Below are 56,852 nucleotides of genomic sequence, written 5' to 3'. Positions count from 1 at the left end.
CCGGCGACACCACCGGCAAACACCCCGCAGTCCCCGTAACCCCGAAACAAATAGCCGAAGCCGCAATAGAAGCGGCCCGAGCGGGCGCAACCGTCGCCCACTGCCACGTCCGCGATCCCAAGACAGGCAGAGGCAGCCGCGACCCCGCGCTCTACAGAGAAGTGGTAGACCGCATCCGCTCATCCGACACGGACGTGATCATCAACCTCACCGCCGGCATGGGCGGCGACCTGGAAATCGGCCCGGGCGAAGACCCGATGCGCTTCGGCAAAGGCACCGACCTCGTCGGCGGCCTCACGCGTCTCGCCCACGTCGAAGAACTGCTGCCCGAAATCTGCACGCTCGACTGCGGCACGCTCAACTTCGGCGATGGCGACTACATCTACGTCTCCACGCCCGCGCAGTTGAGAGCCGGCGCGAAACGCATCCAGGAACTCGGCGTAAAGCCCGAACTGGAAATCTTCGACACGGGCCATTTGTGGTTCGCGAACCAACTGCTGAAAGAAGGCCTGCTCGATAACCCGCCGCTCTTTCAGCTCTGCATGGGCATTCCGTGGGGCGCGCCGCCCGACACCGGCACGATGAAAGCCATGGTCGACAACCTGCCGCCGGGCGCGCACTGGGCCGGCTTCGGCATCGGCCGCATGCAAATGCCGATGGTTGCGCAAGCGATGCTGCTCGGCGGTCACGTGCGCGTCGGCCTCGAAGACAACCTGTGGCTCGACCGCGGCGTGCATGCGACCAACGGCGCGCTCGTGCAGCGCGCGGTCGAAATCATCGAACGTCTTGGCGCACGCGCACTCACGCCCGCCGAAGGACGCAAGAAGCTCGGCCTGCCGCCGCGCGGCGAGCGACGCCTCGAAAAGCGCACGATCGAACAATTCGCCTGAACTCGAAAGGACATCACGACATGCAAGTCAAGCAATTCGCCGCGCTCGGCGCGGGTGTGATCGGCAGCGGCTGGGTGGCGCGCGCGCTCGGCGCAGGTCTCGACGTCACGGCGTGGGACCCCGCGCCCAACGCTGGCGCGCAACTGCGCGCGAACGTCGCGAATGCGTGGCCCGCGCTCGAACGCGTCGGGCTCGCGAAAGGCGCATCGCAGGACAGACTGCGGATCGTCGCGACCGTCGAGGAATGCGTCGAGCATGCCGATTTCATCCAGGAAAGCGCGCCCGAACGCGAAGAACTGAAGCTCGCGCTGCACGAGCGCGTGAGCCGCGCGGCCAAGCCGGATGCGATCATCGCATCGTCGACGTCGGGCCTTCTGCCGACCGATTTCTACGCGCGCGCCGTGAATCCGCAACGCTGCGTCGTCGGGCATCCGTTCAATCCGGTGTATCTGCTGCCGCTCGTCGAAGTGCTCGGCGGCGAGCAGACTTCGGCGGAAGCGATCGATTCCGCGATCGGTTTCTATGCGTCCATCGGCATGCGGCCGTTGCGCGTCAGGAAGGAAGTGCCGGGCTTCATCGCCGACCGGCTGCTCGAAGCGCTGTGGCGCGAGGCGCTGCATCTCGTGAACGACGGCGTCGCCACGACCGGCGAAATCGACGACGCTATTCGCTACGGCGCGGGCATCCGCTGGTCGTTCATGGGCAGCTTCCTCACCTACACGCTGGCGGGCGGCGAGGCGGGCATGCGACACTTCATGCAGCAGTTCGGCCCCGCGCTCGAATTGCCGTGGACCCGGCTCGCCGCGCCAACGCTCACCGACGCGCTCATCGACCGCGTGGTGGACGGCACGTCGAAGCAGACCAACGGGCGCGGCATCAAGGAACTGGAGCGTTATCGCGACGACTGCATCGCGAGCGTGATCGAAGCGATCGCGCAAGCGAAGGCACGCCACGGCATCGAAGACTGAGGAAACGACGATGATCTATCGCGACACGGTCAAACCCGAATGGGTCGACTACAACGGCCACTTGCGCGACGCGTTCTACATGCTGATCTACAGCCTCGCGACCGATGCGTTCATGGACCGCATCGGTCTCGACGACGCCGGCCGCCGCGCGCGAGCGCGCACGCTCTACACGCTCGAAGCGCACATCGGCTATCTGCGCGAGATCAAGGAGGGCGCGGCCGTGCGCGTCGAGGTGCGTGTGATCGCGCACGACAAAAAGCGCGTGCATCTCTACATGGAGATGTTCGAGGGCGATGAGGGCAATGAGGGCGAGCCGGTCTCGGCATGCGAGCAGATGATGCTGCACATCGATTCGAGCGGCGCGCCGAAGTCCGCATCGTTCGATGAAGACATCGCCGCGCGCATCGCCGCCGAGCCGCGCGTCGCCGCGAAAGACGCGCGTTACGCGGGCCGCGTGATCGGCTTGCCGGCGCGCGCTTCGACGGCCGCGCCGGCCTGAGCGCGCCAGGTCCGCAACAGGAGCGCGTTGGTCACGACGCTCACGCTCGAAAACGCCATCGCCGCGCCCGCGAACATCGGATCGAGCATGCCGAACGCCGCGAGCGGAATGCCGATCAGGTTGTAGACGAACGCCCAGAAAAGATTCTGCTGAATCTTGCGATACGTGCGCCGCGAAATGTCGATCGCGTCCGCGACGAGCGCCGGGTCGCCGCGCATCAGCGTGATGCCGGCCGCTTCGATCGCCACGTCCGTGCCGCTCGCCATCGCGATGCCGATATCGGCGGCGGCGAGCGCGGGCGCGTCGTTGATGCCGTCGCCGGCCATCGCCACGACGCCCCTGTTTTTCAGGCTGGCGACGACGCGCGCCTTGTCGTCGGGCAGCGTTTGCGCGAACACGAGTTCCGGCGCGATGCCGAGCGCGCGCGCGACGGCCTGCGCGCTGCCCGCGTTGTCGCCGGTGACGAGCGCGCTCGCGACGCCCATGCCCGCAAGCCGTTCGATGGCGGCGCGCGCGGTGGGCTTGACGGTATCGCCGAAGGCAAAAAGCGCGAGCACGCCGGCGTCGAGATCGATCAGCCAGGAAATCGTGTTGCCTTGCGCTTCGAGTTCGTGCGCGCGGGCGGCGAGCGTCGATGGCACGTCGAAGTGCAATTCCGCGAGCCAGCGCGCACTGCCGATCGCGATGCGCCTTTCCCCCACCTTCGCCTCCACGCCGCGCCCGGCGACCGCGCGCGCCGCGCTCGCGTCGAGCCGCGCGACATCGCTTGCCGCTGAAACGACGGCCTTCGCCAGCGGATGCTCGCTCATGCGCTGCACGGCGGCGGCGAGCGCGAGCGCCGCATCGCGATCCTGACCCGGCGCGGCCTCGAACGCGACGAGGCTCGGGCGGCCGGCGGTCAGCGTGCCGGTTTTGTCGAACGCGACGATCTTGATGGCGTGCGCCTGCTCCAGCGCCTGCGCGTCCTTGATCAGAATGCCCTGGCGCGCCGCGACGCCCGTGCCCGCCATGATCGCGGTCGGCGTCGCGAGCCCGAGCGCGCAGGGGCACGCGATCACGAGCACCGCGACCGCGTTCAGAAGCGCGGTTTCGGCATCCGCGCCGTGCAGCAGCCAGCCGCCGAGCGTGACGAGCGCGATCGCCAGAATCGCCGGCACGAACACCGCCGACACGCGATCGACGAGCCGCTGGATCGGCGCTTTTTCCGCCTGCGCCGATTCGACCAGCCGGATGATGCGCGCGAGCGTCGTTTCCGCGCCGATCGCCGTGGTTTCGATCGCGATCACGCCTTCGCCGTTGATCGAACCGCCGGTCGTGCGCGCGCCCGGCTCTTTCGCGACGGGCAGGCTTTCGCCGGTGATCAGCGATTCGTCGATATGCGTGCGGCCCTCGCGCACGATGCCGTCGACCGGCACGCGCTCGCCCGGCCGCACGATGGCGATATCGCCGATGCGCACGTCCGCGAGCGCGACTTCGCGTTCCCGCGCCGGGTCGTCGCGGTCGCGCACGCGCGCCTTGTCCGGACGCAGCGCGTTGAGCGCGCGGATCGCGTCGGTGGTCTGCCGTTTCGCGCGCGCTTCGAGCCATTTGCCAAAGCGCACGAGCGTGATGACGACCGCCGACGCCTCGAAGAACAAATGCTCCGTCATGCCGCCGTGCGCGGCCATCTGCCAGACGGACAAGCCCCACGCCGCCGACGTGCCCAGCGCGACGAGCAGATCCATGTTGCCCGCGAACGCCCGCACCGCGCGCCAGCCGCCGACATAAAAACGCGCGCCGAAGCCGAACTGCACGACGCTCGCGAGCGCGAGCTGGAGCCACGGATTCAGCGCGAGGCCGAACATCGGCGCGAGCAGCGGCAGCGTGACGAGCGCGCAGACGACCACGGCGATCAACTCGCGGTCGAACGTCTGCGGTTCCACGGAAACAGGCGCCTCGGGCAGAATCGGCGCGGCTTCGTAGCCCGCTTTGGCGACGGCGGCGACGAGCTGATCGTCGGTGACGGCGGCGCTCGCGTGCACGGTCGCCTTTTCGGTCGCGAGGTTGACCGCGACGCTTTCGACGCCCGGCACGCGCTTGAGCACTTTCTCGACGCGCGCGACGCACGACGCGCACGTCATGCCGCTGACGGCGAACTCGGCAGTTCTGGGATGTTCGGACGATGTGGCTGTGGACATGGTGAAACGCTCCGGTCTGGCCGGGAACGCGCGAAAAGGGCAGCGCGCGAATCCCTCACGAGACCAGTATCGACCTTCCAATGATTGGAAGGTCAAGGGCGGCGTGCATCGCGTCGTGCGATGTCGAAATTCAGTCGCGCGGCGCGCCGTTCATGGCGCCGGCCATTGCGTCGGCGAGGGCGTCGGCCGCGTCGCCGCCGCGCTGGCGCAGGCCTTTCACGGCCCCCGCGCGATCGGCGTCCGCCTTGTTCTGCGAGAGCTTCGCCTTGCCGACGAGCCGCGTCACCTCGATTTCGATGCCGACGATCGCGCTCAACATCTGATCGATGTAATCGCGCGGCGCGTCGCCCATTTTCCACGGCGCGGGCTCTCCCGCTTCCATCTTGCGCGTGAGCCGCGCGACGACGCCGCGCACGTACGCTTCGTCGTCGCGAATCACGATGCGGCCGTGCGCATGCACGACGAGATAGTTCCAGGTTGGCACCTGACGATGCGCTTCCTGCTTGCTCGGATAGAAATTCGGCGAAATGTAGCCGTGCTCGCCCTGGAAGATCACGAGCACCTCGTCGCCGCGCGCGACTTCGCGCCACACGGGATTCGCCCGCGCAACGTGCGCCCGCAGCGTGCCCTGCGCGCCCGCGGCGGCATCGAACTCGAAAGGCACATGGTTTGCGTCGAGCCCGGCGGCGCCGTGCGTGACGAGCGCGCCGAACGGGTGCGCGGCGATCAGCGCGTGGAGCACTTCCGCGCGGTTTTCTTCGAAATGGGCGGGCAAATACATCGGGCAGACTCGGCGGGGAAATGTTCTGGAATGACAATCGAACACCGATGGTACGCGAGAAGCGCGGGTGGCGCGTCATGCGTGCTTTCGGCGGGCGTTTGGTGCATGCTTCGAAACGCTCCGCTGTTTTATTCGCATCGGTACGTCATTTGCCTTGCCTTTTTCTTGCCTATAGGCAGCGGATAAGTTAAAACCCGAGTTTCGAAAGAGCGCTCGTGGCGCGCCGCGCGGGGCTGGACGCGGCGATCGACAGCAGGCGGGCGCGTCCCCGAAAAAATCGCGTGCCGAATTGCGCGCGGACTCAAATCGATAGAAGAACCGGATTTCCATTCGAATGAAGAACAACCGACGCTGGACGTTTCCGCATCACGCCGCCCTCTGGATGAGCGTGAGCCTCGCCGGAATCGCGGTCCTCTCCGGCTGTGCGACCAAAGCACCCGAGCTGAAACCGGCCAGCGCCGGCTGGGTGAAAAACCAGGTCGCGGATGCCTACACGTTCGGCTTTCCGCTCGTCGCCACCGATATCGCGCGCGAGCGGGCGAGCGGCGGGCAGTCCGGCCAGGCGCCGCTCAACACCTTCCGCCACGCGAGCGCGCTGCCGCCGGCCGGCGCAAGCGGCTCGCCGAGCGTCGATACGCTCGATTCCACCGCATGGCTCGACGTATCGGCCGATCCCGTCGTCGTTTCCTTGCCCGCCGCGCCGCGCGGCCGCTATCTCGACGCCCGCGCGTTCGATGCCTGGACCAACGCACTCTATTCCAGCGCCGACACGACACCGTATCCGAAGATGCAACTGATCGCGTTCGTGCCCGCGGGCTGGACCGGCACGCTGCCGCCGAACGCGACGCGCGTGGAGACACGCACGCGCTACGTATGGCTCTCGGTGCGCGTGCGCGTGAACGGCCCGCGCGACGTGCGCGAGGCGCGCAAGCTGCAAACCTTGATGCGCATCGACACCCTCACTCCCGCGAAGGGTTCCGTGTCCGACCCGACACCCGCTGTCGCCGGCGCGTGGCCCCCGAGCGGCGCGAAGCAGCCCGCGGTGCCGCCGCTGTCCGGCGCGCTCGCGGCGGCCACGCCGGGCGCGCAGGCCGAAGCGCTCGATGCGAACGCGTTCTTCGCGCGCCTCGCCCGCTCGCTCGACGACAATCCCGCCGCCACCGACGACGCCCACGCGATGAGCCAGCTCGCCGATCTCGGCGTGAAGCCGGGCGAGCCGGTGCAATTCCGGAAGACCGACGCGCCGCTGCTCGCATCCGGCCTCACCGATGCGCACGAGCGGCTCGCCACGACGCCGCCGAACGCGATCACGAAGAACGGCTGGACCTGGTTCGGCGATGGCGTCGGCGTCTACGGCACGGACTACACGCTGCGTGCCTATCTCGCGCGCCGGCAGGTCGCGACGAGCACGAAGGAAGGCGAGGTGAAGCCCGTCGCGCGCGTGGACGACGAAGGCCACGCGCTCAACGGCGCGAACCAGTACACGCTGCATTTCGCGCCCGACCAGCTTCCGCCGGTGCGCGGCTTCTGGACCATCACCGCCTACACGAAGGACGGCGCGCTCACGGACGCGTCGAAGCTGCCGCGCCTGTCGATCTCGGATCGCGATCGCTTCAGGAAGAATCGCGATGGTTCCATCGACGTGATCGTGTCGGCGAAACCGCCGGGACGCGCGCGCGACGCCAACTGGCTGCCCGCGCCCGAAGGCGAATTCCAGATCGCGATGCGTCTCTACGCACCCAAGCCGCAGGCAAGCGATGGTTCGTGGGCGCCGCCGCCCGTCGAGCGTCAGTAAAGCGATCGAAAGAACGCGATAGAAAGATACGAAGGCCGCGATTTTTTCGCGGCCTTCGTGCTTTTCATGCAGCGTTCGGCCAACGTTTGCGCGTCGCATCGTCGTATACTCGAAGCTCATCTTTCCCGGGACGGCGAAGCTCGGGCGGCGCTCATACGGGCGGCTCGTCGCCACGCATCGAATGTCAAGCATCACCAAGTCTTCTCTCGCCTCCGCCGGTCAAACACTGCGCGGCGTCGTGCACGCGCGCCGCACGCGGCGCATCTTCATCGGCTTGCTGATTGCGATATTGGTGATCGGCGCGCTCGGCTTCTTCGTCGCGCCGCCGGTTATCCGCCATATCGCCGAGCAACAGCTTGCGAAGCTGCTCGACCGGCCCGTGTCGATCCGGCGCATTTCGCTCAATCCCTATACGCTCGATGCCGAAGCCGATGGCGTGCATATCGGCGAATCGCCCGCGAATCTCGCGAGCGCGCCGGGCAGTGCGGCCGATTTCATCGATGTGTCGCGGCTCGTCGTGCGCACCTCGTGGGCGTCCGTCTTCAGGCTCGCGCCGGTCGTCAACGAGCTGAAGATCGATTCGCCGCGCGTCAACATCGTGCGCTTCGATGGCGAGCGCTTCAATTTCTCCGATCTCATCGCGAAGTTCGCGAAACCGTCGCCTGCGCCGTCGGAGAAGCCCGCGCGCTTTTCGGTATCGAACATTCGGCTCGAGAACGGCCAGATCACGTTCGATGACAGGCTTCTGAAGGCGCAGCACGTGATCGACCGCTTCGCGCTCGGCATTCCGTTCATCGCAACGCTGCCTTCCGCCACCGATATCTTCGTGACGCCATTGTTGCAGGCGCGCATCGACGGCTCGCCGCTCGTCGTGAAGGGGCGCACGAAGCCGTTCTCGGCGTCGCGCGAGTCGGAAGTCGCGCTGTCGCTCGACGGGCTCGACGTGCCGAAGATCGCGTCCTATGCGCCGGCCTCGGTGCCCGTCGCGGTGAAGAGCGGCAAGCTCTCGACGGATCTCAACGTGAGCTTCGCCATTGCCGGCGATACGCCGACGATCCGCATTACAGGCGCGGCCGATCTCGCCGATCTCGCCGTCACCGACAAGGCGGACGCGCCGCTCGTCGCCGCGCGCGCGCTGCACGTGAAGATTGCCGACGCGCAGCCGTTGCGCGATATCTGGCATCTCGACGAAGTCACGCTCGCGGGGCCGAACGTGCGCCTCGTGCGCGATTCGGCCGGTCTGCTGAACGTGCAGAAGCTGGCCGGTCCCGAGCCGAAAGCCCACGAAGCGAAACCCGCCGCGAAAGACACGCCGCCTTTGGACCTCGCGATCCGCCATCTCGCCATCAGCGACGGCACGATCGGGCTCGACGATCAATTGCTCAAGTCGCGCGTGCAAGGCGCGCTCACCGGATTCGCCGTGACGCTCGACGGCTTCTCGACGCTGTCGAAGACGCCCGCGCGCTACACATTGAAAACGGCGTTCGACAAAGGCGGCGCGCTCGATGCATCGGGCAACGTGACGCTCGCCGCGAAAACCGCCGATGTGAAGCTCGCGCTCGATGCGCTCGCGCTGCCGCCGCTGCAACCGTATCTCGCGAACGTAATGGCCGCGCGCGTGACGGGCGGCACGCTGGGCGCGAAGCTGCCCGTGTCCGTCGACTGGAGCAAGGCCGATGGCGGCGTGCAGGTCGGCGCGGGCGATGTGACGCTCGACGCGCTGACGCTCGTGCCGAATTCGGGCGGCGGCGCGCCGGTCAAGCTGGCGTCGGCGGTGGCGAAGATCGGCAAGGTCGATGTCTCCGCGCGGCAGGCGGCGCTCGACAGCGTGCAACTGCGCGGGCTCGCGCTCGACGCGACGCGCCGCAAGGACGGCAGCATCGATCTCGCCGCGCTCGCGGGGCCGCACGAGGCCGCGCCCGAGCAGACCGCGGCGCACAAGATCCAGAAGGCGCAGGCAGCGGGGCCGGCGTGGCGTTACCGGATCGGCCAGATTTCGCTCGATGGCGCATCGGCCAATATCACCGACGAAACGCCGGCGCGGCCGGTCAAGCTGCGCGTCGCGCCGCTTTCGGTGAACGTGAAGCAATTCAGCGACGACCTGACCAAGCCGCTCGCCGTGGACGGCACGCTCACGCTCAACGGCAAGGGCGCGCTCGCGATCGGCGGCAACGTCACGGTGACGCCGCTCAAGCTTGCGTTGCACGTGAAGGGCGATCAGGTCGATGCCTCCGCGTTCGAGCCGTATTTCGGCGACAAGCTCAACGTCGATGTGCAGAGCGCGTATGTCAACGCGAACGGCGAAGTCGCGATGTCGGGCAGCGGCAAGACGCTCGCGGCCACCTACAAGGGCGACGTCTCCCTCACCGACGTGCGCATGATCGACAAGCTGACCAACGACCGCTTCGCGGGCTGGAAGCTGCTCGGCCTCACCAATGTGAAGGTGAATTACGGCGAGCGCGGCACGGATGTCGATGCCGCGCGCGTGACCTTCGCTAACTTCTACGGCCGCGTGCTGCTCGATTCGCAGGGCAGGCTGAACCTGAAGGGCGTGGTCGCGGACGAGGGCGGCACCACGCAGCCGGTCACGAAGGAAAAGACGAAAGCCGCGGCGCCCGCGCCCGCTTCCGCGCCGGCGCAGACCGCGGAGAAGTCGGGGCCGCCGCTCAACATGCGTTTCGGGCAGCTCGTGCTGCAAAACGGCCGCGTGAGCTACACCGACAACTTCATCAAGCCGAACTACACGGCGAATCTCGTCGCGATCAACGGCACGATCGGGGCGTTCGGCACGCATTCGACCACGCCCGCGCCCGTGGATGTCACCGCGAAACTGGCGGCGAACGGCCCGGTGTCGATCAAGGGGCAGGTCAATCCGCTGATCGACAAGCCCGCGCTCGATCTCACCGCGAGCGCGCACGGCGTCGAACTGACGAACCTCACGCCGTATTCGTCGAAATACGCGGGCTATCCGATCACGAAGGGCAAGCTCAACGTCGATCTTCACTACATGCTCGCGGACAACAAGCTCACGGCGAACAATCATCTGTTCATCGATCAGTTGACGTTCGGCGATCGCGTCGACAACCCGACGGCGACAAAGCTCCCGGTGCGGCTCGCGGTGTCGCTGCTCAAGAACTCGCGCGGCGAAATCGACGTGAACATTCCGATTTCCGGCTCGCTCGACAATCCGGAATTTTCGATCGGCGGGCTCGTGTGGCAGGCTATCGTGAACCTCGTGCAGAAGGCGGTGACTGCGCCGTTCACCCTGCTCGCGCATGCGTTCGGCGGCGGCGGCGAGGATCTGAACTACGTCGAATTCGACGCGGGCTCGGCCAGCCTGAACGACGCCGCGCAGAAGAAGCTCGAGACCATCGCGAAGGCGCTGGCGGACAAACCGTCCGTGCGCGTGGACGTGACAGGCCGCGTCGATCCGAAGACGGACGAGCCCGCATTGCGCGCCGCATGGGTGGAGAGCCAGGTCAAGCGCGCGAAGGTGCGCGACATGGCGAACAACGGCGAGAACGTGGACTGGAATGCGATCAAGATATCGGATGCCGACTACGACAAATATCTGACGAAGGTGTACAAGTCGTCGGACTTCAAGAAGCCGACCAATTTCATCGGCATGACGAAGGGGCTGCCCGACGCCGACATGAAGGCCGCGCTGACCAGGAATGCGCCGGTGAATGAAGACGCCTTGCGCGATCTGGCGCAGCGCCGCGCGCAGGCGGTGCAGGAGTATTTCGACGGCAAGATCGACAGCGCGCGCGTTTTCGTCGTCGCGCCGAAGATGAGCGCCGACGATATCAAGGACAAGGGCGCGGGTTCGCGCGTCGAACTGGGATTGAAGTGAGCGGCGCTGGCCGTTTGGACGACTGAATGACCAAGGAAACGAAAACTAATATCGGCGATACCGACAATCCGAAGGAAGACGGGAATCAGCCGATGGGAACACCTTATGAGAAGGACGTGGTGGCGTGGGCCGAAGAACAGGCCGCGCTGCTGCGAGCAGGGAAGCTTGCGTCCATCGATATCGAGCATATCGCAGAGGAAATCGAGGACGTGGGGAAGAGCGAACAAAGAGATTTTGCGAGCAGGATGGCGGTGTTGCTTGCACACTTGTTGAAATGGCAATGGCAGCCGGACCGGCGTGGGGCGAGTTGGGAAACGACGATTCGCGTACAGCGCGCGGCAATCGAGCGTCGTTTGAAGAAAACGCCAAGTCTGAAACCGATGCTGGACGATGACGACTGGATCAGCGATATGTGGGGCGACGCGCGGCAGCAAGCGGCAAAGGAAATGAATGTCGGTATGGCCATCCTGCCGGAAAACTGTCCCTGGTCAATGACCGACTCGTTGTCGGACGAGTTCCTTCCAGGTTAGTCAGCGCGCGAGCCACCCGGCTCGCGCCTCAATGCGCCCCCGAAGCCGCCCCACCGCCGCCACCCTTCGCCACCTTCGTAATCCAGATCAGCGGAATGATCAAAATGAAGATCACCGCCGAAATCAGGAAGATATCGTTCAGTCCCATCATCGCGGCTTGCGAATTGACGGTGAAATTGAACATGCCGCGCGCTTGCGCTTCGCTGATATCGAGCGTCGATCGCGAAAGGCCGAGCGATTGCACGAACGCCGGGTTGTAGATGTTCGCCTGCTCGGTCAGCCGTTCATGATGCAACGCGATCCGGTTATCCCACGCATTACCGGCGAGCGACGTGCCCACCGCGCCGCAGAAAACGCGCGCGAAGTTCGATAAGCCCGCCGCCGCGGGAATCTTCGAAGGCGGCAGGCCCGAGAGCACGATCGCGGTGAGCGGCACGAAGAACATCGCCATCGGGATGCCTTGCAGAAGCGTCGGCAGCACGAGATGCCACGTGTCGATCTCGATCACATACTTCGAGCGCAGCCAGAACACGAACGCAAAGCCGACGAACGCCATCGTCGCAATGATGCGCGCGTCGCTGCGCGGCAGGACCTTGCCCATCACCGGCGCAAGAATCACCGCAAAAATGCCGAGCGGCGCGGTGACGAGCCCGGCATCGACGGAACGGTAGTTCAAGTACTGCTGCATCCATTGCGGCAACAGCACGAGATTGCCGAAGAACACGCCGTAGGCGACGGAAATGGCCACCGTGCCGCCGAAGAAATTGCGCCCGGCGAAGAGCCGCAAATCGACCACGGGATTCGGGTCCGTCAATTCCCACACGACGAAGAACGCGAATGAGATCGCCGCGACGATCGCCAGCACGACGATCAGCGGCGACGAGAACCAGTCGAGATCGCGTCCCTTGTCGAGCATGATCTGCAGCGACGCGACCCACGACACCAGCAGCACCAGGCCGACGACGTCGATCGGCGCCTTGCGCGTCGGCGATTCGCGCTCGCGGTAAATGAGCCACGTCACGCCCGCCGCGAACAGGCCCACCGGAATGTTGATGTAGAAGATCCACGACCACGAATAGCTGTCCGTGATCCAGCCGCCGAGCGCGGGACCGGCGATCGGGCCGACGGTCGCGGTCATCGCCCAGAGGGAGAGCGCCATCGACGCCTTCTCTTTCGGATAGGAGCCGAGCAGGATCGCCTGCGACAGCGGAATCAGCGGCCCGGCGACCGCGCCCTGCAGCACGCGCGCGAACAGCAGCACCGGCAGACTGGGCGCGAGCCCGCATAGCCACGACGACAGCACGAACATCAGGATCGCGCCGACGAAGAGGCGGATCTGACCGAGCCGCTGCGTGAGCCAGCCGGTCAGCGGAATCGAGACGGCATTCGACGCCGCGAACACCGTGATGACCCATGTGCCCTCGTTGACGGATACGCCGAGATTGCCGGAGATCGTCGGAATCGCGACATTGGCGATCGACGAATCCAGCACGTTCATGAAGGTCGCGAGCGCCACCGCGAAGGTGGCGAGGACGAGTTGACCGCCTTTGAGCGGCGGCGGGGGTGCGGCGGCGGGCGTGGGCGTCCTCGGCGTGCTCATGCGGATTCCGTGCTCGGGGCCGCTGCATCGCGACTCACGCGCGCGGCCGGTTCAGATCAAACCGCCAGTGTGCCCGTGCTCGTGAAAAGCTGCTTGGCCCAACGGCAGAGGGCATCCTTTTGGCACGCTTCAGGGCGTGTATCGACGCGTTGACACATGGACAGTTCTGGCGATACTATCTCTGTATCAACACGTATCTACGCCATCCGGGGGCATCATGCCAAGACAAGTCTTAAAGCGTTGGGGCAATAGCCTTGCCGTGCGCATTCCTGCGAATATTGCCAGCGAGCTTTCTTTAGAGGAGGGGCAGGAAGTGCATGTGGAAGTCATCGACGGCTGCGTCAGCGTGCGGCCACATCGGGCGATTCGGCGCTTTTCGCGCGAACGCCTCGTTCAACAATTCCGCGACGGCAAAATCGAACGTCACGAGGAGATCGATTTCGGCGCCCCCGTGGGAGACGAGTGGGGCGGCCCGGAAGATCCGACGCGCGAGGACTTGCAATGAAGCGCGGCATTCCGGATGCGGGCGACGTCGTGCGTTTGCACGTCGGTCCATCGAAAGGCAACGAGCAGAACGGATATCGCGCGGTGCTGGTTATTTCCGACGTCGTGATGAACGAGATCACCGGCCGTTTCACCGGCTTGCCGATCACCTCGACCATCCGCGGATGGGAAACCGAAGTGCCGGTCAGCAGTCTGGAGCGGCCCGGCGTCGCGCTGATCGATCAGATTCGAACGTGGAGCCACGTCCATCGCGAAGTCGCGTTTCGCGGCGAGACGGTCACGGACGACGAACTCGATGCCGCAAAATACGCGATCCGCGCTTTCCTGCAATTGTGACGCGCGGCGCGCGCCGGCGTTCGAGCCGCCGCGCGCCCTCGACGCGCCTTACTTCGCCGAAATGTCGATGTTCCCGAGATACTTCTTCGCGTACTTGTCGATGGTCCCGTCCGCCTTGACCTTCTCGATCGCCGCGTTGAGCTTGGCCTTGAGCGCATCGTCGCCCTTGCGCACGCCGTAGGCGATGCCGCTGCCGAGAATCTTGTCGTCCCGCACCGGTGCGCCGACGAACGCGTAGCCTTCGCCGTCCGGCTTCGACAGGAAACCGCTCTGTCCCGCCGGCGCGAGCACGAGCGTGCCGTCGAGTCGGCCGGACTTCAGATCGGCGTAGACCTGGTTCTGGTCCTGATACGGCACGACCTTCACGCCCTCGTTTTCCCAGTGCGCCTTGGCGAACGTCTCCTGAATCGAGCCTTGCAGCACGCCCACGCTCTTGCCCTTGAGCGACGCCGAGGTCGGTTCGAGACCGCTGCCTTTCTTCGCGATCAGTTGCGTCGGCACGCGATACACGACCGTCGTGAAGTCGATCGCCTGGCGGCGCTGCTCGGTCGCGTTCATCGCGGAATTGATCGCGTCGAACTTGCGGCCCTGCAGCGCGGGAATCAGCCCGTCGAACGAGGTTTCGACCCATTTGCACTGCATCTTCGCCGCGACGCACACCGCGTTGCCCACGTCGATATCGAGCCCTTGCAGCTCGCCCGTCGACGATTTCGACTCGAACGGCGGATATTGCGCCTCCAGCCCGAAGCGCAAGGTGTCGGCGGCGAGCGCGGCGCCGCTCGCGAACGTGCACGCGACAAGCAATGCGCCGGCGATGTGGTTCAGTTTCATCGTGTGGTCTCCAGAAAAGTCTTCAGATCGAGCAAAGGCGGCGCGCGCCTTCGATGAGCGTGTCGTCGTCCTTCGCGAAGGAAAGACGGATCAGGCGGTTGTCGGTGCCGTCGGTATAGAACGCCGACAGCGGGATCGTCGCGACGCGCGCCTCGCGGATCAGGCGCAGCACGAAGTCGCTGTCGCTTTCGTCCGAAATCGCGCTGTAACGCGCAAGCATGAAGAAACTGCCCGCGCTCGGCAACAGTTCGAAGCGCGATTCTTTCAGCGACTCGGCGAGCAAATCGCGTTTGTGCTGATAGAACGGCCCGAGATTCAGGTAACTCGATGCGTCCGCGAGCGCTTCGGCGAACGCCATCTGCATGGGCGTGTCGGCGGAAAAGGTCATGAACTGGTGAACCTTGCGGATCTCCGCCGTCAGCGCGGCGGGCGCGAGGCAGTAGCCGACGCGCCAGCCCGTCACGTGATACGACTTGCCGAACGACGACACGATCACGCTGCGCTCCGCCAGTTCGGGATAGCGCGCCATGCCGTGATGCAGCGCGCCGTCGAACACGACGTGCTCGTAGACTTCGTCGGACAGCACGATGATCTTCGTGCCGCGCGTGAGCGCCGTCAGCCGCTGGATGTCGGCGGACGTGAACGCGCTGCCCGTCGGATTGTGCGGCGTGTTGACGAGGATCATGCGCGTTCGCGGCGTGATCGAGGCGGCGACTTCGTCCCAGTCGATGCGGAAATCCTCGGGCGACAGCTTGATCGCGACGGGCGTCGCGCCCTGCAACTGGACGATGGGCGCGTAGCTGTCGAACGACGGCTCGAAGTAGATGACTTCGTCGCCGGGATGCACGAGCGCGCTGATCGTTGCGTACAAGCCTTCGCTCGCGCTCGCCACCACCGTGACTTCCGTGCCCGGATCGTAGGTCGCGCCGTACAGCGTCTGCGTCTTGACGGCGATCGCCTCGCGCAGCGCGAGCACGCCTGACATCGGCGAGTACTGGTTATGTCCTGCCCGCATGGCTCGCTCGACGCCTTCGATGAGCTTCGGGTCGCAGGCGAAGTTCGGCGCACCCTGCGACAGATTGAGCGCATGATGCTCGTCGGCCAACTGGCCGATGACTGTGAAAATGGTCGTGCCGACGTTCGGCAGCTTCGACTCGGGAATGCAGGCGCTTTGCACGGCGGGGTCTCCGGAATGGCAGTTCGGCGATTGAAAGATGAACCGCCGCCGACGATTCAACCGCAGCCATAAAGTGCGGACAATCGAAACTTTGTCATACTAGCCATGCTTTCAGATCATGGCTATAGCCGCAAACCCGGTCAAAAACCCGATGAAACCACTGCCTTCCCTCGATGTCCTGAAAACGTTCCTGGTCGTGGCGCAGAAACTGAATTTCACGCGCGCCGCCGACGCCCTGAATATCACACAGGGCGCGGTCAGCCGCCAGATCGCGGGGCTGGAGGCGCATCTTGGCTACGCGCTGTTCACGCGGCAGGCGCGCGGGCTCGCGCTCACGCATCAAGGCGCGCTGCTCGTCGCGCCGCTGCAGCAGGCGTTCGCGCAGATCGGCGATGCGCTCGCGAAAGGCGGCGCGCAATCCGGCATTTTGCGCGTGAAGTGCCCGACCTGCGCGATGCGCTGGGTGCTCCCGCGCGTCATCCGGCTGCAGAACGAGCGGCCGGACCTGGTGGTGGAAGTCACCGCATCGGTGTCGCACGGCGTCGAGTTCGGCGCGGAGCAGTTCGACGCGGCCATCGTGTTCGGCGCGGCGCCGTCGCTGAAGGGCGTGACGGCGCATCATCTGTTCGACGAAGTGCTGACGCCGGTCTGTGCGCCGGAATTGTGGAAGCCGGGAAAAAGCGTCACGCCGACCCCCGACGACCTCGCGGGCCAAACCCTGCTGCATCCCACGCGCGACCGCCGCGACTGGCTGCTGTGGCTCGGCGCGTACGGCTACGCGGGTCTGCCGTCAGCGAAAGCGCAACATTTTGACACACTCGATCTGGCGATTTCCTCGGCGATGCAAGGCCTCGGCGTGACGATCGGCGATGTCTCGTTGATCGAAGACGACCTGCGTGCGAAGCGCGTGATCGCGCCGTTTCCGCTGCGCGTCGCAAGCGGGGCCGCCTACTACCTCGTTTATCCGGAGCGGCCCGCGCCGTCGCAGGCGTTGCAAAATTTTGTGCATTGGCTTGACGGCGAGGCGCGAATTACGCGACAAACCATCTGTGCGCATCACTGACAATCGTCAACTCAGATGCGATACGACCGCCGCGCTTTTTTGACCATCATCATGGTATTTCCCCACGCCTAAGTGAATGCGCGAAAGCGGCGCGAAGGATTTGATCACATAAAATCCGCGCTATCAGAAGCTGCATCGCGCAGCTCATCAACCGACGGAGATGCCTGAGTGCGACTCGGATCCTTCGCCACGCGCGCAATCGTCACGGCTGGATATGCACGGATATGAGATAGAGACACCTGACAATCGCCGTCACGCCCCGGAAGATGCCTCCCCGCAGTCCGCGCCCGCCAACGGCCCGATGAAACCGGCACTCGCCCGCGATGCCGCCGCCGTGCAACCCGGCCTGCGCACGCGGCTCATGCTGTGGCTGCTCGTGCCGCTTGCGTTGTTCGTGACGATGGCGGTCATCACCGGCTACGACAATGCGCGACGTACCGCGGATCGTTTGCAGGACAAACTGTTGCTGTCCTCCGCGCGGATGATCGCGGGAGAGGTGGACTGGAGCGATGGCGCGCCCGTCGCCGACGTTCCGCCCGCCGCGCTGGAAATTTTCGAATCGCCTTATCGCGACAGCGTGTTCTATAAGGTCGAAGCGGGGAACGGACGTTTGCTCGGCGGGCGGCCCGATCTGCCCGCGCCGCCAACGGAAGCCGACGGGCCCGTGTTCTATCACGCCAGTCTCGCCGACATGCCCGTGCGCGCGGTCGCTTACCGGCGCCTCCTCTACGACGCGGGAAGGAGCGTTCCGGTGACGGTGATCGTCGCCAAGACGGAAGGGTCGCGCTGCGCAATGCTCGACGAGCTCTGGCGTCCTCAACTGGTCGTCGGCTCGCTCATGTTGCTGCTGGTCGCCGTGCTGGTGCCATTGGGCCTGAGATTCGAGCTCGAACCGCTGATGAAGTTGAAGGACGAGGTCGCCGGGCGCGAGCCGATGCAGCTCGAACCGATGTGCGCGCAAGGCTTGCCGCGCGAGTTGCAGCCGATCGTCGATGCGATCAACCAGTGCATCGCGCAACTCAAGCTGCACAGCGAGGCGCAGCGGCAGTTCATTGCGGACGCCGCGCATCAGTTGCGTACGCCGCTCGCGCTGCTCGACGCGCAACTTCAGTATGCGCGCCGCGTCGACGAAAACGCCGCCGCCCGGGACGCCGCGCTTTTCGGTGCCTGCCGCAGCACGCGCAAGCTGACCGAGATGACCAATCAGTTGTTGATGATGGCGCAGGCGGAGTCGACGCCGCAGCCGGCGCTTACCGAAATGGACCTCGGCGCGGTGCTGGCGTCGGCGCTCGAAGAGAGGCTCGCGGCGGCGCAGCAGCGCAACATCGATCTCGGTGCGGAGATCGGCGACGGACTGTGGGTGAAAGGCAATGCGGAGCTATTGATGGCGCTTGTGAGCAACCTCATCGACAACGCAATTCGTTATACGCAGACAGGAGGACGGGTGACAGTAGTCGCGAAACGCGAAGCAGACCGAATCGTGTCACGGGTGATGGACAACGGGCCGGGCATTCCAGACGATATCCGCGAACGCGTCTTCGAGCGCTTCGTGCGCGGTTTTGCATCGACGGAGGGTACGGGCCTCGGCTTGCCGATCGCGAGGGAAATCGCGCGCCGGCATGGCGGTGACGTGCGCCTGGCCACGGGCGTCGATGGTCAGGGAGTGACCGCCACGGTCATATTGCCCGCGTCGCGCGGACAGGGGGCCGGCGATGAAGCTGCTGCTGATCGACGATAACGCCGAACTGTCGGAGTGGCTCGTCAGACTGCTGAAGACTGAAGGCTTCGTGATCGACTACGTTCCAGACGCGGAACGGGCCGAGGTGATGCTCAATCAGCAGGGCTACGACGTCGTGCTGCTCGATATCCGCTTGCCATCGATGAGCGGCAAGGATCTGCTCGTGCGGCTTCGGCGCCGTGGCAAGGACATGCCGGTGCTGATGCTGACCGCGCACGGTTCCGTCGATGACAAGGTGGACTGTTTCAACGCAGGCGCCGACGACTACGTGGTCAAGCCCGTCGACGCGCGCGAACTGGTCGCGCGCATCAAGGCACTGGTGCGGCGTCAGACCGGTCAGCGCGAACTCGAACTGGCGTGCGGCGATCTTCACTACCGGTTCGACACGCGCGAATTCTTCCTGCACGGCGACATGCTTTCGTTGCGGCGGCGCGAGCACGCCATTCTGGAAGCGCTCATGTTGCGTCAGGGCAAGACGGTGTCGAAGGCGATGCTCGCGGACAGCATATCGAGCCTCGACGACGCGCCGAGCGACGATGCCATCGATATCTATCTTCATCGCTTGCGCAAGCACCTGTCATCCTCGCGCGCGCAGATCATGACCCTGCGCGGCCTGGGCTACGTGTTGCGCACGCGTGTGGAATGAGGGCCGCCGCCGTATCGGTAGAAGTACTGAGTCACACGATTGTTCCGTGATAGCGCGATGAAGGGTTCGATTCGATAGCATGGGTTTGTCGGCGTTCATTCGGATGGCTAAACGCCTACGTTTCGACAAAAGAAATTCACGCGGCAATCGATTCGACGGAGGGGGATATGCGCGCGGAGCACACGGCAATCTATATCGGGGACTGGGCCACGTATGTCTTCATCGCCGTACTGGCGAGCGCGGCTTTCGCAATGTTCTGCAGCATGATTTCGATGTACATGGACCTTTGGCGCTTCGACGAAAAGGGCGAGCTCTTGCCGCCGCAATCGATGTTTCCGTTTCTCAGATCGACCTGGTTCATCCATCTGAATACGTGGCTCGCGTTGACGTCCGCGCTCGCGCTCGTCGTTTTGCTCTGAATCAGTGAAGCGCTGATCTCACTCCGGAAAAGAAATGCCGCATTCCAGAAAGAAGAAGTGTGCGAAGAGTAGCCGACCGCGCGCTGCGAGAGCCTACTGGCTGCCGATGCCGCAAAGCGACGCCGATACCATCATCCTTCAATGCCGTCTCGCGCTGGAGGTCATCCGCAAGGGCGATGCAAGCCAGACGGATGCGCAGTGCATCGCGCATGCCGTTCTGCTCACGCGGCTACTGTCGGAAACGGGCTACGGAAGGCTCGACCCGGATATCATCCTGGAGGCCGAGGAAGACATGCTGTCGATGCTGGAGGGCGGCGCGCAAACCGGTCAGTGGCGCATTCCGGAGGCGAGTCTGCCGGCGCTGACCGCCATCGTCAACGAGCATGACAGGCAATTGCGCGAGGTGCGTCTCGCCGATGTGATCGCGTGCAACGAGCGCCTCGAAAAATTCATCGCGGAAGCCCTGCGGGCGCAGCAACCGAATGCGGCTTGAATTGGATAAAAAGGCGCGCCGCCGCGGCGCGCCGTGCACGTCGAGCTTTACATGCCGTGCTTGGTCACGACCGATTCCCACTGCCCGTTCTTCACCTGATACAGCGTCGACGATGCATTCTTCAGCGCGCCGTTGCTGTCGAACGCGATCGGCCCGGTGATACCGTCGAACTTGTTCGACTTCAGCACCGCCCGGTACACCTTCGGATCGGTGGAATTGGCCTTCTGCATCGCGTTGATGGCGGCCCACGCGGCGTCGTAGCCGAACGGCGCGTACGAGAGAATCGCCACGCCGAAGCGCTTCTGGAACTTGTCGCTGAACGCTTTGCCGTCGGGCAGCTTGTCGAGCGGGCTGCCGTATTCCCATGCCTGCGCGCCTTCGGCGGCGTCGCCGGCGAGCTTGAGGAAATCGGCGTCCATCACGCCGCCGCCGCCGACGAACTGCGCGTTCATGCCAAGCTGCTTCATTCGCTTGACGACCGCGGCCGCCTGGCGATCGAGGCCGCCGAAGAAGATCAGATCCGCATTCGCCGCCTTGATGCGCGTGAGCTGCGCGCTGAAATCGACGGTCTGGTTGTCGCTGTATTCGCGCGTCACGATCGTGCCGCCTTTGGCTTTCACCGCCTTTTCGAATTCGTCCGCTTCGCCCTGCCCGAAGGCCGTGCGGTCGTCGATGATCGCAATGCGCTTCGCCTTCGTCGTCGTCACCGCATAGACGCCCGCGTTGCCGGCGTTTTGCGCATCGCTCGAAATCACCGTGAAGACGTTTTCCAGGCCGCGCGTGGTGATGGTCGGATTGGTCGCGGCGGGATCGATCATCGGGATGCCGGCGGTGTTGTAGATCGGCGAGGCGGGCAGCGTCGTGCCCGAGTTGAAGTGGCCGACGACGACCGCCACGCCGTCGTCGACGAGCTTCTGCGCCGCCTGCACGCCGATGCGCGGATCGGCCTGATCGTCTTGCGCGTAGATCTCGAACTTGGCGGTCTTGCCGCCGATCGCGATCTTTTTCGCGTTGGCTTCGTCGAGCGCGAGTTGCACGCCGTTCTGAAGATCCTTGCCATAGCCCGCATTCGCGCCGGTGAGCGGCGCCGCGAAACCGACTTTCACCGCGAGATCGTCGGCGCTCGCCGATAGCGGCATCGCGCCGAGCGACGCCGTGGCGCATGCCACGAGCCACGCCAGAGGTTTGGTACGAACGCGCATGGTTTGCTCTCCTTTTTTGGTTTGCAATCGATTGAAACCCGACCGCTTCCGTGCCGGCAAGACGGGCTTGCCCTCAAACGTCCGACGATGCATGGGGCGAGAACAGCCGCTTCGCGCTCAAGCCCGGCACGGGCAGCGGACATGCGCAATGTAGGGAGCCAATTTCGGCGCGTCTTGGTGTTAAGTCGCGCGCGCGATGCGGATTTCGGCATAGCCCGGGCGCGCCGCTATCGCAAGCGGGGCGCGGCTTCGCGCGTTTGGCCGCCCGCCCGCCCGCGACGATTCCCGACAATGCCCGCCGCGCGCCTATCGGCCCGATTGAAATTTCCCCGATTGACAAAGTGCATATGCACAAATATCCTTCAGGGCATGAACTCCAACTCATCTCCTCTCGACTGCAACTGTTTCGCGATCCGTCAGGCTGCGCGTTACGTGTCGCAAATGTACGAGCGGCATCTGACGGCGGTCGGCATCACGGCGGCGCAGTTCACGATCATCGCGGCGATCGGGCGCAAGCCCGGCGTGCAGATGGCCGAATTGTCCGACGCCATGGTGATGGACCGCACGACGCTCGTGCGGGCGCTCAAGCCTTTGCAGCGCGACGGCCTTGTCGAAGCGGCGCAGGAATCGGCCGCTTCGCGTGCCGTCGGGCTGCGCCTCACGTCGGCGGGCAAGGACACGCTCGCGAAGGCGTCGGCGCAATGGCGCGCGGCGCAGGCGGAATTCGACGCGAAGTTCGGCGAGAAACGCGCGAAGGCATTGCGCAAATCGCTCTTCGAACTGACGGCGATGGAGTGAGCGGATCACAGCGGGCCCGCATCGCGTGGGCCTTTTATTCGGCCATTATAGTGTATATGCACAGTTAACCGGAGCAGGTCATGCAGATCAAAGGAAAAGTGGTACTCGTCACCGGCGCGAATCGCGGTCTTGGCAAGCAGTTTGCGCAATCGCTGCTGAAAGCGGGCGCGGCGAAGGTTTATGCGGCAGCGCGCGACCCGAAGAGCGTCGATATTCCCGGCGTCGAAGCCATCCGCCTCGATGTGACCAACGCCGCGGATATCGCAGAAGCCGCGGCCACGTATGGCGACGTTAACGTGATCGTCAACAACGCGGGCGTGACGACGCGCGGCCTGCTTGTCGATCCGGCATCGACGCAGGGCATTCGCGATCTGCTCGAAATCAACACGTTCGGCCCGATCGCGCTGACTCAGGCGTTTGCGCCCGTCTTGAAGAAGAACGGCGGCGGCGCGGTCATCAATATCCTGTCGGTGCTGAGCTGGGCGTCGTTGCCCGCGGGCGGCGCGTATCACATCTCGAAGGCGGCGGCGTGGGCGGCCACCAATGCGCTGCGCGAAGAACTGCGCGAGCAGGGCACGCTGGTGGTGTCGGCGCATCCGGGCTACATCGATACGGACATGGTGAAGCAAGTCACCGCGCCGAAGTCGTCGCCGGAGCATGTCGTGAACGAAGTGCTCGCGGCGGTGGAGCGGAATCAGGAAGAAGTGACCGTCGATGAAACCGGGCGCGCGGTGAAAGCATCGCTGTCGACCGATACGCCGATTTATCTGACGGGTATTCCGCGCTGAGCGATGGGGCGGGTGATGGGTGGCGCGTAGGCGCCACAGCGATTTGCATATCGTTCGGTATCCTGCGACGGACGCGTCACCCCTTCTTCTGCATCTCCTCAAACCCCGCCGCGGCCTGCTGCACGTCCGGCGGGAAGTCGTCCATCTCCATCACCTGGCGCACTTCGATCATCTCGTTGTCCGAGGCCGGGCAACGCTTCGCCCACTCGATCGCTTCTTCGCGCGACTTCACCTGCAGCATCCAGTAACCGCCGAGCACTTCCTTCGCCTCGGCGAACGGCCCGTCCGTGACGCGCGGCTTGCCGCCCGCAAACGTGACGCGCGCGCCCATCGACGGCGGATGCAGCCCGTCGAGCGCAAGCAGCACGCCCGCCTTTTGCAGTTCCTCGTTGTATTTCATCATCGCGGCGACGGCGTCCGCGGACGGCATCGTGCCGGGCTGTGCGCTTTCGTAGCCGCGCGGAATCATCAGCATCATGAATCGCATGTGGATTGCTCCTTGAAGTTCGTGTATTTTTCGAGCGTCATCGGCACGCTCACCACCACGACGAGCAACATGACACGAGATCGACATGCACATGCTTAGGCGTTTTTCCCTAGTCGAATACTGTTGCCTTCCCGCTCGTCCGATCAAATAATGTAATCCATTACATCTCGATCGCCGCAAGCGACTTCACCGATGTCAGACCCGGTTCGTCCCCGCGAGGAAGTATCGATTGCCGACGTCGCCGAACGCGCGGGCGTGTCCGTCGCCACGGTGTCGCGCGTGCTCAACGGGCATACGAACGTTCGCGAGGCAACCCGCGAAAAAGTGCTTCAGGCGGTCGCGGCGAGCGGCTATCGCATCAACGAGCTCGCGCGCAATCTGCGCACGGCGGAAAGCCGCCTGCTCCTCACGATGGTCCCCGATTTCGGCAATCCGTTCTATGCGGCGATCGTGCGCGGCATCGACAGCGTCGCGCGCCAGAACGGCTATTTCATGCTGTTGTGCGATACCGGCGCGGACCCGCTGCGCGAGCGAAGCTACTTCGATCTGCTGCGCGGACGCCGTGCCGATGGCGCTATCTGTCTCGATCCCGCCGCCGTGCAAAAAGCGCTCGCCGAAGAAGCCTCGACACTGCCATGGGTCGCATGCTGCGAGTTCGACCCATCGGCGGGCGTGCCGTATGTCGGCATCGACAATCATCTCGCGGCGGGCGATGTCGTGCGCTATCTCATCGGCAAGGGACATCGGCGCATCGCGCTCATCAACTCGGGGCAGGGTTATCTGTACGGACGCCAGCGGCTCGCGGGCTATCGCGACGCGCTTAACGACGCGGGCATCGAGCCGCATCCCGCGTGGCTGATCGAACTCGACAGCCTCGACTACGACGCGGGCGAACGCGCCGCCGCGCAACTCGCCGCACTCGGGGATGAGCGGCCGACCGCCGCGTTCGCCGTGTCCGATACGCTCGCCATCGGCGTGATGAACGGCTTTCGCGGCGCGGGCTATGCCGTGCCCGACGATGTCGCCGTCGTGGGGTTCGACGATATCGCCGTGGCCGCGCATGTCGACCCGCCGCTCACGACCGTCTCGCAGCCCATGCAACTGCTCGGCGAAACGGCGGCCGAGCTGCTGCTCAAGCGCCTGCGCGACCCGCGCGCGGACGTGCCGGGCGTGCTGCTGCCGCATCGCCTGATCCAGAGAAGGAGCGCGTGACGATGAGCCTCGCCGTGCGCTTCGAGGGAATCGAAAAACAGTTCGGGCCGGTGCGCGTGCTGCACGGCGTCACCTTCGATCTCGCGCCGGGGCGCATCGTCGGATTGCTCGGCGAAAACGGCGCGGGCAAATCGACGTTGATGAAGATCCTCGCGGGCTACGAGCGCGCCAACGCGGGCGCGTTCTATATCGACGGACGGGAAGCGGACTTCACGAGCTCGCGCGACGCGGAGCGTGCGGGCATCGTGCTGATCCACCAGGAACTGAATCTCGCGGATCACCTGAGCATCACGCAGAACATGTTTCTCGGGCACGAGCTGAAAAAAGGCTTCTTTCTCGATGAAACCGCGATGCGCGACGACGCCCGCGCGGCGTTGAACGACGTCGGCCTGCACAAGAATCCGGACACGCGCGTGCGCGATCTGATCGTCGCGGAGAAGCAACTGGTCGAGATCGCGAAGGCGATGCTGCGCAAGTCCCGTCTGCTCATCATGGACGAGCCGACCGCGACGCTCACGCCGTCCGAGACGCAGCGTCTTTTCGCGCTGATGGCGCGCCTTCAAGAGGCGGGCACGACCATCGTCTATATCTCGCACAAGCTCGACGAAGTGGAGCGCGTGACCGACGAAGTCATCGTGATGCGCGATGGCCGCTTTGTCGCGCGCGCGCCGACGGACGAGCTCACGCGTCAGCAGATGGCGAATCTGATGGTCGGCCGCGAAGTCTCCGACATGTTTCCGCCCAAGCCTTCCTTGACGGACGACGCGCCGGTTGCGTTCAAGGTCGAGGGCGCGTCGGTGCCGGGCTGGGCGCACGACGTGAGCTTTTCGGTGCACGCGGGCGAAGTGTTCGGCTTCGCGGGGCTCGTCGGCGCGGGACGCACGGAGTTGTTCGAAGCGCTCGTCGGGTTGCGTGCATTGAGCGCGGGGCGCGTCGTCATCGATACGAAAACGCTCAGGCTGAACAGCCCGCGCGATGCGATGCGCCACGGCCTCACGTACCTGAGCGAAGACCGCAAGGGACGCGGTCTGCATGTGGACATGGCGCTCAAAGACAACCTCACGATGATGACGCTGGAACGCTACGCGCGTCCGCTCGTCGATACGCGCGCGGAACGCGATGCGCTCAAGCAGGCGGTAAAGGACTTCGGCATTCGCACGGGCAATGTGTCGATCCGCGCGCGCATGCTCTCGGGCGGCAATCAGCAGAAGCTCGCGCTCGCGAAGTTCCTGCATCCCGACCCGCGCGTGATCGTGCTCGACGAACCCACGCGCGGTGTCGATGTCGGCGCGAAACGCGATATCTATTTTCTGATTCATCGCCTGGCCGCGGAAGGCCGCGCGGTGATCGTGATTTCTTCCGAGCTGATCGAACTGATCGGCTTGTGTCATCGCGTCGCGGTGATGCGGGCGGGCGAGCTCGTCACGACGCTCGGCATGGATCATTTGACCGAAGAGAGGTTGATCGCGCATGCGACCGGCACACACTGAAGACACCGAAAGCGAGAGCCGCCTCTCCACTGTCGCGCGCTTTCTGTTCGGCGTCGGACCGCTGATCGGGCTGATCGCGCTGTGCATCGGCGGCACCTTGCTCAACAGCGACTTCGCCACCGTCGACAACGCGATGAACGTGCTCACGCGCACGTCGTTCATCGGCATCATCGCGGTGGGCATGACGTTCGTGATCATCTCCGGCGGCATCGACTTGTCGGTCGGCTCGATGGCCGCGTTGATCGCGGGCAGCATGATCTACACGATGAATGCGCTCTTGCAGGGCTTTCACGGCCATGCGGTGCCGCCGCTTCTGATCATCGCGCTCGGCATCGTGCTCGCGCTCGTGCTCGGCGCGCTGTTCGGCTTCGCGCATGGCGTGCTCGTGACGAAAGGGCGCATCGAGCCGTTCATCGTCACGCTGGGCACGCTCGGCATCTTTCGCGCGCTGCTCACATGGCTCGCCGATGGCGGCGCGCTCACGCTCGACAACTCGCTCGTCGATCTGTACGGCCCGGTGTATTACGCGAGCCTGCTCCACATACCGGTGCCGATCTGGGTGTTCGCGATCGTCGCGGCGGGCGGCGCGCTCGTGTTGAATCGCACGGTGTATGGGCGGCACGTGCAGGCGATCGGATCGAACGAGCAGGTCGCGCGCTATGCCGCGATTCGCGTGGATCGCGTGAAGATCGTCACGTATGTATTGCTCGGCATGTGCGTCGCGGTGGCGACCATTCTGTACGTGCCGCGCCTGGGCTCGGCCACGCCGACGACCGGCCTCTTGTGGGAGCTCGAAGCGATCGCGTCCGTGGTGGTGGGCGGGACGGCGCTCAAGGGCGGCGAAGGGCGCGTGATCGGCACGGTCATCGGCGCGATTCTGCTTTCGGTCATCAACAACATTCTGAATCTCACGAGCATCATCAGCGTGTATCTGAACGCGGCGGTGCAGGGCGCCGTGATCATCCTCGTAGCATTCTTGCAGCGCGGTCGTCGATAGACTGGAATTCAACGAAGACAATGGAGACAAGGTCATGAAGAAAATGCTTCGCGCGCTCGGCGCGCTCACGCTCGCGGCGAGTGCGTTCGCCGTTGCATCGTCGTCCGCGTCCGCCGCCGACAAGGTCGTGCTCGGCGTCGCCATTCCGACCGCGGATCACGGCTTCACGGGCGGCATCGTGTGGTGGGCGAACGAGGCAAAGAAAGAGCTGGAGAAGGCGAATCCCGATCTGAAAGTGATCGTGAAAACGGCGGGCACCGCGCCGGAGCAGGCGAATCAGCTGCAGGATCTCGTGACCGTCAACAAGATCAATGCGCTCGTGATTTTCCCGCAGGAATCGGCCTCGCTCACGCAACCGGTCGCGCAGGTTCACAAGAAAGGCGTGTATGTGACGGTGGTCGATCGCGGCCTCACCGACACCAGCGCGCAGGATGCCTACGTCGCCGGCGACAACACCGCGTTCGGCAAGATTCCCGCCGAGTATCTCGCGAAGCAGTTGAACGGCAAGGGCGATATCGTCGCGCTGCGCGGCATTCCGACGACGCTCGACAACGAACGCTGGACCGCCTTCGAAAGCGTGTTGAAGCAGTATCCCGACATCAAGATTCTCGATGCGAAGTACGCGAACTGGAATCGCGACGACGCCTTCAAGGTGATGCAGGATTATCTGACGCGCTTCAAGCATATCGACGCCGTCTGGGCCGCCGACGACGACATGATGGTCGGCGTGCTCAAGGCGATCGATCAGGCGAAGCGCACCGACATCAAGATCGTGTTCGGCGGCGCGGGATCGAAGGAAGCGGTCAAGCGTATCATCGACGGCGATGCGCGCGTGAAGGCCGATGTATCGTATTCGCCGAAGTTCATCTACGACGCGATCAAGCTGACCGCCGAGGCGCGGCTCAAGGGCGAGAAGCTGCCCGCAACGACGATCATCCCGTCGGTGCTCATCACGAAGGACAACGCCAAGCAGTTCTATTTCCCGAACTCGCCGTTCTAAGCGCATGGCCGGTCACGCGCTGACCGGCGCCATTACAGAGGCTAAAGATGAAGACCATCAAGGGCCCCGCGATATTCCTCGCGCAATTCATGGGCGATCAGCCGCCGTTCGATACGCTTGCCAACCTGTCGAAGTGGGCGGCCTCGCTCGGCTATAAAGGCATACAGGTTCCCGCCGATCCGCGTCTGATCGATCTGGAGAAGGCCGCATCGAGCGACGCGTATTGCGATGACATCCGCCGCACTGCCGACGATGCGGGCGTCGAGTTAACCGAACTGTCGACGCATCTGCAAGGCCAGTTGATCGCGGTGCATCCGGCCTACGACACGCTCTTCGATGGCTTCGCCGCGCCGCACGTGCGCGGCAATCCCGCGGCGCGCACCGAATGGGCCATATCGCAACTGAAGCTCGCGGCGGCGGCGTCGAAACGCCTGGGTTTGAGCGCGCACGTGACGTTTTCGGGCGCGCTCGCGTGGCCGTATATCTATCCGTGGCCGCAGCGGCCGGCGGGTCTCGTCGAAGCGGCATTCGACGAACTCGCGCAGCGCTGGCGGCCGATTCTCGATGAGTTCGATCGCGCGGGCATCGACGTATGTTACGAACTGCACCCCGGCGAAGACCTGCATGACGGCGTGACCTTCGAGCGCTTTCTCGCGGCGGTGGACGATCATCCGCGCGCGAACATCCTGTTCGATCCGAGCCATTTCGTGTTGCAGCAACTCGATTACCTCGCGTTCATCGATATCTATCACGCGCGCATCAAGGCGTTTCATGTGAAGGACGCGGAGTTCCGGCCGAATGGCCGGCAAGGCGTGTACGGCGGCTATTCGGGCTGGGCCGATCGCGCGGGGCGTTTCCGTTCTCTGGGCGATGGCCAGATCGACTTCAAGGCGATCTTCTCGAAGATGGCGCAATACGATTTTCCCGGTTGGGCCGTGCTCGAATGGGAATGCGCGTTGAAGCATCCCGAAGACGGCGCGCGCGAGGGCGCGACGTTCATACGCGACCACATCATCCGCGTGGCCGAGCGCGCCTTCGATGACTTCGCCGGCAGCGGCGCGAGCCGCGAGCACATGCGCGGCGTACTGGGTATCGGCGGAGACGGGCGATGAATCGCGTGCGACTGGGGATGGTCGGCGGTGGCGAGGGCGCGTTCATCGGCGCGGTGCATCGCATCGCGGCGCGGCTCGACGATCGTTACGAACTCGTGGCGGGGGCGTTGTCGTCGGATGCGCGGCGGGCGGCGTCGAGCGCGGCGGCTATCGGGCTTGCGCGCAGCTACGACGATTATCGCGAGATGGCGCGCATCGAAGCGGGGCGCTCCGATGGCATCGAGGCCGTCGCGATCGTCACGCCGAATCATCTGCACGCGCCGATCGCGACGGCGTTTCTCGAAGCCGGCATCCATGTGATTTGCGACAAGCCGCTCGCGGTATCGCTGGCCGAAGGCGAGGCGCTCGCGAAACTCGCGCGCGAGAAGGATCGCGTGTTCGCGGTGACGTACACCTACACAGGCTATCCGCTCGTGCGGCATGCGCGCGGAATGGTGCGGCGCGGCCTGCTTGGCGAGATACGCGTCGTGCAGGTCGAGTATGCGCAGGACTGGCTTTCCTTGCCGGTCGAGACGCAATCGAATCGTCAGGCCGTCTGGCGCACGGACCCCGCGCTTGCGGGGCCGGCGGGTTGTCTCGGCGATATCGGCACGCATGCGTATCAGCTTGCGGAATACGTGACGGGAATGCGGCCGGCGGAGTTATCGGCGGACGTGACGACGTTCGTGCCGAACCGGCGCGTGGACGATCACGTTCAGGCGATGTTCCGTTACGCCGGTGGCGCGCGCGGCATGTTGTGGGCGAGCCAGGTCGCGGCGGGCGAGGAGAATGCGCTGCGCTTGCGTGTGTATGGCACGAAGGCGGGCATCGCGTTCGATCAGCAGAAGCCCAACGAATTGTGGTTCACTCCGATTGGCGGCGCGTCGGAGCGCTTCACGCGCGGGCGCGTGCAGAGTCCGGAAGCGCTGCACGCAACGCGCGTGCCGGCGGGGCATCCGGAAGGCTATCTGGAAGCGTTCGCGCAGGTTTATACGGATGCGGCGGCGTGCATCGCGAGTGGCACGACGCAAGGGGACGACTGGCTTACCACAGTCGAGGATGGGGTCGCGGGGTTGAGGTTCGTGGAGGCGGTGTTGAGGAGTAGTTTGGGGAATGGGGAGTGGGTGGCGGTCGCGTAAGCGAGAAGTTCACGACCGATAAAAAAGGGGCGGCCCGCATGCCGCCCCGTTTTCATCGACTCAGAGGTGATCACCCCCAGTTCGCGTGAAAACTCCCTTCCTTATCCGTCCGCTCGAACGTATGAGCGCCGAAGAAATCCCGCTGCGCCTGCACGAGATTCGCGGGCAGGCGTTCCGACCGGTACGCATCGAAATACGCGATCGCCGACGAGAACGCCGGCACCGGAATGCCCGCCTTTACCGCCGCAACCACAACATTGCGCAATGCGTCCTGATACTTCGCCGCGATATCGCTGAAATACGGATCGAGCAGCAGATTCGCGAGTTGCGCGTCCTTCGCATAAGCGTCCGTGATCTTCTGCAGGAAGCGCGCGCGGATAATACAGCCCGCCCGGAAGATCTTCGCGATTTCGCCGTAATGCAGATCCCACTTGTATTCTTCCGACGCCGCGCGCAACTGCGCGAAGCCCTGCGCATACGACACGATCTTCGACAGATACAACGCGCGCCGCACCGATTCGACGAAGGCCGCGCGGTCGCCGTCGAACTTCGGCGCCGGTCCGCTCAACACTTTGCTCGCCGCCACGCGCTGCGTCTTCAGCGACGACAGCACGCGCGCGAACACGGCTTCGGTAATCAGCGGCAGCGGCGCGCCGAGATCCAGCGCGTTCTGGCTCGTCCACTTGCCCGTGCCCTTTTGCGCGGCGCGATCGAGAATGACATCGACGAGATCCTTGCCCGTCTCTTCATCCTTCTTCGAAAAGATCTTCGACGTGATCTCGATCAGATAGCTATCGAGCTCGCCCTGATTCCACTCGACATACACCTTGCCGAGTTCTTCGTTCGACAAGCCCGCGACGCGCTTGAGCACGTCATAGCTCTCGGCGATCAACTGCATGTCGCCGTACTCGATGCCGTTGTGCACCATCTTCACGAAGTGGCCCGCGCCGTCCGGACCCATGTACGCGACGCACGGTTCGCCGTCCGGCGCCTTCGCGGCGATCTCGGTGAGAATCGGCGCGACGAGTTCGTACGCTTCCTTCTGTCCGCCCGGCATGATCGACGGGCCCTTCAGCGCGCCTTCCTCGCCGCCCGAGACGCCCGTGCCGATGAAATGCAGCCCCGACTTCGCGAGATCCTGATTGCGGCGGATGGTGTCGGTGAAGTGCGTGTTGCCGCCGTCGATGAGAATGTCGCCCTTTTCCAGCAGCGGGCGCAGTTGCGCGATGGTCTCGTCGGTGCCTGCGCCGGCCTTCACCATCATCAGAATGCGGCGCGGCTTTTCCAGCGAGTCCACGAACTCTTCGAGCGTGTACGTGGGCACGAGCTTCTTGTCGGCATGTTCGGCAATCAGTTCGTCGGTTTTGGCCCGGCTGCGGTTGTAGACCGAAACGGCGTGACCGCGGCTCTCGATGTTCAAGGCCAGATTGCGGCCCATGACGGCGAGGCCCACCACGCCGATAGCTTGTTTGCTCATTGCTTGATCTCCGAATGACCGAAGCGAACGCGGCTCGTGGCGCGCGGCTTCGGGATGAAAACGTGTCGATGGGAGCGGCGCCCGCGCGTGCGGCCGTCTCCGGATCAGAGCGGTGATCCGGGCGCCGAGGCGAATTTCGCGCGAGCGCAGACCGCCCGAATTTACCACTTTGAGCCGCAATCGGCAGACCGCGCGCCGTCCGGACGAGCGCTTTGCGCGATGCCGCCTTAGAATGAACGCCCGCAACGAGCACGCCGCGAAGGCCAGCCAAGACATGCCGCATTCCCGGCGCGCGCGCAGTCATCACTACTCCGTCTATGTGGTCGAATTGTCCGGCGCGGTCTGGAACGAAGCACGTTTTCGCCGGGCGAATCCGGACTACACGGCCGGCATGCCCTTCGTGTACGTCGGCATGACGGGCATCGATCCGGACGTGCGTTTCGACAAACACAAGGCGGGCATTCAATCGAATCGCTTCGTGCGTGAATTCGGGCTGCGGCTCTTGCCGCATCTGTATGAGATGTACAACCCGATGCCCTACGACGGCGCGAGGGACATGGAAGTGGAACTGGCCATCGGCTTGCGGGAAACGGGCTATGGCGTATGGCAGGCGTGAAGCCGTGCATCTGACACACGAGACAAGGGACACAAGGAGCGAGACATGCGGATTCTGGTAGTGGGGGCGGGGGCCATCGGCGGATATTTCGGCGCGCGGCTGCTCGATGCGGGCCGTGACGTGACCTTCCTCGTGCGCGAACGGCGCGCGGAACGGCTGCGCCAGTGCGGGCTGAAAGTGAAGACGCCCGACGGCGATCTCGAATTCGCCTGTCCGCCGATGGTGCTCGCGAAAGACATCGAGCGTCCTTACGATCTCGTGCTGCTGAGCTGCAAGGCCTACGACCTGCAAGGCGCGATCGATTCCTTCGCGCCGGCTGTCGGCGAAGACACGCTGATTCTGCCGCTCCTGAACGGCATGGCGCATCTCGATGCGCTCGATGCGCGTTTCAACCCGGCGAACGTGCTCGGCGGCCAGTGCTCGATTGCCGCGACGCTCAACCCGGAGGGTGAGATCGTGCAGATGAGCAGCCTGCATTCGCTCGTGTTCGGCGAGCGCGCGGGCGGCCGCACGCCTCGCATCGACGCCGTCGCCGGCCAGCTAGACGGCGCGGGCTTCGATCTGACCGTCAGCGAGAACGTGCTGCAGTCGATGTGGGACAAATGGGTGTTCCTCGCGACGCTCGCCACCGGCACCTGCCTGATGCGTGCGCCGATCGGCGACATTCTCGCCGCGCCCGGCGGCGAGGACGTGCTGCGTCGGCTCTTCACCGAGTGCCAGGGCATTGCCGCGGACAACGATCATCCGCCCGCGGAAGCCGCACTTGAACGCGCGCGTGCTTTCTTCACGGATCGAAGCTCGACGATGACCGCATCGATGCTGCGCGATCTGGAAAACGGCGCGGCGATCGAGGCCGATCACATCGTCGGCGATCTGATTGCGCGCCGCCGGACGAAACCGGAAGGCGCGTCGATGCTGGAAGTGGCGTACGCGCACCTGAAGGCGTATGAGGCGCGGCGGACGCGCGCCTGACGCAATGCGTCCCGCCCACGCCGCCAAGCAAGGTTTCTGCTGATTTCACCGCAACGCAAGGAGCTGGGAAGAACGCCATGAGCATGAATATCGAATACGCGAAGACCGCGCCCGCGCGCGCGGAAGTCGATGCGCTGAGCGGCCCGACCGTCGTCGAGTTCGGCACCGACTGGTGCGGCTTCTGCCGCGCCGCGCAGCCGCTGATCGCGCAGGCGTTTCAGGATCATGGCGCGGTGAAGCACATGAAGATCGAGGATGGCCCCGGCCGCCCGCTCGGCCGCTCGTTTCGCGTGAAGCTCTGGCCGACGCTCGTCTTCATGCTCGGCGGCAAGGAAGTCGCGCGCCTCGTGCGTCCCGGCGACGCCTCGGAAATCCGCGACGCGCTCGCGCTCATCGACGAACCGCTCGCGCAGTAACGCGGGACCAAGGGAAATCCCTTGGTCGAAATCTATCGCGAAAATTTGTATGATGACCCGATGACCATACAGCCTCTCCGAGTCACATGTTCGAGAAGATTCCGCCGCGCGCCTTGAGCGACACTGTCGCGCAGCAATTGCAGAAGCTGATCGAGAAGGGCAGTTTCGCCGCGACCGGCAAGCTGCCGACCGAAGCCGTGCTCGCGCAGGAATACGGCGTGAGCCGCACGGTCATTCGCGAAGCCATTTCGCGGCTGAAGAACGAAGGCATGGTCGAGCCGCGGCAGGGCAGCGGCGTGTTCATCGTCGAGCGGGCGGGCATCCGGCCGTTGCGCATCGATTATGCGCAGGCGGCCGAGCCGGGCGCCGTCGTGCAGATTCTCGCGCTGCGCCGCGCGATCGAGGCCGAAGTCGCGTCCGAAGCCGCGCTGCGCCGCACCGACGATCATCTGGCCGCCATCGAAAGCGCGCTCGGCCGCATCGACGAAGCGGTGCGCGCGGGCAAGGACGGCGTCGCGGAAGACGTGGCGTTTCATCGCGAAATCGCCAACGCGACGGGCAATCCGTACTTCCTGAAAACCCTCACCTTTCTGAACCAGTATCTCGAAGCCGGCACCCTCGTCACGCGCGGCAACGAGGCGCTGCGCGAGGATTTCATGCGCCAGGTGCGCGACGAACACGCGGCGATCGTCGAGGCGATCCGCGCGCGCGACCCCGCCGCCGCGCGCACCGCCGCGCAGACGCATCTCATCAACGCCGCGCGCCGTCTGACGGAAGCGGGCATCTGCTAAGGACTTGGGTTATGACTAGAAACGTCGGCGTGATCGGCTTGGGCGCGATGGGCATGGGTGTCGCGCGTTCGTTGCTGCGTGCGGGTTTCGCCGTGCATGCGTGCGACGTGCGCCAGCCCGTGCTGGACGCGTTCGCGGCCGAAGGCGGCATCGCGTGCGCGACGCCCGCCGAGTTGGGCGGCAAGTGCGATGTCGTGCTGACGGTCGTCGTCAATGCCGCGCAGACAGAAGCGGTGCTGTTCGGCGAGAACGGCGCCGTCGAAGGGATGAAGCGCGGCAGCGTCGTGCTCGCGTGCGCGACGGTGTCGCCGCAGTTCGCCGCCGACCTGGGCGCGCGCATCGCCGAAAAGGGCGTGCTGATGCTCGACGCGCCCTTGTCCGGCGGCGCGGCAAAGGCCAATTCCGGCGAAATGACGATGATGACCTCCGGTCCCGCCGACGCCTACGCCGCGTGCGGGGACGTGCTGGACGCGGTCGCGGGCAAGGTGTATCGGCTGGGCGATGCGCATGGCGCGGGCTCGAAGGTCAAGATCATCAACCAACTGCTCGCGGGCGTGCATATCGCGGCGGCCGCCGAGGCGATGGCGCTGGGCCTGCGCGAAGGCGTCGATCCCGACGCGCTCTACGATGTCATCACGCATAGCGCGGGCAATTCGTGGATGTTCGAGAACCGCGTGCCGCACATTCTGTCGGGCGATTACACGCCTTTGTCCGCCGTCGATATTTTCGTGAAGGATCTGGGCCTCGTGCTCGATACGGCGCGCACGTCGAAATTCCCGCTGCCGCTGTCGGCGGCGGCGCATCAGATGTTCATGATGGCCTCCACCGCCGGGCACGGCGGCGAGGACGATTCCGCGGTCATCAAGATTTTTCCGGGCATCGAAGTCCCGAAGGGAGCGAAGGCATGACGCACGCGGCGCAGGCACTGCTCGGCTGTATCGCCGACGATTTCACCGGCGCGACCGATCTCGCCAACATGCTCGTGCGCGGCGGCATGCGCACGGTGCAGACCATCGGCGTTCCGGCCGCGGGTACGCAGATCGAAGCGGACGCGCTCGTCGTCGCGCTGAAGTCGCGCACCATTCCCGCCGACGACGCCGTGCGCCAGTCGCTCGACGCGCTTCGATGGCTGCGCGCGCAAGGCTGCCGCCAGTTCATCTTCAAGTATTGCTCGACCTTCGATTCGACCGACCAGGGCAACATCGGACCGGTCGCCGACGCAATGCTCGACGAGATCGGCGACGACTTCACCATCGCGTGCCCCGCGTTTCCGGAGAACGGCCGCACGATCTTTCGCGGCAATCTATTCGTCGGCGACGTGCTGCTGAACGAATCGGGCATGGAGCATCATCCGCTCACGCCGATGACCGATCCGAACCTCGTGCGCGTCTTGCAGCGGCAGACGAAATCAAAGGTCGGCCTGATCCGCTACGACACGATCGCGAAGGGTGCGGAAGCGATCCGCGCGCGCATCGGCGAATTGAAGAAGGATGGCGTGCGTCTGGCCATTGCGGACGCCGTTTCCGATGCGGACCTGCATGTGCTCGGCGACGCTTGCCGCGACCTGAAGCTGATCACGGGCGGCTCGGGCATCGCGCTGGGACTGCCGAAGAACTTCCGCACGGCGAACCTGCTCGCGCACGCGGAACACGCCGCGGATCTGCCGAAGCTCGAAGGCAAGTCGGTGGTGCTGGCGGGCAGCGCATCGAAGGCGACGAACGCGCAGGTGGCGCACTGGCGCGCATCGAAGCCGAGCTTGCGCATTGACCCGATGGCTTTGTCGCGCGGCGAGCCGGTGGTCGACGAGGCCGTCGCCTTTGCGCGCGACCACTTCGCGAAGAACGAGACCGTGCTGATTTACGCGACGTCATCGCCGGACGAGGTGAAGGCGGTGCAAAAGGAACTGGGCGTCGAGAAGGCGGGGCATCTGGTCGAAGACGCGCTGGCGTCGATTGCGCGCCGATTGCGCGACGAGGGCTGCACGAAGTTCGTCGTCGCGGGCGGCGAGACGTCGGGCGCGGTCGTTCAGGCGCTGGATGTGCGCAGCCTGCGGATCGGGCCGCAGATCGATCCGGGCGTTCCGGCGACGCAGGCCATCGGCGAAAGCGCGAAAGACCGGCTCGGCCTGGCGCTGAAATCCGGCAATTTCGGCGCGACCGATTTCTTCGAGAAGGCGTTGAAGGCACTGTGATGGCATCGAACGAGAACCGCATCCGCGAAGAGATTTGCGTCACGGGCAGGAGCCTGTACGAGCGCCGCTACACGGTCGGCAGCGCGGGCAACATCAGCGCACGGCTGGATGACGGCTGGCTGATCACGCCGACGGACGCGTGCCTTGGCCGGCTCGACCCGAACGACATCGCGAAGGTGGACCGGCAGGGCAATCATGTGTCGGGCGGCAGGCCGTCGAAGACGCTGGCGCTGCATCGCCGCATCTACGAAAACAATGCCGATGCAAATGGCGTCGTGCACACCCATTCGACGCACCTGGTCGCGCTGACGCTGGCGGGCGTCTGGAAGACGGAAGACGTCTTGCCGCCGATCACCCCGTACTACGTGATGAAAGTGGGCCATGTGCCGCTGATCGCGTATCGCCGGCCGGGCGACGAGGCGGTGGCGGAGGAAGTGGCGGCGCTGGCGTCGAAGGTGCGCGCGGTGCTGCTGGAGCGTCTGGGACCGGTGGTATGGGAAAAGACGGTATCGCACGCGAGTTACGCGCTGGAAGAGCTGGAGGAAACGGCGCAGCTTTATCTTTCGACGATGCCGCGCCCCGACCCGTTACCGGAAGAAGCGATAGAGGACTTACGAAAGACGTTCGGCGCGCGCTGGTAGCAACCGAAGAATGCCCAACGGCAGCGCGCAGCGCAGTGCCGGAGCGTGCAAGGGCTGCACCAGCGAGTTAGGTGGACTAGCGAGACAGACCGTGCGCGATCCAAGCCCGATTGGGCCTTTGAGGGCGACACTTAGGCGAGTGTCACGGCGGGCTGGCAAGCATGGTCAAACTGCGTGTGACCGCGGGCCGTGACGAGCTGCTTTCTTTGCTCACTTTCTTTGCAGCAGCAAAGAAAGTGAGTGCCGCCCCGCACAGGGGCAGAACCAACAGACCGACGCGAAAACAGGATTCCACAGGAGCCCAAGCAAAATGCCAAAATTCGCAGCAAACCTGACGATGATGTACACGGAACATGCGTTCCTGGACCGTTTCGCCGCGGCATCGAAAGACGGCTTCAAGGCGGTCGAATTCCTGTTCCCCTACGACTTCGAAGCAAACGACATCGCGCAACGCCTGAAAGACAACAACCTGACGCAAGCGCTCTTCAACGCCCCGCCGGGCGATTGGGCGAAGGGCGAGCGCGGCATCGCCTCATTGCCGGGACGTGAAGACGAGTTCAGAAAAAGCGTCGAAAAAGGCCTCGAATACGCCGCCGTGCTGGGCAACAAAAAGCTGCACGTGATGGCCGGCCTGATCGCCCAGGACCAGCCTCGCGACGAACATCGGGAAACGTATCTGAAGAATCTCGACTACGCGGCAAAGGAAGCGCAAAAGGCGAACATCGGCATCGTGATCGAGCCGATCAACACCCGCGACATCCCCGGCTTCTTCCTGAACCGCCAGGACGAGGCGCAGCAAATCTGCGACGAAATCAACGCCCCGAACCTGCAGGTTCAATTCGACATCTACCACTGCCAGATTGTCGAAGGCGACATTGCGATCAAGCTGAAACGCGACATGAAGCGCCCGAACGCGGGCATCGGCCATATCCAGATCGCGGGCGTGCCGGAGCGGCACGAACCGAGCATCGGCGAGCTCAACTATCCGTATCTGTTCGATCTGATCGATTCCCTCGGTTACGAGGGCTATATCGGCTGCGAATACAAACCGAAGGCGGGCACCTCCGAAGGGCTCGGCTGGCTCAAACCCTATCTGTGAAAAAGGAAAGGAAGCGCACATGAAGATTCTCATCACCGGCGGCGCGGGTTTCATCGGTCAGCGTCTCGCGAAGCGTCTGCTGGAGCGCAACGAACTGAACGGCAAGCCGGTCACGGAACTGGTGCTGCTCGACGTGGCGCGCCCGCAGGACGAGCGCCTCCTGAACGACAAGCGCGTGCGCGCCGAAACCGGCGATATTTCCGATCCGGCCGTGCTGCAACGCCATATCGACACGCAGACCGAAGCTGTCTTTCATCTCGCCGCGATCGTGTCGGGCCAAGCCGAAGCGGATTTCGATCTCGGCATGAAGATCAATCTCGACGCGTCGCGCGCGCTGCTCGAAGTGTGCCGCGCGGCGGGCCACAAGCCGCGCGTCGTGTTCACGAGCTCGGTCGCGGTGTACGGCGGCACGCTGCCCGCTGTCGTGCAGGACGACACCGCGCTCAATCCGCAATCGTCGTACGGTACGCAGAAGGCGATCGCCGAACTGCTGCTCTCGGATTACACGCGGCGCGGTTTCGTCGATGGCCGCGTGCTGCGCCTGCCGACCATCAGCGTGCGGCCGGGCAAGCCGAACGCGGCGGCGTCGTCGTTCGCGAGCGGCATCATCCGCGAGCCGCTCAATGGCGAACGCTCGACGTGTCCCGTCGATGGCGAAACGCGCGTGTGGCTGCTCTCGCCGAAAAGCGCGGTCGAGGCGCTGATCGCGGGCTGCGAGATCGATCGCGAGAAGCTCGGCAACCGGCCGATCGTCAATCTGCCGGGCCTGTCGGTGAGCGTGAACGAGATGATCGCGGCGCTGCGCGAGGTGGCTGGCGAGGAAACGGTCGCGCGCATCGACTGGCAGCGCGACGAGCGCATCGAGAAGATCGTCGGCAGTTGGCCGGGCGCGTGGAACACCGCGCGCGCCGAGCAACTGGGCCTCACGGGCGACAAGACTTTCGCCGACGTGATCCGCGCCTATATGGCCGACCAACGCGGCTAAATCCCACACTCTGCGCCTCAATCCGGGCATCGCGCGCGCGATGCCCGCGTCTCTCGCGCCGGTCATGCTTGCATTTGCATTTCCGGGCTACACTTACCCCTTAAATGTGACGAACGTCGGCCCGGCGCCGCGTGCACCGCGTTGAACCACGAGCGGTTGCCAGCTCGTATCTCGCTCGCTTTCGTGCTTCTTGCGCCTTCGCTGCGCCGCGCCCCTGCGGCGGCGCGCGTCCCGTCGTCTTCGCGAATACACCTTTTCCCGCACGGGAGATTCCCATGTTGTTGCATCAGCTAGTCGATCGATTCGGCCCGGCGATCGTTTTCATCAACGTAATGGGCTCGGCGCTCGGGCTGCCCGTGCCCGCGATGCCGACGATGATCATCGTCGGCGCGTCCATTGCGCTGATGGCGGTGGATGGCGGCGCGTTCTGGCCGCCGCTCGTCGGCGTGCTGTGCGTCGCGGTGGCGGGCGGCGTGCTCGGCGATCTCGTCTGGTTTCAGGGCGGGCGCCGGTACGGTGACAAGACGCTCAAGACCATCTGCAAGCTTTCGCTCTCGCGCGATACCTGCGTGAAGAAAACCGAGCGCTTCTTCGGCCGCTGGGGCGTGCGCGTGCTGCTGGTCGCGAAATTCATCCCCGGTCTGTCGCTCGTGTCCGTGCCGCTCGCGGGTGCGATGGGCGTGCGCCTGCGCAGTTTCATCGCGCACGACGGCGCGGGCATTGCGTTATGGGGCGCGGTCGGGCTGACCGTCGGCGTGATCTTCGCGGCGCAGCTGGAAATGGTTTTCGCGATGATCTCGCAGCTTGGCCGTCAGGCGGTGATGGTCGTCGGCGCGCTGCTCGCGGTCTATGTCGTCTATCGCTGGTGGCGGCGGCGCGCGCTCATGGCGACGCTCGAGAAGGCGCGCATCAGCGTGGACGAGCTCTATGCGCTGATGAACGACGAACCGCTGCCGGTCATCTTCGACATCCGCTCGCCGGAAAAGCGCATGCTGGATCCGTTCACGATTCCCGGTTCGCTCTTTGCCGACGAGCGCGATCTCGCGAAGATCATCGAAAACTACGACAAGTCGCGCAAGGTCGTGATTTATTGCTCGTGCCCGAACGAGGTGTCGGCGGCATGGATGGCGAAGACGATGCGCACCGCGGGCTTTCGCGACGTCGTGCCGCTCACCGGCGGGCTCGATGCCTGGCGGTTCGCCGGTTTCGAGGTCGCGACGCTGACCGAGTTCGGCGACCTCGTCGCCACCACGCCCGAGGAAGTTGCGGAAATGGCCGCGATGTGCCCATGGCCGGTGAAAGCGTCGTCGGCGGGGGCATCGTCGGCCGCCTCGGCATCTTTGCATGAAGCTGGTTTTCCACACGGAGATCGCGCATGAGCACCACCCCGAATGGCGAGTACGGACAGAGCATGCCCCATGTCGTCCCCTGGAGTGCGCGCGAGCCGATCGAGAATCCGAATCCGAATGTCGTGCCGACGCCCGCCGCCGCGCCCGTCGCGGCCGACGACAGCGCGCCGTTTTCGCCGCTCGAAACGCGCGCGCACCAGATGTTCCCGCGCCTGACGGACAACGAAATCGAGCGCATGAGCCGTTTCGGCACCGTGTCGCGGTGGCGTCGCGGCGAGTGGATGTTCCGCATGGGCGAAACCGGGCGCGGCATGGTGATCGTGCTCGCCGGGCTCGTGCGCGTGACGCGGCGCAATGCGCTCGGACAGGAGCATCTCGTCGTCGAGCACGGGCCGGGGCATTTTCTGGCCGAGGTGGCGCAGCTGTCGGGCAAGCCCTGTCTCGTCGATGGCCTGGCCGCCGAGGATGTCGAGGGCATCGTGATTCCGCCGGAGCGCCTGCGCGCGCTGCTCGTCGCGGAAGCGGAACTGGGCGAGCGCATCATGCGCGCGCTGATCCTGAGGCGCGTCGGTCTGATCGAAAAAGGCAGCGGGCCGGTGCTGCTCGGCCAGTCGGACGATGGCCGCCTCGTGTCGCTGCAGGGCTTTTTGCGGCGCAACGGTTATCCGCACACGGTGATCGACGCCTGCACCGATCCGGACGCCATTTCGCTGCTCGAACGCATTTCGGCCTCGACCTCCGATTTTCCGCTCGTCATTTGCCCGGACGGCACCGTGCTGCGCGCGCCCAACGAGAATCAGGTCGCGACACAGCTCGGCTGGCTGCCCGAGTTCGATCCGGCGCACATCTACGATGTCGCGATCGTCGGCGCGGGGCCGGCCGGTCTTGCGACGGCGGTGTATGCGGCCTCCGAAGGCTTGTCGGTGGCGGTGTTCGATTGCCGCGCGCCGGGCGGTCAGGCGGGCGCGAGCTCGCGGATCGAAAACTATCTCGGCTTTCCGACCGGCATTTCCGGCCAGGCGCTCGCCGGGCGCGCGTTCGTGCAGGCGCAGAAGTTCGGCGCGCATATCGCGATTCCGACGAAGATCAAGGCGCTGCATTGCGACTGCAACCCGATTCAGATCGAGCTTGAAAACGGCACGCGCGTGACGACGCAGACGGTCGTGATCGCGTCGGGCGCGGCGTACCGGCGGCCCGATATCGCGGGTCTCGACCGTTACGAGGGGCACGGGACGTATTACTGGGCGTCGCCGGTCGAGGCGAAGCTATGCAAGAACTCGGAAGTCGTGCTCGTCGGCGGCGGCAATTCGGCGGGGCAGGCGGTGGTGTATCTCGCCTCGCATGCGAAGCATGTGCACGTGCTGATTCGCGGGGCGGGGCTTTCGGCGAGCATGTCGCATTATCTGGTGGAGCGCATCGGCTCGTTGCCTAACGTGACGGTGCGCACGCATACGCAGATTACCTCGCTCGATGGCGACGGTCGCGCGCTGACCGCTGTCAATTGCAAGACGCCCGAGGGGCCGCTTACGATCGAATCGCGGCATCTGTTTCTCTTTACCGGTGCGGATCCGAATACGGACTGGCTGCGGAATTGCAACGTGAATGTCGATGGGAAGGGGTTCGTGTTGACGGGTCCTGAAGCGCATGAAGGGCGCACGGAAGGTGTGCTTGCCCTCGAAACGAGTGTGCCGGGGGTGTTTGCTATCGGTGATGTGAGGTCGGGGTCGACTAAGCGCGTCGCGGCGGCGGTCGGGGAAGGCGCGGCGGTGGTTTCGCAGATTCATGGGTTGTTGGCGGAGAGGGAGGTTTTGGCGCTGCCTGCGGGGTGAAGGTTTTTTTGTTTTTTGCCGGATCCCGTTTTGTTGTCGGTTTATTGGCACTGCCCCTCCCCGGGGCGGGGGTAACTTTCTTTGCTGCTGCAAAGAAAGTCACCAAAGAAAGCAGCTTTGTCACCGCCCGCGGTCACACGCAGTTTGGCCACTCTTCTCCTCGGGGAACGGCCCTCGCCTAAAGAGTGCCCTCGAAGGACCAACCGGGCTTGGATCGCGCACGGTCTGTCGCATCGCGCCGCTTAACCAACGGGTACAGCCATTTCAAGTTCCAGCCCGCTTCGCGGCCGATGGGTTCATCGGGTGCGCGAGTGCACTCGTGTTCGCTGGTTTCCCTCGCATGCCCAACGGCAGCGCGAAGCGCTGTGCCGAAGCTATTTTGTGCTGAACCAGCGCGTTCAAAGTTATGGCTTGTCAGACCGTGTGCGATCCAAGCCCGGTTGGGTTTATGAGGGCACTCTTTAGGCAAGGGCCATTCCCCGAGGAGAAAATTGGCCAAACTGCGTGTGACCGCGGGCGGTGACAAAGCTGCTTTCTTTGGTGACTTTCTTTGCAGCAGCAAAGAAAGTTACCCCCGCCCCGGGGAGGGGCAGTGCTAATAGACCGACAACAAAGCAAGTTCCACCCAAAACAAAAACCAAAAAACCCTCAAACAGGAAACCACAAAGAAAACTCGATCCAATCATCCCGAGTGCAGTCAGCGGTCACATGACCGCCATGCAACCTCATGATGGCCTGCACAATCGACAACCCCAGTCCGCTGGACTCGGTAAACTCACTCCGCGCCGCATCACCGCGATAAAAGCGATCGAAAAGCTTGCCAAGCTCCTCTTCCCCGATGCGAACGTCGAGCCGATTCCCCACCACGACAACAGCGCCCCCCGCATCCACCCGGCCTTCGACCCGCACGACGCTTCCCGCCGCCGCATACCGCACCGCATTGACGACGACATTGCCGATCGCCCTCCGGCACATGATCGCATTCGCAACCATCTCGCCACTCGCATCGATATCGAACGTGATGCGGCGCTCGTCGGCAATGCCTTCGAAGTAAGCGCAAATGGTTTCGAGCTCCTCGCGAATATCGAGGTGCTCGCGCTCGATGCGCTGCGGCCCATGATCGGCCTGCGCGAGGAAAAGAATGTTCTGCGCGATGCGCGCGAGCCGCTCCAGTTCCTCCAGATTCGATTCGAGCACATTGCGATATTCCGCGACGCTGCGCTCATGCGCGAGCGTGACCTGCGTTTCACCGATCAACACGCCGATGGGCGTGCGCAATTCGTGCGCGAGATCCGCCGAGAATTGCAGCAGACGCTCATAACCGTGCTCCAGACGATCGAGCATCGCGTTGAACGATGCGGCGAGGCTCTGCAATTCGGCAGGCGCATGCGTAACATCGAGCCGCGCCGACAACTGATTCGGCGTGATCTCCGCGGCTTTATCCGCCATCGACTTGAGCGGCAACAGTCCGCGGCTCGTGACCCACCACGCGAGCAGCAACGTGACCACGACCGCGCCGATCACGTTGACCCACACACGCCATAGATACACCGACAAGACATGCGCTTCCTGCGTCATCACGTGTGCGGCGATGATTTCCACGACTTCGCCGCTCTCGCCGATTCGCGCCTGAGCGCCGACCCAGCGCATGCGCACGCCATCCGCACGCGAGCCTTCGTATAGATCGTCGAGCCCGATGGGCCGCGTCACGGGCACGGCGTGAAGCGGCGGCAAAGGCAGTTGCTCCGGATCGACGTTGATGAAAGGCGCAGCGCCCGCGCGGCGAAAGATGATGACGTCCTGCCGGTCGCCGAGCATCGTCTCGAAGAGCCTCGGGCGTGCTTCGATTTCCTTGATCGTATAGAGGTCGTGCAGCAGCGAGCGGAAATGCTCGACGCGTCCGATCAGTTGATAATCCGCGCGCGTGGAAAGCGCGAGATTCGTCGCGTGATAAAGCGACGCGCCGACCATGCCGACGACGATGCACACGATCACCGCAAACGACAGCGCGATGCGTACCGCAAGCGAACGCGACGGCCGGTTCAAGGATTCTCCCCGAACGAATAACCGATGCTGCGCACCGTGTGAATCAGCTTCAGATCGAACGGATTGTCGATCTTCGCGCGCAGGCGCTTCACCGCGACATCCACGACGTTCGTGTCGCTATCGAAGTTCATGTCCCACACTTCCGAGGCGATCAGCGTGCGCGAAAGCGCTTCGCCCTGATGCTTGCAGAAGAGATGCAGCAGCGCGAACTCCTTGTTCGTCAGCGCGATATCGATGCCTTGACGCGTCACTTTGCGACGCAGGACATCGACGTGGAGGTCCGCGATCTGAAACGTATCCGATTCGCGCATCACGCCGCGCCGTAAAAGCGTGCGGATACGCAGCACGAGTTCGGTGAAGGAGAACGGCTTGACGAGATAGTCGTCCGCGCCGAGTTCGAGGCCGTGAATGCGATCGGTGACATGATCGCGCGCCGTGAGAAAAATGACAGGCAAGTCACGTTTCGCACGCAAGGCCGACATGATCTGCCAGCCGTCGATGCCCGGCAGCATCACGTCGAGCACGATCAGCTCGTAGTTGTTCGCGAGCGCCTGATGCAGTCCATCCGTGCCGTTGCGCACGAGTTCGACCTGATAACCGGACTCGATAAGCCCTTTTTTCAGGTAGTCGCCGGTCTTGCGGTCGTCTTCGATCACGAGGATGGTCATGCTGGCGCTGCGTTCGATGAATTGCCCACATTCTAGCCAGAGCAGGCACACGTCCCGCGAAAGATGACAAAAAAGTCATCGAGAGGTCATCGATCGAACAGAGGCGCGCCGCTACCATGCCCAGCACATCGTCTTCCACTCTGCGAGGCCCGACGTGCAAGTACAACCGCTATGGCTGCGCATCACACACTGGCTCAACGCGTTCGCCGTGTTGATCATGGTGACAAGCGGCTGGCAGATCTACAACGCATCGCCGATTTTCAAGTCGCTGACATTCGCGCCCGCCATCACGCTCGGCGGCTGGCTCGGCGGCGCGCTGCAATGGCACTTCGCGGCAATGTGGCTGCTGGTCGTGAACTTCATCGTCTATCTCGCGATGAATCTCTTCACGGGCCGCCTGCGCCGCCGCATGTTTCCGCTGTCCATCAAAAGCATCATCACCGACGCCTTCGACGCCTTGCGCGGCAAGCTCGGCCACGACGATCTCACGCACTACAACGCCGTGCAGAAGTTCGCGTATCTCGCGGTGATCGTGGACATCGCGATCGTGATCCTGTCCGGGCTCGCGGTATGGAAGTCCGTGCAGTTCCCCTTGCTGCGCGCGCTGATGGGCGGTTACGACAGCGCGCGTGTCGTGCACTTTTTCGGCATGAGTTTTCTGGTCGCGTTCTTTGTCGTGCACATCGCGATGGTCGCGCTCGTGCCGCGTTCGCTCGTGCTGATGATTCGAGGTCGTTAAGCCCATGTCGCTCAAGCTATTCAAGTCGAGACCCGATGCCGAACTCATCATCAAGGATGCCGCGAAGGAATTAAAGGCTCCGGCGCGCCGTTTATTCGGCAAGCGCATTCTTTCGCTCGGCGGCCTCGCGATGCTATCCGGCTGCAATATCACCGACGACAAATCCGTCAACGCGATGCTGCGCCGCATTTCGTCCTTCAACGACGACGTGCAGGCGCTGCTGTTCGATCCGAACAAGCTCGCGCCGACGTATCCCGAGTCGATGATCACGCGGCCGTTTCCGTTCAACGCGTTCTATGACATCGACGAAGTGCCCGAAGTCGATCCATCGACCTATAAGCTGCAAATCGGCGGACTCGTGAAGGGCAAGCGCGTCTGGACGCTCGACGAACTCCACGCGATGCCGCAGGAAAGCCAGGTGACGCGGCATATCTGCATCGAAGGCTGGAGCGCGATCGGCAAGTGGGGCGGCGTTCGCTTCGCGCAGGTCCTCGCGCGCGCCGGCGCCGATACGAGCGCGAAATACGTGGCGTTTCATTGCGCCGACAACTACTCGACGAGCATCGACATGCCGACCGCGCTGCACGCGCAGACGCTGCTCACGCTCACCTACGACGGCCAGATCCTGCCGCCGAAATACGGCTTTCCGATGAAGCTGCGCATGCCGACCAAGCTCGGCTACAAGAACCCGAAACATATCGTCGCGATTACCGTGACGAACGACTATCCCGGCGGCTATTGGGAGAACCAGGGCTACAACTGGTTCGGCGGTTCATGATCCATCACTTCGCTTCACATCCAACCAAGGAGAACACATGTCGATTCGCATGAAACTCGGTGTCAGCATGGTGACGCTCGCCCTCGCTTCGGCGGCCTTCGCTCAGACGCCCGCAGCAAAGCCCGCGCGCATTCGCGGCGATATCGTGTCGCTGACCGGCGATACGCTCACGGTGCATCGGCGCAGCGGCGACACGGTGAAGATCGCCGTCAAGGCCGACACGCCCGTGACCGCGCTGAAGAACATCAAGCTCCAGGACATCAAGCCGGGCTCGTTCGTCGGCACGGCCGCGACGACCGGCACGGACGGCAAGCTCACCGCGACCGAAGTGCTCGTGTTCCCCGAAGCCGCGCGCGGCACGGGCGAAGGCCACTATGCATGGGACCTCGGCCCGCAGAGCTCGATGACCAATGCTAACGTCGATCAGGTCGTGCAGGGCACGAGCGGCCGTGACCTGAAGCTGTCGTACAAGGGCGGATCGAATGCGGTGACGGTGCCGGAGAACGTGCCCGTCGTGACCTTCGCGCCCGCGACGCACGACGACCTGAAGCCCGGCAAGAAGGTGTTCGTCGTGGCGACCCCGGCGGGATCGGACTTCGCGGCGCAGCGCATCGTCGTGGAGAAGGATGGCGTCGTGCCGCCGATGTAAGCGGTGACTATGCGCGCGCGACCGCGGCTTCCTGCATGTGCTCGAAAAAGCGCGTCGCGCGCCGGTCGCCCGCATAGGCCGAGTTGATGCGCACCCACGGACACGCGTCGCCGTCCGGACGGCAATAGCTGCCCGGCGCGAGCGTCACGCCGAACTTCACGGCTTCTTCGACGAGCAGAGCCGAATCCTCGATGCCCGGCACTTTGGCCCAGACGAAGTTGCCGCCGCTCGGCTCGTCGAATACGTCCCATCCGTACGCTTCGAGCGTCTGCACGGCGCTCGACAGCGAATCGCGCACCCGCTTGCGCAAACGCTCCAGATACTTGCGATACGTGCCGCGTTCCAGCAGGCTCGCCGCGACACTTTCCGCGAAGCGCGAGCCGCCCAGGCTCGTCAGCACCTTCACGTCGACGAGATGCTTGACGAGCTCGCGATTCGCCACGAGATAGCCGATGCGCAGCGACGACGACAGCGTCTTCGACAATCCGCCCACATAAATCACGCGATCGAGCTGATCGAGCGAGGCGAGCCGTTGCGTCGGCACGGCCTGGAAGTCGGCGTAGATATCGTCTTCGACAATCGTGAAACCGTGCTGCGTCGCGAGTTGCAGCAGCTTGAACGCGACCTGCGGCGCGATGTTCGTCGCGGTCGGGTTCTGAAACACGGTGTTGAGGAAGAAGAGCTTCGGCTGATGCTGCTTGAGCAACGCCTCGGCGACATCGACATCGGGCCCGTTCGCGAGCCGCGGCACGCCGACGAGCCGCACGCCTTGCAGCTTCAGCAAGCCGAACAGATTGTAGTAACCGGGATCTTCGACGAACACCGTATCGCCCGGCTTCAGCATGTAACGCACGATGAGATCGAAGGCCTGACTCGCGCCGCTCGTGATCATCACGTTCGGCAAATCGGCGTCGATGCCGAGCGCGTTGATGCGCATCGCGATCTGCTGGCGCAGATTGGCGTCGCCGTGGGGAAGGGCATAGTCGATCACGCTCGACACATCGACGCGCGATACCTGCCGGATCGCCTGCGTGAGTCCGTCCACGTCGCGCCAGGCTTCGGGAAGAAAACCGCTCGACAGCTTCAGCGTCTCGCCGGGATAGTTGAATTGCTGAAGAATCTGGTTCGATTCTTCTTCCGCGAGGCGCGGGTCGCAGTTGCCCGTCTTGCCGTCATGGTCTTCGATATGATCCGCCACGTAAAAGCCCGAGCCGTGCTTCGGCTGAATCAGCCCGCGCGAGGCGAGCCGGTCATACGCCTCGATGACCGGAAACCGGCTGATGTGCTGCTCGGCGGCCAGCTGGCGGATCGACGGCAGCTTCGCACCCGCCAGTACACGGCGCGAGCGGATCATCGCCTCGATCTGGGTGACGATCTGCTCGGTCAGCGGCACGCCGGTGCCGCCATCGATGTGAAGGGGAAGTGCGTTCATCGTGTTTTAAGTGTTCTGTCGGAATGAGTGAACAGTTGGCTTTTGCTGTTCGCCGCTGTCATGACGGACATTCGAACGCATCCGAAAACCGCCGTCAAGCCTGTCCAGATGGCTATCGGGGCTCTTCTCATAGTGTACACAACCCACACCGGGACACTAACTGTTCAGTGATTTTAGCTTAACAGTTCCATCACAACTGTGCAGAAGTGTTCATTCAAGGTGTTCGGAATCGGTCCAATAATATGCTCAACGGCTGCGGTCACTTCGTACCCTGCGGCCACTCGATCAATGAGGAGCAGCATCATGCGTGAGATCCGTACTTTCGAACTCGACCGGCGCGATGCGCCGACGCGCTGGGTGATCGACCGGCCTCAGACGCTGCGCGTCACGCGCGGGCAAATCTGGCTGACGATCGAAGGCGTTGCCGACGATCACTGGCTGAGCGCGGGCGCAACCGTCGAACTGAAGCCGTACACGACGATCTGGGTCAGCGGAACGGCGGACGCAAGCTGGTTTTCGATAGCGTCCGATTCGTCGCGCGCGGGTGCGCAACGGCTGGCTGAGATCGTGCGCGCATGGTTCGCGCGCCGCACGCCGTCCTCGCAGATTGCGATTTCCAAGGCGTAGAGCCGAAAAAAAACCCGGCCACGGCCGGGTTCAATGTTCCTGCGCTCTTTCGAGCGCAGTCACCTGCAACGGTCTACTTACGCCGCGAGCAGCGAGCGCAGCACGAACGGCAGAATTCCGCCGTGCTTGTAGTAATCGACTTCGATCGGCGTATCGATACGCAGCAGCACCTGCACGCGATCTTCCTTGCCGTCCTTGCGATGAATCACGAGCGTGACTTCCTGCTGCGGCTTGAAGTCGTCGCCGAGCCCTTCGATGTCGTACGTCTCTTCGCCCGTGATGTTGAGCGACTGCACGCTGTCGGCGCCCTTGAACTGCAGCGGCAGCACGCCCATGCCGACGAGGTTCGAGCGATGGATACGCTCGAAGCTGCGCGCGACCACGGCTTTCACGCCGAGCAGTTGCGTGCCCTTCGCCGCCCAGTCGCGCGACGAACCCGTGCCGTACTCTTCACCGGCGAAGATGACGGTTTGCGTGCCGGCGTCGATGTACTTCATCGCGGCGTCGTAAATCGACAGTTGTTCGCCGCTCGGCTGATGGATCGTCAGGCCGCCTTCGACGCGCGTGCCGTCCGCGTTTGCCGGAATCATCAGATTCTTGATACGCACGTTCGCGAACGTGCCGCGCATCATCACGTCGTGGTTGCCGCGGCGCGAGCCGTAGCTGTTGAAGTCGGCCTTCTGCACGCCGTTCGCCTTCAGCCACACGCCCGCCGGCGACGTTTCCTTGATCGAGCCCGCCGGGGAGATGTGGTCCGTCGTCACCGAATCGCCGAAGATGCCGAGCGCGCGCGCGCCTTGCACCGCGGGAATGGAGTCGGACGGCTTCATCGAGAAGTCGTGGCCGAAGAAGGGCGGCTCGGCGATGTACGTCGATTTCGGCCAGTCATACACCTGACCGCTTTCGCCCTCGATCTTGCTCCACAGATCGCCTTCCTTCGTGAGCTGCGAGTAGTTTTCGCGGAACGCCTTCGCATCCAGCGCGTACTTGAGCAGCGCGTGCACTTCTTCGCTCGTCGGCCAGATATCGCCGAGATAGATGTCGCGGCCGCCGGTGCCCTTGCCAACCGGCTCCGTCATCAGATCGCGCGTGATGTTGCCCGCGATCGCATACGCGACGACGAGCGGCGGCGAAGCGAGGAAGTTCGCGCGGATGTTCGGGTGAATGCGCGCCTCGAAGTTGCGGTTCCCCGACAGCACCGCCGCCGCGACGATATCGTTCTTCGTGATCGCGTCGTTCAGCCCCTGCGTCAGGTCGCCCGCGTTGCCGATGCACGTCGTGCAGCCGTAGGCGGCGAGCGTGAAGCCGAGTTTGTCGAGATACTGCAGCAGGTTCGTTTTCGTCAGATATTCGGTGACGATGCGCGATCCCGGCGCGAGCGACGTCTTGATGTGCGGCGCAACGGTCAGGCCGGCTTCGACGGCCTTTTTCGCGAGCAGGCCGGCCGCGAGCAGCACGCTCGGGTTGGACGTGTTCGTGCACGAGGTGATCGCCGCGATCAGCACGTCGCCGTTCTTCACGTCGACGCCATCGCTCGTGCGGTAGGTCGATTCGAGCTCGGCGGCCTTCTTGTTGAAGCCGTTTTCGCCGACCGGCTTCGAGAACAGGTCGACGAAGGTGCTCTTCACATTGCCGATTTCGATGCGATCCTGCGGACGCTTCGGACCCGCGAGCGACGGCGCGACCGTGCCGAGATCCAGCGTGAGGGTCTTGGTGTAGTCGATATCGCCGGCCTTCGGCACGCCCCAGAGCTTCTGTGCCTTGAAATACTGCTCGAACGCGGCAATTTCCGCGTCGGTGCGGCCCGTGCCCTTGAAGTAGTCGATGGTCTTTTCGTCGACCGGGAAGAAGCCCATGGTCGCGCCGTACTCGGGCGCCATGTTGCCGATGGTCGCGCGATCCGGCACCGCGATCGATGCCGTGCCTTCGCCGAAGAACTCGACGAACTTGCCGACGACCTTCTCCTTGCGCAGCATTTCGGTGATCGTGAGCACGAGGTCGGTGGCCGTGCAGCCTTCGCGCAGCTTGCCCTTCAGCTCGACGCCGACCACATCCGGCGTCAGGAAGTACACCGGCTGGCCGAGCATGCCCGCTTCCGCTTCGATGCCGCCCACGCCCCAGCCCACCACGCCGATGCCGTTGATCATCGTCGTGTGCGAATCCGTGCCGACGAGCGTGTCCGGATAATAAACGCCGTCCTTCTTGTGCACGCCGCGCGCGAGATATTCTAGGTTCACCTGGTGCACGATGCCGACGCCCGGCGGCACGACCTTGAACGTGTCGAACGCCTGCATGCCCCACTTCATGAACTGGTAGCGCTCGTTGTTGCGCTGGAATTCCAGCTTCATGTTCAGATCGAGCGCGTTCGGCTCGCGGAAGTGATCGATCTGCACCGAGTGATCGACCACGAGGTCCACCGGCACGAGCGGCTCGATCGCCTTCGGATCCTTGCCCGCGCGCTTCGCGACGCCGCGCATGGCGGCGATATCGGCGAGCAGCGGCACGCCGGTGAAATCCTGCAACACCACACGCGCAACGACGAACGGAATTTCATCGACACGCGCCGCATTCGGCTTCCAGTTCGCCAGTTGCTCGATGTGCTCCTCGGAAATCTTCTTGCCGTCGTAGTTGCGCAGCACCGATTCGAGCACCAGACGGATCGAAACGGGCAGACGCTGGAGCTTGACCTTCAGCGCATCGCCGAGTTGCGGCAGCGAGTAGAACTTGGCTTTGCCGGAACCGCTGTCGAATTCCTTGAGCGTATTGTGGAGATTGTGGGCCATGTTTATTTTCCTTGAGGCTTAACGAGGAAATTGCGCTGCTTGGTTCAAATCACATACAGATCGACATATTCATTGACCGGCATCGCTTCGAGCTTTGCCTGATCGAGCGAGACCGCGAGGATCGCCTGCTGTTGCTTCTGCGGAAAGCGCCGTGCGAGGTTCGTCTTGAACTTCTCGACGAGCAGCGGAATGCCGTCAGCGCGCCGGCGCTTGTGACCGATCGGATATTCGACCGCGATTTCATCGAGCTTCGTGCCGTCATTGAACTCGACGGTGAGCGCGTTGGCGATCGAACGCTTGTCCGGGTCGTGATAATCCTTCGTGTATTGCGGATCTTCCACGCATTCCATCGTCGCGCGCAGCGTGTCGATGCGCGGATCCTGCGCGATCGAATCTTCGTAATCCGCCGCGGTGAGACGGCCGTGAATCAGCGGCACGGCGATCATGTACTGAATGCAGTGATCGCGGTCGGCCGGGTTGTTCAGCGGCCCCTTCTTGTCGATGATGCGAATCGCCGCTTCGTGCGTGCGGATCGTGATCTTCTTGATGTCCTCGACGCTTTTGCCAGCATCTTTCAGCTTGCCGTGCAGCGTCATCGCCGCTTCGACCGCGGTTTGCGAATGGAACTCGGCGGGGAACGAGATCTTGAAGAGCACGTTCTCCATCACGTACGAGCCGTACGGACGCTGGAACTCGAACGCGTTGCCCTTGAAGAGCACATCGTAAAAACCCCATGTTTTAGCGCTCAGAACCGACGGATAGCCCATCTCGCCGGTCTTCGCGATCAGCGCGAGACGCACGGCGCGCGAAGTCGCGTCGCCGGCGGCCCACGACTTGCGCGAGCCCGTGTTCGGCGCATGCCGATACGTGCGCAGCGAATGACCATCGACGAAGGCGAGCGATACCGCGTTGATGAGCTCATCGCGCGTCAAGCCGATCATCTGCCCGACAACCGCCGTCGAGGCGAGCTTTACGAGCAAAACGTGATCGAGGCCGACCTTGTTGAACGAATTCTCCAGCGCGATGCAGCCTTGAATTTCGTGCGCCTTGACCATCGCGATCAGGACGTCTTTCATGGCGAGCGGCTTCTTGCCCGACGCGATCGCGTTGCGCGAAAGCCAGTCGGCGGTGGCGAGAATGCCGCCCAGATTGTCCGACGGATGGCCCCATTCGGCGGCGAGCCATGTGTCGTTGAAGTCGAGCCAGCGGATCATCGCGCCGATATTGAAGGCGGCCTGAACCGGGTCGAGCTGAAACTGGGTGCCGGGCACCTTCGCCCCGTTGGGGACGATCGTGCCGGGCACGATGGGTCCCATCAGCTTGGTGCAGGCGGGATAGGAGAGGGCTTCGAGTCCGCAACCGAGCGTGTCGATGAGGCAGTTGCGCGCCGTTTCGAGCGCAAGCGTGCTGTCGACCTTGTAGTTGAGAACGTAATCGACTATGTCGACGAGTACCTTGTCCGGATCAGGGCGGACGTTGGAGATCGGTGCGGACATCGAATGATTCCTGATGTAAGTGCTGCCTGGGTTATTGCACGTTCTTGATCAGTGCTTCCGACTGCGTCGGCGCTGCGCCGCCAGCGGCCATGGCCGGCGTCATGCACTCGTCGGCCAGGCGCGACGAGTCCTTGTCGGAGAAAAGCATTGCCTTCGACGGGATCACGACCAGATCCATGCCCGATGCCGGATCGTGGAAGCGGTCCGCGCCCGTCGTCGTGTCCTGACGGGGCAGCTTGTAATCCTTCTTGGCCCAGTTCACCGTGACAATGGTGTCACGCTTCATGTCGCCTTTCAGGTAGAAAGCTTGACCGTCCTTACACGCCCATTTCACTGCACCTTCGGGGATCGGATCAACCTTGGCCGCCGCGGCCGCTTCGGCCTTGGGGCTGCGCTTGATCAGGCGGCGAGCCGGGGCAGGACGCTTGGCCGTGGAGCTGGCCTTGGTCTTGCCCGAATCGGTGGTCGTCGCGGCGAAGGCGTCGGCGCTGACGAAGACGCTCGTCGTAGCCAGCGTTCCGGCGATTGCAGCGATCAGAAGTTTATTCATCGAAAAAAACCTTTCAAAAACATTGGGGTTAAATGGTGGTTGCCGCGCGGCGTGGACTTCCTCATCGCGAAATCCGATCGCGCAGCCCACTATTTTCGCTTATTTATCGGCACGAACCTCAAATTCTCCGGTCCGGTGTAATTCGCGCTCGGCCGGATGATCTTGTTGTCGATGCGTTGCTCGATGATGTGCGCCGCCCAGCCCGAGGTGCGCGAGATCACGAACAGCGGCGTGAACATGGCGGTCGGCACGCCCATCATGTGATATGAAACCGCGCTGAACCAGTCGAGATTCGGGAACATCTTCTTCGCGTCCCACATCACCGATTCGAGGCGCTCGGCGATATCGAAGAGCTTGGTGTCGCCCGCTTCCTTCGAGAGCGTCTTCGCGACTTCCTTGATGACCTTGTTGCGCGGATCGGAGATCGTGTACACCGGATGGCCGAAGCCGATCACCACTTCCTTGGCTTCGACGCGGCGCTTGATGTCGCTTTCCGCTTCATCCGGCGACTGATAGCGCGACTGGATTTCGTAGGCCACTTCGTTCGCGCCGCCATGCTTCGGGCCGCGCAGCGCGCCGATCGCGCCGGTGATTGCCGAATACATGTCGGAGCCCGTACCGGCGATCACGCGCGCGGTGAACGTCGAGGCGTTGAATTCATGCTCGGCGTAGAGATTGAGCGAGACGTGCATCGCCTCGACCCACGATTTCGACGGCTCCTTGCCGTGCAGCAAATGCAGGAAGTGCCCGCCGATGGAATCGTCGTCCGTTTCCACTTCGATGCGCTTGCCGTTGTGCGAATAGTGATACCAGTACAGCAGCATCGAGCCGAGCGAGGCCATCAGGCGATCGGCGATATCCTTCGCGCCCGGCACGTTGTGATCGTCTTTCTCGGGCAAGAGCGTGCCGAGCACGGAGACGCCGGTGCGCATCACGTCCATCGGATGCGCGGAGGCCGGAATCCATTCCAGTGCGGCCTTGAGATTCGCGGGCAGGCCGCGCAGCGCCTTCAGCTTGGTCTTGTACGCCTTCAACTCGGCGGTATTCGGCAGCTTGCCATGCACGAGCAGATAGGCGATCTCTTCGAACTCGGAAGTCGTCGCGATATCGAGAATGTCATAGCCGCGATAGTGCAGATCGTTGCCGGTCCTGCCCACCGTGCACAGCGCGGTATTGCCTGCCGTCACGCCCGACAGCGCGACGGATTTCTTCGGCTTGAATGCGCCGCTTGCGGGTGCTTCGGTCGATGCGGTATCGGTCATGCTCTCAAGTCTCCTTTCGAGCGCGCGCAAGGCGGCGCTACTTGTTGTGCTTGAACTGCGATCCGGTGCTCATGCGTTCGGTTCCGTCGCGGGCGCGGCGAAAAGCGGCGCGCATTCGTCGGGCATCGTCTGTCCCGTGGCGTGCGCGCGGCGCAGCACCGACCAGTAATAGCGATAACTCGCGCGGTCGTGCAGCGTGTCGCCGTGACGCGTCGGGCCCCACTGCGCGCGTTGCGCTTCGAGCAGGATCTCCGCGGCGAGCGCGATTTCATCGGCGCGCGGCGAGAAAGCCTCGACGATCGGCCGGATCTGATCCGGATGGATGCTCCACATGCGCGTGTAGCCGAATTCGCCGCGGGCGCGCGCGGCATCGTTCGCGACGACGCTCATGTCGCGCACTTCCGTCGACACATTGTGCGACGGCACTTTGCCGTGCGCGTGACACGCGGCCGCGATCTCGAGCTTCGCGCGACGCACGAGCGGATGATCGAACTGGCCGGGCGAGCGCATCGCGGTATCGGGAATCGCGCCGTTGTGCGCGGAGACGAAGTCCATCAGCCCGAAGCTCAGCGATTCGACGCCCGGCAACGCCGCGAGTTCGAACGCTTGCGCGAGCGCGCCATGCGTCTCGACGAGCAGATGACAGGGAATCGCTTGCTGAATGCCGAACTCGATGCGCGTTGCTTCGATGAAGGCCACCATCTCGGCGGCATCGAGAACGCTGCGAATCTTCGGCAGCATGATGAACGCGGGCGCCTTTTTCGCGCTGCGCAGGATGATGCGCGCGTCGTCGCGCCACGCGCGGTGATGATAGTCGTGGATGCGCACGCCCACGCGCCCGAAGCGGTCTTCCTCGCCGCCGACGAACGATGCGACCAGTTCCGCGTGCTCGGCTTCGCGGCCGACTTGCGCGCCGTCTTCGCAATCGAGCGTGATGTCGAACACCGGGCCC

General features: G+C 64.0%; 53 protein-coding genes (2 of these 53 cut by a window edge). 36 read left to right on the top strand and 17 right to left on the bottom strand.

Features of this window, described 5'->3' with window-relative positions:
- The 3 genes in view from LY284_RS23095 to LY284_RS23085 are tightly spaced (at most 20 nt apart) and all read left to right on the top strand, a layout consistent with a single transcriptional unit that may run on beyond the window.
- On the top strand, nucleotides 1-890 hold the 3' portion of the coding sequence (locus LY284_RS23095) for a 3-keto-5-aminohexanoate cleavage protein (RefSeq protein ID WP_233388085.1). Its footprint begins 40 nt before the window's first position; only the last 890 of its 930 coding nucleotides appear in the window; its start codon lies beyond the left edge, outside the window; it ends in the stop codon at nucleotides 888-890.
- A 20-nt stretch (nucleotides 891-910) separates the two neighbouring features.
- A complete protein-coding gene (locus LY284_RS23090; RefSeq protein ID WP_233388084.1) occupies nucleotides 911-1,858 on the top strand; it encodes an L-carnitine dehydrogenase in 948 nt (315 codons plus the stop codon).
- Between the two features lie 10 nt (nucleotides 1,859-1,868).
- Nucleotides 1,869-2,357 (top strand): thioesterase family protein, encoded by a 489-nt coding sequence (locus LY284_RS23085; RefSeq protein WP_045455295.1) that lies wholly within the window; start codon nucleotides 1,869-1,871, stop codon nucleotides 2,355-2,357.
- Here LY284_RS23085 and LY284_RS23080 read toward each other — a convergent pair.
- Complete coding sequence (locus LY284_RS23080; protein WP_233388083.1) at nucleotides 2,300-4,534, bottom strand: cation-translocating P-type ATPase; 2,235 nt, start codon at nucleotides 4,532-4,534, stop codon at nucleotides 2,300-2,302. The two genes, LY284_RS23085 and LY284_RS23080, sit on opposite strands and share 58 nt — an antisense overlap.
- 130 nt (nucleotides 4,535-4,664) lie before the next feature.
- Nucleotides 4,665-5,315 carry an FMN-binding negative transcriptional regulator gene (locus LY284_RS23075; protein ID WP_233388082.1) on the bottom strand — a complete coding sequence of 217 codons (651 nt, stop codon included), beginning with the start codon at nucleotides 5,313-5,315 and terminating at the stop codon, nucleotides 4,665-4,667.
- Between the two features lie 334 nt (nucleotides 5,316-5,649).
- On the opposite strand from LY284_RS23075, the gene LY284_RS23070 reads away from it, so the two are divergent.
- The 3 genes from LY284_RS23070 to LY284_RS23060 all read left to right on the top strand — a co-directional run bounded on the left by LY284_RS23070 (nucleotide 5,650) and on the right by LY284_RS23060 (nucleotide 11,493).
- On the top strand, nucleotides 5,650-7,110 hold the full coding sequence (locus tag LY284_RS23070) for a DUF1254 domain-containing protein (protein ID WP_233388081.1): 1,461 nt from the start codon (nucleotides 5,650-5,652) through the stop codon (nucleotides 7,108-7,110).
- Between the two features lie 181 nt (nucleotides 7,111-7,291).
- Nucleotides 7,292-10,963, top strand: coding sequence for a DUF748 domain-containing protein (locus LY284_RS23065; RefSeq protein WP_233388080.1), 3,672 nt, complete (start codon nucleotides 7,292-7,294; stop codon nucleotides 10,961-10,963).
- Between the two features lie 92 nt (nucleotides 10,964-11,055).
- Complete coding sequence (locus LY284_RS23060) at nucleotides 11,056-11,493, top strand: DUF29 domain-containing protein (protein ID WP_233388422.1); 438 nt, start codon at nucleotides 11,056-11,058, stop codon at nucleotides 11,491-11,493.
- 28 nt (nucleotides 11,494-11,521) lie between these two features.
- On the opposite strand, the gene LY284_RS23055 is transcribed toward LY284_RS23060, so the two are convergent.
- Nucleotides 11,522-13,093, bottom strand: coding sequence for a DHA2 family efflux MFS transporter permease subunit (locus LY284_RS23055; RefSeq protein ID WP_233388079.1), 1,572 nt, complete (start codon nucleotides 13,091-13,093; stop codon nucleotides 11,522-11,524).
- A gap of 217 nt (nucleotides 13,094-13,310) precedes the next feature.
- Here LY284_RS23055 and LY284_RS23050 point away from each other — a divergent pair, with 217 nt between their 5' ends.
- Both LY284_RS23050 and LY284_RS23045 read left to right on the top strand, forming a co-directional pair.
- Complete coding sequence (locus LY284_RS23050) at nucleotides 13,311-13,598, top strand: AbrB/MazE/SpoVT family DNA-binding domain-containing protein (protein ID WP_233388078.1); 288 nt, start codon at nucleotides 13,311-13,313, stop codon at nucleotides 13,596-13,598.
- On the top strand, nucleotides 13,595-13,933 hold the full coding sequence (locus tag LY284_RS23045; protein WP_053569660.1) for a type II toxin-antitoxin system PemK/MazF family toxin: 339 nt from the start codon (nucleotides 13,595-13,597) through the stop codon (nucleotides 13,931-13,933). Before LY284_RS23050 ends, LY284_RS23045 begins: the two co-directional genes overlap by 4 nt.
- A gap of 48 nt (nucleotides 13,934-13,981) precedes the next feature.
- On the opposite strand, the gene LY284_RS23040 is transcribed toward LY284_RS23045, so the two are convergent.
- Together LY284_RS23040 and LY284_RS23035 are read right to left on the bottom strand one after the other, a co-directional pair.
- On the bottom strand, nucleotides 13,982-14,764 hold the full coding sequence (locus LY284_RS23040; protein ID WP_014251470.1) for an ABC transporter substrate-binding protein: 783 nt from the start codon (nucleotides 14,762-14,764) through the stop codon (nucleotides 13,982-13,984).
- A gap of 22 nt (nucleotides 14,765-14,786) precedes the next feature.
- Nucleotides 14,787-15,941 carry a methionine aminotransferase gene (locus LY284_RS23035; protein ID WP_045455269.1) on the bottom strand — a complete coding sequence of 385 codons (1,155 nt, stop codon included), beginning with the start codon at nucleotides 15,939-15,941 and terminating at the stop codon, nucleotides 14,787-14,789.
- 151 nt (nucleotides 15,942-16,092) lie between these two features.
- On the opposite strand from LY284_RS23035, the gene LY284_RS23030 reads away from it, so the two are divergent.
- The 5 genes from LY284_RS23030 to LY284_RS23010 all read left to right on the top strand — a co-directional run bounded on the left by LY284_RS23030 (nucleotide 16,093) and on the right by LY284_RS23010 (nucleotide 20,300).
- Entirely contained in the window at nucleotides 16,093-17,004 is a 912-nt protein-coding gene (locus tag LY284_RS23030) for a LysR substrate-binding domain-containing protein (RefSeq protein WP_045455266.1), read from the top strand.
- Nucleotides 17,005-17,305: 301 nt separating this feature from the next.
- Nucleotides 17,306-18,742 (top strand): sensor histidine kinase, encoded by a 1,437-nt coding sequence (locus LY284_RS23025; RefSeq protein WP_233388077.1) that lies wholly within the window; start codon nucleotides 17,306-17,308, stop codon nucleotides 18,740-18,742.
- The gene (locus LY284_RS23020) at nucleotides 18,717-19,388 is read left to right on the top strand and encodes a response regulator (protein WP_077158970.1); all 672 of its coding nucleotides are present in this window, start codon (nucleotides 18,717-18,719) and stop codon (nucleotides 19,386-19,388) included. The genes LY284_RS23025 and LY284_RS23020 overlap by 26 nt, the downstream gene beginning before the upstream one ends.
- Nucleotides 19,389-19,555: 167 nt before the next feature.
- Nucleotides 19,556-19,807, top strand: a complete 252-nt coding sequence (locus LY284_RS23015; protein ID WP_041731948.1) for a hypothetical protein — start codon at nucleotides 19,556-19,558, stop codon at nucleotides 19,805-19,807.
- A 34-nt stretch (nucleotides 19,808-19,841) separates the two neighbouring features.
- The gene (locus LY284_RS23010) at nucleotides 19,842-20,300 is read left to right on the top strand and encodes a hypothetical protein (RefSeq protein ID WP_045455255.1); all 459 of its coding nucleotides are present in this window, start codon (nucleotides 19,842-19,844) and stop codon (nucleotides 20,298-20,300) included.
- Nucleotides 20,301-20,347: 47 nt separating this feature from the next.
- Here the strand turns inward: LY284_RS23010 and LY284_RS23005 are convergent, their stop codons facing one another.
- Entirely contained in the window at nucleotides 20,348-21,502 is a 1,155-nt protein-coding gene (locus LY284_RS23005) for a branched-chain amino acid ABC transporter substrate-binding protein (protein WP_014251464.1), read from the bottom strand.
- A 369-nt stretch (nucleotides 21,503-21,871) separates the two neighbouring features.
- Here LY284_RS23005 and LY284_RS23000 point away from each other — a divergent pair, with 369 nt between their 5' ends.
- Both LY284_RS23000 and LY284_RS22995 read left to right on the top strand, forming a co-directional pair.
- On the top strand, nucleotides 21,872-22,300 hold the full coding sequence (locus tag LY284_RS23000; RefSeq protein WP_233388076.1) for a MarR family winged helix-turn-helix transcriptional regulator: 429 nt from the start codon (nucleotides 21,872-21,874) through the stop codon (nucleotides 22,298-22,300).
- Nucleotides 22,301-22,380: 80 nt separating this feature from the next.
- A complete protein-coding gene (locus LY284_RS22995) occupies nucleotides 22,381-23,088 on the top strand; it encodes an SDR family oxidoreductase (protein ID WP_233388075.1) in 708 nt (235 codons plus the stop codon).
- A 76-nt stretch (nucleotides 23,089-23,164) separates the two neighbouring features.
- On the opposite strand, the gene LY284_RS22990 is transcribed toward LY284_RS22995, so the two are convergent.
- Entirely contained in the window at nucleotides 23,165-23,575 is a 411-nt protein-coding gene (locus LY284_RS22990) for a YciI family protein (protein ID WP_045455244.1), read from the bottom strand.
- A 192-nt stretch (nucleotides 23,576-23,767) separates the two neighbouring features.
- On the opposite strand from LY284_RS22990, the gene LY284_RS22985 reads away from it, so the two are divergent.
- From LY284_RS22985 to LY284_RS22960, 6 genes are read left to right on the top strand one after another with little or no spacing between them, the layout of a single operon-like run.
- Nucleotides 23,768-24,787, top strand: coding sequence for a LacI family DNA-binding transcriptional regulator (locus LY284_RS22985; protein ID WP_045455242.1), 1,020 nt, complete (start codon nucleotides 23,768-23,770; stop codon nucleotides 24,785-24,787).
- 2 nt (nucleotides 24,788-24,789) lie between these two features.
- Nucleotides 24,790-26,277, top strand: a complete 1,488-nt coding sequence (locus LY284_RS22980) for a sugar ABC transporter ATP-binding protein (RefSeq protein WP_233388074.1) — start codon at nucleotides 24,790-24,792, stop codon at nucleotides 26,275-26,277.
- Nucleotides 26,258-27,274, top strand: coding sequence for an ABC transporter permease (locus LY284_RS22975; RefSeq protein WP_014251458.1), 1,017 nt, complete (start codon nucleotides 26,258-26,260; stop codon nucleotides 27,272-27,274). Before LY284_RS22980 ends, LY284_RS22975 begins: the two co-directional genes overlap by 20 nt.
- A 34-nt stretch (nucleotides 27,275-27,308) precedes the next feature.
- Nucleotides 27,309-28,274, top strand: coding sequence for a substrate-binding domain-containing protein (locus LY284_RS22970; RefSeq protein ID WP_233388073.1), 966 nt, complete (start codon nucleotides 27,309-27,311; stop codon nucleotides 28,272-28,274).
- Between the two features lie 47 nt (nucleotides 28,275-28,321).
- Complete coding sequence (locus LY284_RS22965) at nucleotides 28,322-29,386, top strand: sugar phosphate isomerase/epimerase (protein ID WP_233388072.1); 1,065 nt, start codon at nucleotides 28,322-28,324, stop codon at nucleotides 29,384-29,386.
- A complete protein-coding gene (locus LY284_RS22960; RefSeq protein ID WP_233388071.1) occupies nucleotides 29,383-30,504 on the top strand; it encodes a Gfo/Idh/MocA family protein in 1,122 nt (373 codons plus the stop codon). The genes LY284_RS22965 and LY284_RS22960 overlap by 4 nt, the downstream gene beginning before the upstream one ends.
- A gap of 70 nt (nucleotides 30,505-30,574) precedes the next feature.
- Here LY284_RS22960 and gndA read toward each other — a convergent pair whose 3' ends face one another.
- Nucleotides 30,575-31,981, bottom strand: a complete 1,407-nt coding sequence (gene gndA, locus LY284_RS22955; protein ID WP_233388070.1) for an NADP-dependent phosphogluconate dehydrogenase — start codon at nucleotides 31,979-31,981, stop codon at nucleotides 30,575-30,577.
- A gap of 274 nt (nucleotides 31,982-32,255) precedes the next feature.
- On the opposite strand from gndA, the gene LY284_RS22950 reads away from it, so the two are divergent.
- The 11 genes from LY284_RS22950 (at nucleotide 32,256) to LY284_RS22900 (ending at nucleotide 42,870) form a co-directional block, all read left to right on the top strand.
- Nucleotides 32,256-32,597 (top strand): hypothetical protein, encoded by a 342-nt coding sequence (locus LY284_RS22950; RefSeq protein WP_233388420.1) that lies wholly within the window; start codon nucleotides 32,256-32,258, stop codon nucleotides 32,595-32,597.
- A gap of 45 nt (nucleotides 32,598-32,642) precedes the next feature.
- A complete protein-coding gene (gene panE, locus LY284_RS22945) occupies nucleotides 32,643-33,569 on the top strand; it encodes a 2-dehydropantoate 2-reductase (RefSeq protein ID WP_233388069.1) in 927 nt (308 codons plus the stop codon).
- 77 nt (nucleotides 33,570-33,646) lie between these two features.
- A complete protein-coding gene (locus LY284_RS22940) occupies nucleotides 33,647-33,985 on the top strand; it encodes a thioredoxin family protein (RefSeq protein WP_045455228.1) in 339 nt (112 codons plus the stop codon).
- Between the two features lie 86 nt (nucleotides 33,986-34,071).
- Nucleotides 34,072-34,776, top strand: a complete 705-nt coding sequence (locus LY284_RS22935) for a FadR/GntR family transcriptional regulator (protein ID WP_045455226.1) — start codon at nucleotides 34,072-34,074, stop codon at nucleotides 34,774-34,776.
- An 11-nt stretch (nucleotides 34,777-34,787) separates the two neighbouring features.
- Nucleotides 34,788-35,684: an L-threonate dehydrogenase gene (gene ltnD, locus LY284_RS22930; protein WP_233388068.1), complete on the top strand. Its 897-nt coding sequence runs from the start codon at nucleotides 34,788-34,790 to the stop codon at nucleotides 35,682-35,684.
- Nucleotides 35,681-36,967, top strand: a complete 1,287-nt coding sequence (gene otnK / locus LY284_RS22925; RefSeq protein ID WP_233388067.1) for a 3-oxo-tetronate kinase — start codon at nucleotides 35,681-35,683, stop codon at nucleotides 36,965-36,967. The genes ltnD and otnK overlap by 4 nt, the downstream gene beginning before the upstream one ends.
- A complete protein-coding gene (locus tag LY284_RS22920) occupies nucleotides 36,967-37,608 on the top strand; it encodes an aldolase (RefSeq protein WP_233388066.1) in 642 nt (213 codons plus the stop codon). Before otnK ends, LY284_RS22920 begins: the two co-directional genes overlap by 1 nt.
- A 310-nt stretch (nucleotides 37,609-37,918) precedes the next feature.
- Complete coding sequence (otnI, locus tag LY284_RS22915; RefSeq protein ID WP_233388065.1) at nucleotides 37,919-38,707, top strand: 2-oxo-tetronate isomerase; 789 nt, start codon at nucleotides 37,919-37,921, stop codon at nucleotides 38,705-38,707.
- A 19-nt stretch (nucleotides 38,708-38,726) separates the two neighbouring features.
- Nucleotides 38,727-39,692 (top strand): D-erythronate dehydrogenase, encoded by a 966-nt coding sequence (gene denD, locus LY284_RS22910; protein WP_233388064.1) that lies wholly within the window; start codon nucleotides 38,727-38,729, stop codon nucleotides 39,690-39,692.
- Nucleotides 39,693-39,970: 278 nt separating this feature from the next.
- The gene (locus LY284_RS22905) at nucleotides 39,971-41,071 is read left to right on the top strand and encodes a DedA family protein/thiosulfate sulfurtransferase GlpE (RefSeq protein ID WP_375294293.1); all 1,101 of its coding nucleotides are present in this window, start codon (nucleotides 39,971-39,973) and stop codon (nucleotides 41,069-41,071) included.
- Entirely contained in the window at nucleotides 41,068-42,870 is a 1,803-nt protein-coding gene (locus LY284_RS22900) for an FAD-dependent oxidoreductase (protein ID WP_233388062.1), read from the top strand. The genes LY284_RS22905 and LY284_RS22900 overlap by 4 nt, the downstream gene beginning before the upstream one ends.
- 648 nt (nucleotides 42,871-43,518) lie before the next feature.
- Here LY284_RS22900 and LY284_RS22895 read toward each other — a convergent pair.
- Nucleotides 43,519-44,916, bottom strand: a complete 1,398-nt coding sequence (locus LY284_RS22895) for a heavy metal sensor histidine kinase (protein ID WP_233388061.1) — start codon at nucleotides 44,914-44,916, stop codon at nucleotides 43,519-43,521.
- Nucleotides 44,913-45,584: a heavy metal response regulator transcription factor gene (locus LY284_RS22890; protein WP_045455213.1), complete on the bottom strand. Its 672-nt coding sequence runs from the start codon at nucleotides 45,582-45,584 to the stop codon at nucleotides 44,913-44,915. Before LY284_RS22890 ends, LY284_RS22895 begins: the two co-directional genes overlap by 4 nt.
- Nucleotides 45,585-45,738: 154 nt before the next feature.
- On the opposite strand from LY284_RS22890, the gene LY284_RS22885 reads away from it, so the two are divergent.
- Genes LY284_RS22885 through LY284_RS22875 form a run of 3 tightly spaced genes read left to right on the top strand, consistent with a single transcriptional unit; the run spans nucleotide 45,739 to nucleotide 47,750 of the window.
- Complete coding sequence (locus LY284_RS22885) at nucleotides 45,739-46,323, top strand: cytochrome b/b6 domain-containing protein (protein WP_233388060.1); 585 nt, start codon at nucleotides 45,739-45,741, stop codon at nucleotides 46,321-46,323.
- A 4-nt stretch (nucleotides 46,324-46,327) separates the two neighbouring features.
- Complete coding sequence (locus LY284_RS22880) at nucleotides 46,328-47,101, top strand: molybdopterin-dependent oxidoreductase (protein WP_233388059.1); 774 nt, start codon at nucleotides 46,328-46,330, stop codon at nucleotides 47,099-47,101.
- Nucleotides 47,102-47,138: 37 nt separating this feature from the next.
- Entirely contained in the window at nucleotides 47,139-47,750 is a 612-nt protein-coding gene (locus tag LY284_RS22875; protein WP_045455204.1) for a hypothetical protein, read from the top strand.
- A 7-nt stretch (nucleotides 47,751-47,757) separates the two neighbouring features.
- Here the strand turns inward: LY284_RS22875 and LY284_RS22870 are convergent, their stop codons facing one another.
- Both LY284_RS22870 and LY284_RS38770 read right to left on the bottom strand, forming a co-directional pair.
- Nucleotides 47,758-49,182, bottom strand: coding sequence for a PLP-dependent aminotransferase family protein (locus tag LY284_RS22870; protein ID WP_233388058.1), 1,425 nt, complete (start codon nucleotides 49,180-49,182; stop codon nucleotides 47,758-47,760).
- 173 nt (nucleotides 49,183-49,355) lie between these two features.
- Nucleotides 49,356-49,487 carry a hypothetical protein gene (locus tag LY284_RS38770; RefSeq protein ID WP_255724389.1) on the bottom strand — a complete coding sequence of 44 codons (132 nt, stop codon included), beginning with the start codon at nucleotides 49,485-49,487 and terminating at the stop codon, nucleotides 49,356-49,358.
- Here LY284_RS38770 and LY284_RS22865 point away from each other — a divergent pair.
- Nucleotides 49,486-49,809: a DUF2917 domain-containing protein gene (locus tag LY284_RS22865; protein WP_014251436.1), complete on the top strand. Its 324-nt coding sequence runs from the start codon at nucleotides 49,486-49,488 to the stop codon at nucleotides 49,807-49,809. The genes LY284_RS38770 and LY284_RS22865 overlap by 2 nt on opposite strands.
- A 77-nt stretch (nucleotides 49,810-49,886) precedes the next feature.
- On the opposite strand, the gene acnA is transcribed toward LY284_RS22865, so the two are convergent.
- From acnA to LY284_RS22840, 5 genes are all read right to left on the bottom strand, one after another.
- A complete protein-coding gene (acnA, locus tag LY284_RS22860; protein WP_014251435.1) occupies nucleotides 49,887-52,592 on the bottom strand; it encodes an aconitate hydratase AcnA in 2,706 nt (901 codons plus the stop codon).
- A gap of 44 nt (nucleotides 52,593-52,636) precedes the next feature.
- Nucleotides 52,637-54,088 carry a bifunctional 2-methylcitrate dehydratase/aconitate hydratase gene (locus LY284_RS22855; RefSeq protein ID WP_233388057.1) on the bottom strand — a complete coding sequence of 484 codons (1,452 nt, stop codon included), beginning with the start codon at nucleotides 54,086-54,088 and terminating at the stop codon, nucleotides 52,637-52,639.
- Nucleotides 54,089-54,119: 31 nt separating this feature from the next.
- Entirely contained in the window at nucleotides 54,120-54,638 is a 519-nt protein-coding gene (locus LY284_RS22850; protein ID WP_014251433.1) for a hypothetical protein, read from the bottom strand.
- 89 nt (nucleotides 54,639-54,727) lie between these two features.
- Nucleotides 54,728-55,900: a 2-methylcitrate synthase gene (gene prpC / locus LY284_RS22845; RefSeq protein WP_233388056.1), complete on the bottom strand. Its 1,173-nt coding sequence runs from the start codon at nucleotides 55,898-55,900 to the stop codon at nucleotides 54,728-54,730.
- A 69-nt stretch (nucleotides 55,901-55,969) separates the two neighbouring features.
- On the bottom strand, nucleotides 55,970-56,852 hold the 3' portion of the coding sequence (locus tag LY284_RS22840) for a CoA ester lyase (RefSeq protein ID WP_233388418.1). Its footprint extends 128 nt past the window's final position; only the last 883 of its 1,011 coding nucleotides appear in the window; its start codon lies beyond the right edge, outside the window — the gene reads right to left on this strand; the stop codon is at nucleotides 55,970-55,972.

This window comes from Caballeronia sp. PC1 (assembly GCF_021353155.1).
Classification (GTDB): Bacteria; Pseudomonadota; Gammaproteobacteria; order Burkholderiales; family Burkholderiaceae; genus Caballeronia; species Caballeronia cordobensis.
The sequence above is the reverse complement of the archived record's forward strand: the minus strand, read 5'-3'. Positions and strand labels throughout refer to the sequence as shown.

Coding starts and splice junctions, on each gene's coding strand:
- LY284_RS23040 (WP_014251470.1), bottom strand. CDS start 14,764: ATGAAACTGAACCACATCGCCGGCGCATTGCTTGTCGCGTGCACGTTC.
- LY284_RS23090 (WP_233388084.1), top strand. CDS start 911: ATGCAAGTCAAGCAATTCGCCGCGCTCGGCGCGGGTGTGATCGGCAGC.
- LY284_RS23085 (WP_045455295.1), top strand. CDS start 1,869: ATGATCTATCGCGACACGGTCAAACCCGAATGGGTCGACTACAACGGC.
- LY284_RS23020 (WP_077158970.1), top strand. CDS start 18,717: ATGAAGCTGCTGCTGATCGACGATAACGCCGAACTGTCGGAGTGGCTC.
- LY284_RS23070 (WP_233388081.1), top strand. CDS start 5,650: ATGAAGAACAACCGACGCTGGACGTTTCCGCATCACGCCGCCCTCTGG.
- otnK (WP_233388067.1), top strand. CDS start 35,681: ATGACGCACGCGGCGCAGGCACTGCTCGGCTGTATCGCCGACGATTTC.
- denD (WP_233388064.1), top strand. CDS start 38,727: ATGAAGATTCTCATCACCGGCGGCGCGGGTTTCATCGGTCAGCGTCTC.
- LY284_RS23005 (WP_014251464.1), bottom strand. CDS start 21,502: ATGCGCGTTCGTACCAAACCTCTGGCGTGGCTCGTGGCATGCGCCACG.
- LY284_RS22920 (WP_233388066.1), top strand. CDS start 36,967: ATGGCATCGAACGAGAACCGCATCCGCGAAGAGATTTGCGTCACGGGC.
- LY284_RS23010 (WP_045455255.1), top strand. CDS start 19,842: ATGCCGCATTCCAGAAAGAAGAAGTGTGCGAAGAGTAGCCGACCGCGC.
- LY284_RS22990 (WP_045455244.1), bottom strand. CDS start 23,575: ATGCGATTCATGATGCTGATGATTCCGCGCGGCTACGAAAGCGCACAG.
- LY284_RS23050 (WP_233388078.1), top strand. CDS start 13,311: ATGCCAAGACAAGTCTTAAAGCGTTGGGGCAATAGCCTTGCCGTGCGC.
- LY284_RS22960 (WP_233388071.1), top strand. CDS start 29,383: ATGAATCGCGTGCGACTGGGGATGGTCGGCGGTGGCGAGGGCGCGTTC.
- LY284_RS23025 (WP_233388077.1), top strand. CDS start 17,306: ATGAAACCGGCACTCGCCCGCGATGCCGCCGCCGTGCAACCCGGCCTG.
- LY284_RS23030 (WP_045455266.1), top strand. CDS start 16,093: ATGAAACCACTGCCTTCCCTCGATGTCCTGAAAACGTTCCTGGTCGTG.
- prpC (WP_233388056.1), bottom strand. CDS start 55,900: ATGACCGATACCGCATCGACCGAAGCACCCGCAAGCGGCGCATTCAAG.
- LY284_RS22935 (WP_045455226.1), top strand. CDS start 34,072: ATGTTCGAGAAGATTCCGCCGCGCGCCTTGAGCGACACTGTCGCGCAG.
- LY284_RS22875 (WP_045455204.1), top strand. CDS start 47,139: ATGTCGATTCGCATGAAACTCGGTGTCAGCATGGTGACGCTCGCCCTC.
- LY284_RS23065 (WP_233388080.1), top strand. CDS start 7,292: ATGTCAAGCATCACCAAGTCTTCTCTCGCCTCCGCCGGTCAAACACTG.
- LY284_RS22980 (WP_233388074.1), top strand. CDS start 24,790: ATGAGCCTCGCCGTGCGCTTCGAGGGAATCGAAAAACAGTTCGGGCCG.
- acnA (WP_014251435.1), bottom strand. CDS start 52,592: ATGGCCCACAATCTCCACAATACGCTCAAGGAATTCGACAGCGGTTCC.
- gndA (WP_233388070.1), bottom strand. CDS start 31,981: ATGAGCAAACAAGCTATCGGCGTGGTGGGCCTCGCCGTCATGGGCCGC.
- LY284_RS22855 (WP_233388057.1), bottom strand. CDS start 54,088: ATGTCCGCACCGATCTCCAACGTCCGCCCTGATCCGGACAAGGTACTC.
- LY284_RS22850 (WP_014251433.1), bottom strand. CDS start 54,638: ATGAATAAACTTCTGATCGCTGCAATCGCCGGAACGCTGGCTACGACG.
- LY284_RS22865 (WP_014251436.1), top strand. CDS start 49,486: ATGCGTGAGATCCGTACTTTCGAACTCGACCGGCGCGATGCGCCGACG.
- LY284_RS23060 (WP_233388422.1), top strand. CDS start 11,056: ATGGGAACACCTTATGAGAAGGACGTGGTGGCGTGGGCCGAAGAACAG.
- LY284_RS22870 (WP_233388058.1), bottom strand. CDS start 49,182: ATGAACGCACTTCCCCTTCACATCGATGGCGGCACCGGCGTGCCGCTG.
- LY284_RS22975 (WP_014251458.1), top strand. CDS start 26,258: ATGCGACCGGCACACACTGAAGACACCGAAAGCGAGAGCCGCCTCTCC.
- LY284_RS22950 (WP_233388420.1), top strand. CDS start 32,256: ATGCCGCATTCCCGGCGCGCGCGCAGTCATCACTACTCCGTCTATGTG.
- LY284_RS22985 (WP_045455242.1), top strand. CDS start 23,768: ATGTCAGACCCGGTTCGTCCCCGCGAGGAAGTATCGATTGCCGACGTC.
- LY284_RS22970 (WP_233388073.1), top strand. CDS start 27,309: ATGAAGAAAATGCTTCGCGCGCTCGGCGCGCTCACGCTCGCGGCGAGT.
- LY284_RS23000 (WP_233388076.1), top strand. CDS start 21,872: ATGAACTCCAACTCATCTCCTCTCGACTGCAACTGTTTCGCGATCCGT.
- LY284_RS23080 (WP_233388083.1), bottom strand. CDS start 4,534: ATGTCCACAGCCACATCGTCCGAACATCCCAGAACTGCCGAGTTCGCC.
- LY284_RS22880 (WP_233388059.1), top strand. CDS start 46,328: ATGTCGCTCAAGCTATTCAAGTCGAGACCCGATGCCGAACTCATCATC.
- LY284_RS23045 (WP_053569660.1), top strand. CDS start 13,595: ATGAAGCGCGGCATTCCGGATGCGGGCGACGTCGTGCGTTTGCACGTC.
- LY284_RS22995 (WP_233388075.1), top strand. CDS start 22,381: ATGCAGATCAAAGGAAAAGTGGTACTCGTCACCGGCGCGAATCGCGGT.
- ltnD (WP_233388068.1), top strand. CDS start 34,788: ATGACTAGAAACGTCGGCGTGATCGGCTTGGGCGCGATGGGCATGGGT.
- panE (WP_233388069.1), top strand. CDS start 32,643: ATGCGGATTCTGGTAGTGGGGGCGGGGGCCATCGGCGGATATTTCGGC.
- LY284_RS22890 (WP_045455213.1), bottom strand. CDS start 45,584: ATGACCATCCTCGTGATCGAAGACGACCGCAAGACCGGCGACTACCTG.
- LY284_RS22965 (WP_233388072.1), top strand. CDS start 28,322: ATGAAGACCATCAAGGGCCCCGCGATATTCCTCGCGCAATTCATGGGC.
- LY284_RS22940 (WP_045455228.1), top strand. CDS start 33,647: ATGAGCATGAATATCGAATACGCGAAGACCGCGCCCGCGCGCGCGGAA.
- LY284_RS23015 (WP_041731948.1), top strand. CDS start 19,556: ATGCGCGCGGAGCACACGGCAATCTATATCGGGGACTGGGCCACGTAT.
- LY284_RS23075 (WP_233388082.1), bottom strand. CDS start 5,315: ATGTATTTGCCCGCCCATTTCGAAGAAAACCGCGCGGAAGTGCTCCAC.
- LY284_RS38770 (WP_255724389.1), bottom strand. CDS start 49,487: ATGATGCTGCTCCTCATTGATCGAGTGGCCGCAGGGTACGAAGTGACC.
- LY284_RS22900 (WP_233388062.1), top strand. CDS start 41,068: ATGAGCACCACCCCGAATGGCGAGTACGGACAGAGCATGCCCCATGTC.
- LY284_RS23055 (WP_233388079.1), bottom strand. CDS start 13,093: ATGAGCACGCCGAGGACGCCCACGCCCGCCGCCGCACCCCCGCCGCCG.
- otnI (WP_233388065.1), top strand. CDS start 37,919: ATGCCAAAATTCGCAGCAAACCTGACGATGATGTACACGGAACATGCG.